The organism is Acidobacteriota bacterium (assembly GCA_040752675.1).
GTDB lineage: Bacteria > Acidobacteriota > Polarisedimenticolia > JBFMGF01 > JBFMGF01 > JBFMGF01.
Genome location: JBFMGF010000117.1, coordinates 1 through 57,671, shown reverse-complemented (window position 1 = coordinate 57,671; position 57,671 = coordinate 1). Strand labels below are relative to the sequence as shown.

The 57,671-nt window shown below is 49.7% G+C and carries 45 protein-coding genes, 1 tRNA gene and 1 pseudogene (1 of these 47 running past the window's edge); 12 read left to right on the top strand and 35 right to left on the bottom strand.

From position 1 onward, the window contains the following. The 29 genes and pseudogenes from ahcY to AB1756_10490 form a co-directional block, all read right to left on the bottom strand. Window positions 1-480, bottom strand: the beginning of a protein-coding gene (gene ahcY / locus AB1756_10630; protein ID MEW5807782.1) for an adenosylhomocysteinase. 777 nt of this gene lie to the left of the window's left edge; 480 of the gene's 1,257 nt are visible here — the first part of the coding sequence; its start codon is at window positions 478-480; its stop codon lies off the left edge, out of view. 9 nt (window positions 481-489) lie between these two features. Continuing rightward, window positions 490-1,641: a methionine adenosyltransferase gene (gene metK / locus AB1756_10625; protein ID MEW5807781.1), complete on the bottom strand. Its 1,152-nt coding sequence runs from the start codon at window positions 1,639-1,641 to the stop codon at window positions 490-492. A gap of 204 nt (window positions 1,642-1,845) precedes the next feature. Continuing rightward, window positions 1,846-5,352 carry a DNA polymerase III subunit alpha gene (locus AB1756_10620; protein ID MEW5807780.1) on the bottom strand — a complete coding sequence of 1,169 codons (3,507 nt, stop codon included), beginning with the start codon at window positions 5,350-5,352 and terminating at the stop codon, window positions 1,846-1,848. 1 nt (window position 5,353) lies between these two features. After that, window positions 5,354-6,895 (bottom strand): glutamine-hydrolyzing GMP synthase, encoded by a 1,542-nt coding sequence (guaA, locus tag AB1756_10615; protein MEW5807779.1) that lies wholly within the window; start codon window positions 6,893-6,895, stop codon window positions 5,354-5,356. Then, window positions 6,892-7,917 carry a DNA polymerase III subunit delta gene (holA, locus tag AB1756_10610; protein ID MEW5807778.1) on the bottom strand — a complete coding sequence of 342 codons (1,026 nt, stop codon included), beginning with the start codon at window positions 7,915-7,917 and terminating at the stop codon, window positions 6,892-6,894. The genes guaA and holA overlap by 4 nt, the downstream gene beginning before the upstream one ends. Continuing rightward, window positions 7,918-8,427 (bottom strand): LPS assembly lipoprotein LptE, encoded by a 510-nt coding sequence (gene lptE / locus AB1756_10605; protein MEW5807777.1) that lies wholly within the window; start codon window positions 8,425-8,427, stop codon window positions 7,918-7,920. A 10-nt stretch (window positions 8,428-8,437) separates the two neighbouring features. Beyond that, a complete protein-coding gene (gene leuS, locus AB1756_10600) occupies window positions 8,438-10,924 on the bottom strand; it encodes a leucine--tRNA ligase (GenBank protein ID MEW5807776.1) in 2,487 nt (828 codons plus the stop codon). Window positions 10,925-11,009: 85 nt separating this feature from the next. Next, entirely contained in the window at window positions 11,010-11,462 is a 453-nt protein-coding gene (gene nusB / locus AB1756_10595) for a transcription antitermination factor NusB (GenBank protein ID MEW5807775.1), read from the bottom strand. Between the two features lie 3 nt (window positions 11,463-11,465). Next, window positions 11,466-11,936: a 6,7-dimethyl-8-ribityllumazine synthase gene (gene ribE, locus AB1756_10590; protein MEW5807774.1), complete on the bottom strand. Its 471-nt coding sequence runs from the start codon at window positions 11,934-11,936 to the stop codon at window positions 11,466-11,468. A gap of 135 nt (window positions 11,937-12,071) precedes the next feature. Further along, entirely contained in the window at window positions 12,072-12,971 is a 900-nt protein-coding gene (locus AB1756_10585; protein ID MEW5807773.1) for a PfkB family carbohydrate kinase, read from the bottom strand. Beyond that, window positions 12,972-13,832, bottom strand: a complete 861-nt coding sequence (mtnP, locus tag AB1756_10580; GenBank protein ID MEW5807772.1) for an S-methyl-5'-thioadenosine phosphorylase — start codon at window positions 13,830-13,832, stop codon at window positions 12,972-12,974. It abuts the gene before it with no gap. A 56-nt stretch (window positions 13,833-13,888) separates the two neighbouring features. Beyond that, window positions 13,889-15,805, bottom strand: a complete 1,917-nt coding sequence (locus AB1756_10575; GenBank protein MEW5807771.1) for a DUF255 domain-containing protein — start codon at window positions 15,803-15,805, stop codon at window positions 13,889-13,891. Window positions 15,806-15,940: 135 nt separating this feature from the next. After that, the gene (locus tag AB1756_10570) at window positions 15,941-16,846 is read right to left on the bottom strand and encodes a 3-methyl-2-oxobutanoate dehydrogenase subunit beta (GenBank protein ID MEW5807770.1); all 906 of its coding nucleotides are present in this window, start codon (window positions 16,844-16,846) and stop codon (window positions 15,941-15,943) included. Further along, a complete protein-coding gene (porA, locus tag AB1756_10565) occupies window positions 16,843-18,003 on the bottom strand; it encodes a pyruvate ferredoxin oxidoreductase (protein MEW5807769.1) in 1,161 nt (386 codons plus the stop codon). The genes AB1756_10570 and porA overlap by 4 nt, the downstream gene beginning before the upstream one ends. Next, window positions 18,000-19,751 (bottom strand): NAD(P)-binding protein, encoded by a 1,752-nt coding sequence (locus AB1756_10560; GenBank protein ID MEW5807768.1) that lies wholly within the window; start codon window positions 19,749-19,751, stop codon window positions 18,000-18,002. Before AB1756_10560 ends, porA begins: the two co-directional genes overlap by 4 nt. A 47-nt stretch (window positions 19,752-19,798) precedes the next feature. Beyond that, window positions 19,799-20,347 carry a 2-oxoacid:acceptor oxidoreductase family protein gene (locus AB1756_10555; GenBank protein ID MEW5807767.1) on the bottom strand — a complete coding sequence of 183 codons (549 nt, stop codon included), beginning with the start codon at window positions 20,345-20,347 and terminating at the stop codon, window positions 19,799-19,801. Window positions 20,348-20,564: 217 nt separating this feature from the next. Next, on the bottom strand, window positions 20,565-20,873 hold the full coding sequence (locus AB1756_10550; protein MEW5807766.1) for a hypothetical protein: 309 nt from the start codon (window positions 20,871-20,873) through the stop codon (window positions 20,565-20,567). A gap of 95 nt (window positions 20,874-20,968) precedes the next feature. Then, a pseudogene (locus AB1756_10545) lies at window positions 20,969-21,067 on the bottom strand (acetyl-CoA acetyltransferase). A gap of 80 nt (window positions 21,068-21,147) precedes the next feature. Next, entirely contained in the window at window positions 21,148-21,561 is a 414-nt protein-coding gene (mce, locus tag AB1756_10540; GenBank protein MEW5807765.1) for a methylmalonyl-CoA epimerase, read from the bottom strand. Further along, a complete protein-coding gene (gene meaB, locus AB1756_10535) occupies window positions 21,554-22,513 on the bottom strand; it encodes a methylmalonyl Co-A mutase-associated GTPase MeaB (protein MEW5807764.1) in 960 nt (319 codons plus the stop codon). Before meaB ends, mce begins: the two co-directional genes overlap by 8 nt. A gap of 79 nt (window positions 22,514-22,592) precedes the next feature. After that, window positions 22,593-23,732, bottom strand: a complete 1,140-nt coding sequence (locus AB1756_10530; GenBank protein MEW5807763.1) for an acyl-CoA dehydrogenase — start codon at window positions 23,730-23,732, stop codon at window positions 22,593-22,595. Window positions 23,733-23,854: 122 nt separating this feature from the next. After that, window positions 23,855-24,619, bottom strand: a complete 765-nt coding sequence (locus tag AB1756_10525) for a tetratricopeptide repeat protein (GenBank protein MEW5807762.1) — start codon at window positions 24,617-24,619, stop codon at window positions 23,855-23,857. A 76-nt stretch (window positions 24,620-24,695) separates the two neighbouring features. Next, window positions 24,696-26,513, bottom strand: a complete 1,818-nt coding sequence (locus AB1756_10520; protein MEW5807761.1) for a BatD family protein — start codon at window positions 26,511-26,513, stop codon at window positions 24,696-24,698. 1 nt (window position 26,514) lies between these two features. After that, the gene (locus AB1756_10515) at window positions 26,515-27,249 is read right to left on the bottom strand and encodes a tetratricopeptide repeat protein (GenBank protein ID MEW5807760.1); all 735 of its coding nucleotides are present in this window, start codon (window positions 27,247-27,249) and stop codon (window positions 26,515-26,517) included. Window positions 27,250-27,254: 5 nt separating this feature from the next. After that, a complete protein-coding gene (locus AB1756_10510) occupies window positions 27,255-28,280 on the bottom strand; it encodes a VWA domain-containing protein (protein ID MEW5807759.1) in 1,026 nt (341 codons plus the stop codon). A gap of 9 nt (window positions 28,281-28,289) precedes the next feature. Continuing rightward, entirely contained in the window at window positions 28,290-29,288 is a 999-nt protein-coding gene (locus tag AB1756_10505; GenBank protein MEW5807758.1) for a VWA domain-containing protein, read from the bottom strand. Next, complete coding sequence (locus AB1756_10500) at window positions 29,285-30,265, bottom strand: hypothetical protein (GenBank protein MEW5807757.1); 981 nt, start codon at window positions 30,263-30,265, stop codon at window positions 29,285-29,287. The genes AB1756_10505 and AB1756_10500 overlap by 4 nt, the downstream gene beginning before the upstream one ends. Further along, entirely contained in the window at window positions 30,266-31,144 is an 879-nt protein-coding gene (locus AB1756_10495) for a DUF58 domain-containing protein (GenBank protein MEW5807756.1), read from the bottom strand. Between the two features lie 11 nt (window positions 31,145-31,155). After that, window positions 31,156-32,142, bottom strand: a complete 987-nt coding sequence (locus AB1756_10490) for an AAA family ATPase (protein ID MEW5807755.1) — start codon at window positions 32,140-32,142, stop codon at window positions 31,156-31,158. 320 nt (window positions 32,143-32,462) lie between these two features. On the opposite strand from AB1756_10490, the gene AB1756_10485 reads away from it, so the two are divergent. Genes AB1756_10485 through AB1756_10450 form a run of 8 tightly spaced genes read left to right on the top strand, consistent with a single transcriptional unit; the run spans window position 32,463 to window position 42,048 of the window. Further along, on the top strand, window positions 32,463-33,701 hold the full coding sequence (locus tag AB1756_10485; protein MEW5807754.1) for a methyl-accepting chemotaxis protein: 1,239 nt from the start codon (window positions 32,463-32,465) through the stop codon (window positions 33,699-33,701). 1 nt (window position 33,702) lies between these two features. After that, window positions 33,703-34,170 (top strand): chemotaxis protein CheW, encoded by a 468-nt coding sequence (locus AB1756_10480; GenBank protein MEW5807753.1) that lies wholly within the window; start codon window positions 33,703-33,705, stop codon window positions 34,168-34,170. A gap of 3 nt (window positions 34,171-34,173) precedes the next feature. Further along, window positions 34,174-34,548 (top strand): response regulator, encoded by a 375-nt coding sequence (locus tag AB1756_10475; protein MEW5807752.1) that lies wholly within the window; start codon window positions 34,174-34,176, stop codon window positions 34,546-34,548. Next, entirely contained in the window at window positions 34,545-36,449 is a 1,905-nt protein-coding gene (locus tag AB1756_10470) for a chemotaxis protein CheA (protein MEW5807751.1), read from the top strand. Before AB1756_10475 ends, AB1756_10470 begins: the two co-directional genes overlap by 4 nt. A gap of 15 nt (window positions 36,450-36,464) precedes the next feature. Further along, a complete protein-coding gene (gene rsmA / locus AB1756_10465) occupies window positions 36,465-37,295 on the top strand; it encodes a 16S rRNA (adenine(1518)-N(6)/adenine(1519)-N(6))-dimethyltransferase RsmA (protein ID MEW5807750.1) in 831 nt (276 codons plus the stop codon). Window positions 37,296-37,315: 20 nt separating this feature from the next. Continuing rightward, complete coding sequence (locus tag AB1756_10460) at window positions 37,316-38,977, top strand: ribonuclease J (GenBank protein MEW5807749.1); 1,662 nt, start codon at window positions 37,316-37,318, stop codon at window positions 38,975-38,977. A gap of 4 nt (window positions 38,978-38,981) precedes the next feature. Then, entirely contained in the window at window positions 38,982-39,794 is an 813-nt protein-coding gene (locus AB1756_10455) for an undecaprenyl-diphosphate phosphatase (protein ID MEW5807748.1), read from the top strand. Between the two features lie 19 nt (window positions 39,795-39,813). Continuing rightward, window positions 39,814-42,048, top strand: a complete 2,235-nt coding sequence (locus AB1756_10450) for a DNA translocase FtsK 4TM domain-containing protein (GenBank protein ID MEW5807747.1) — start codon at window positions 39,814-39,816, stop codon at window positions 42,046-42,048. On the opposite strand, the gene gltA is transcribed toward AB1756_10450, so the two are convergent. Next, the gene (gltA, locus tag AB1756_10445; protein ID MEW5807746.1) at window positions 42,049-43,485 is read right to left on the bottom strand and encodes an NADPH-dependent glutamate synthase; all 1,437 of its coding nucleotides are present in this window, start codon (window positions 43,483-43,485) and stop codon (window positions 42,049-42,051) included. Window positions 43,486-43,586: 101 nt separating this feature from the next. Continuing rightward, entirely contained in the window at window positions 43,587-44,444 is an 858-nt protein-coding gene (locus AB1756_10440) for a sulfide/dihydroorotate dehydrogenase-like FAD/NAD-binding protein (protein MEW5807745.1), read from the bottom strand. A 304-nt stretch (window positions 44,445-44,748) separates the two neighbouring features. Here AB1756_10440 and AB1756_10435 point away from each other — a divergent pair. Next, window positions 44,749-44,845 (top strand) — tRNA-Cys (locus AB1756_10435). 15 nt (window positions 44,846-44,860) lie between these two features. Here the strand turns inward: AB1756_10435 and AB1756_10430 are convergent. The 3 genes from AB1756_10430 to AB1756_10420 all read right to left on the bottom strand — a co-directional run bounded on the left by AB1756_10430 (window position 44,861) and on the right by AB1756_10420 (window position 49,180). Further along, entirely contained in the window at window positions 44,861-46,390 is a 1,530-nt protein-coding gene (locus tag AB1756_10430) for a hypothetical protein (protein ID MEW5807744.1), read from the bottom strand. Between the two features lie 6 nt (window positions 46,391-46,396). Then, window positions 46,397-47,149, bottom strand: a complete 753-nt coding sequence (gene rnc, locus AB1756_10425) for a ribonuclease III (GenBank protein MEW5807743.1) — start codon at window positions 47,147-47,149, stop codon at window positions 46,397-46,399. Between the two features lie 84 nt (window positions 47,150-47,233). Then, a complete protein-coding gene (locus AB1756_10420) occupies window positions 47,234-49,180 on the bottom strand; it encodes a tetratricopeptide repeat protein (protein ID MEW5807742.1) in 1,947 nt (648 codons plus the stop codon). Between the two features lie 111 nt (window positions 49,181-49,291). Here AB1756_10420 and AB1756_10415 point away from each other — a divergent pair, with 111 nt between their 5' ends. The 3 genes from AB1756_10415 (at window position 49,292) to AB1756_10405 (ending at window position 56,038) form a co-directional block, all read left to right on the top strand. Beyond that, window positions 49,292-52,366, top strand: a complete 3,075-nt coding sequence (locus tag AB1756_10415) for a fused MFS/spermidine synthase (protein MEW5807741.1) — start codon at window positions 49,292-49,294, stop codon at window positions 52,364-52,366. Between the two features lie 101 nt (window positions 52,367-52,467). Further along, window positions 52,468-54,309, top strand: a complete 1,842-nt coding sequence (locus AB1756_10410) for a glycosyltransferase family 39 protein (protein ID MEW5807740.1) — start codon at window positions 52,468-52,470, stop codon at window positions 54,307-54,309. Further along, complete coding sequence (locus AB1756_10405; GenBank protein MEW5807739.1) at window positions 54,299-56,038, top strand: phospholipid carrier-dependent glycosyltransferase; 1,740 nt, start codon at window positions 54,299-54,301, stop codon at window positions 56,036-56,038. Before AB1756_10410 ends, AB1756_10405 begins: the two co-directional genes overlap by 11 nt. A 13-nt stretch (window positions 56,039-56,051) precedes the next feature. Here AB1756_10405 and AB1756_10400 read toward each other — a convergent pair whose 3' ends face one another. Beyond that, window positions 56,052-57,419 carry a hypothetical protein gene (locus AB1756_10400; GenBank protein ID MEW5807738.1) on the bottom strand — a complete coding sequence of 456 codons (1,368 nt, stop codon included), beginning with the start codon at window positions 57,417-57,419 and terminating at the stop codon, window positions 56,052-56,054. Window positions 57,420-57,671: the final 252 nt, after the last annotated feature.

Here is a 57,671-nt window from a genome sequence, read left to right as displayed (position 1 = left end):
GCTTCTCAACCTGATGACGCCTGTCGTCGTTTCCTCCGTCCCGCCGATGACATTTTTTAAGAGCTTCCTCTTATTCGTATGGAGGACCGTGACCAAGTCAGCTCCATCGTCCATCGTTACTTCCGGTTTGATGCTTAGGGCGGAGACGATATGCCTGTAATAGGTCTTATGGTTCTCCCCTTTTATTGAAAAGGTCTTTATCCCAAAATCTTTCACGAGCGAGGCGGCCGCATCGTCCTGCGTGGAGAGAGGGTTTGAAGCACAAAGAGCAACGTCCGCTCCTCCGGCTTTCAGCGTCCTTGCCAGATTGGCAGTTTCAGAGGTGATATGGAGGCATGCAGAAATTCTGATTTCACGCAGAGGTTTCTCTTTTGCAAATCTTTCTCTTATCCTGTGGAGAACGGGCATCATCCTGTCAGCCCATTCGATCCTCTTCTTCCCATCCGCCGCAAGTTTCAGGTCCTTGACATCGTATTTCATGAAACCCCCTTAGAGTCCCGCTTCTTTCCGAAGGATCTCGGCCACATCGGTCACTTCCCAGGTGAATCCCTCTTCGTCACGGCCAAAATGCCCGTAGGCTGCCGTCTTCCTGTATATTGGTCTTCTCAGCCTCAGATAGTCGATGATGGCTCTCGGAGTCAGGCTGAAATGTTCCTTGATGAGATGGACGATCCTTTCTTCTGGCAATTTCGCCGTGCCGAAGGAATTAACCATGATGGATACTGGATCAGCCACACCTATGACATATGCAAGCTGAATCTCAAATTTATCAGCAATCCCTGCAGCAACAACGTTCTTCGCAATATGTCTTGCCATATAAGATGCCGAACGATCGACTTTCGTTGGGTCCTTCCCTGAGAAGCATCCTCCACCATGATGACCAACGCCGCCATAAGTGTCCACGATTATCTTCCTGCCGGTCAATCCAGTATCCCCCTGAGGACCGCCGATGACGAATCGACCCGTCTGATTGATGAAGATCTTTGTATTGCTGTCCATGAGATGGGCCGGGATGACCGCACAGATTACCTTCTCCGTGATTCCCTCCTTGAGATCGTCGTTGCTGACTTTATCGCTGTGCTGCGAGGCTATTATGACCGCATCGACTCTTACGGGTTTATCTCCATCGTATTCAATTGTGACCTGTGACTTCCCATCGGGTCTCAAGAAATCGAGGCTGTTATTCTTTCTGCATTCTGCTAATCTTCTCGTCAACTTATGCGCAAGCATGATGGGCATCGGCATGAGCTCGAGGGTTTCACGGCAGGCATATCCAAACATCATTCCCTGATCGCCTGCACCTCCATGGTCAACTCCCTGGGCGATGTCCGGGGACTGCTCGTCGATTGTAGATATGACTGCACAAGTATCACAATCGAAACCATACTTGGCTCTGGTGTAGCCGACTTCTCTTATCAAGTTTCTCGCCACTTTGGGGAAATCCACGTAGCATTCCGTGCTGATCTCCCCTGCTATCACTACGAGCCCTGTCGTGACAAGCGTTTCGCAGGCCACTCTGCCCATCGGATCTTCTTCCAGGACTGCATCAAGGATGGAATCGGATATCTGGTCTGCGATCTTATCGGGATGCCCTTCCGTGACCGATTCTGACGTAAAAAAATACCTTCCCTTTTTAATCATAATTGTTGACCTCCGACTTCTTACGCATCGCTTGTGCGTTTAAATTTTGTAAATATAGCAGAGAGCAAATACCAAGTCAATTTCCGCCATGGGGCAAGAATTCCAGATCCTGTATCACATAAGCTCAGCATTTCTAAAAGTTGCAATAATTGAGGAACTAAAATTGACGAAACTTCTCTCGCTATATAGTTGGAGTTTGCTTGCTCAGGTCCTGGAGTTCGTGCTGCTTCCCTTGATTCTTATCTTGACACTTCCCTTTCCAAGCAGCTCTTCCACTTCGCTGATAAAATCCTTACTCGGCGATACGAGAAAGTTTGGAGAGGCCTTGAGGTGGATCTGATAATGCTGTGGGTAGATTAACAAAAAACTTGCCGAACAATTCCCCCTGTAAAGTTCGAAGATCGTGTTCAGCTTGCTTACGATTTCTTCGTCGGTGCCTGTGGTCATGACCTTGATCAGAACTGATTCCGCTTGTTTCTCCCGGACCTCACTTAGAGGGTAGATCTGTTCCAAAAGGATTTTAATCTTTTCCTCTTCTGCTTCGACCGTTCCTCGCAGAAAGACTGGCAGGTCATTCTCAAGAATTCCCTGATATCTCTTGTACTTCTCGGGAAGGACGACCACCTCGACGAATCCCTGGAGGTCTTCAAGTGTAAAAGCTGCCATCATATCCCCCTTCTTCGTCTTTCTTCTCCGCAACGCCGTCACGATCCCTCCCAGGGTGACTTCCTGAGCATTCCCAACTTCCATCAAGGAGGATGTCGTATGAGTGCAAAAATCTCTCAGTTCTTGCAAATAATCGTTCAGTGGATGCCCCGTGATATAAAAACCCAGCGTCTCCTTCTCATATGACAGGAGAACGTTATCCTTCCATTCTTCAATCTCCGGAAGAGGCTGCTTCCATTTTACTGAACCCAATCCAGCCGCGGCGAAGAGCGACTTCTGCCCGGATTCCCTTTCAGCACTGGTCTTCTGGGCACACTCGATCGCACTGTCCATCACTGAAAATAGCTGTGCTCGCCTGACTCCCAGCGAGTCGAAGGAACCTGACTTGATGAGAGATTCCAGGACTCTCTTGTTAGCCAGTCTCAGGTCAACCTCCGAACAGAACTGGAAGATCGAATCAAATCGGCTAACTCTTTTCCTGGCTTCGAGAATGGAAGTAATGGCCCCCTCGCCGACATTCTTGATGGCAGCCAGCCCGAACCTTATACTGTTCCCCTCAACGGTAAAATCTAGATCGCTCGAATTGATATCCGGAGGAAGAATTTTGATTCCCATCTCCCTGCATTCGTTGATGTACTTAGCGATCTTGCCTGTGTTCTCTTTTTCGCTGGTCAGCAGCGCTGCCATGAAATGAACGGGATAATGGGCTTTCAGGAATGCTGTTCGATATGCGATCAGGGCGTAAGCTGCCGAATGCGATTTATTGAAGCCGTAACCCGCAAAGTTTTCCATCAGATCAAAAATCCTCTCGGCCTCATCGGTGCTGACCCGGCGTTTCCGAGCCCCGCCAACGAATCTATCACGCTGAGCCTTCATCTCGCTCATTTTCTTCTTGCCCATCGCTCTCCGCAGGATATCCGCTTCACCCATGGAGAAGTTTCCCAGGGCGCTTGCGATCTTCATGACCTGCTCCTGATAGACGATGACGCCGTAAGTTTCATCGAGAATCTCCTTCAACTGCTGATTCTCCGTTTCGAATTTCCTCTTCCCGTGTCTTCCCCTGATGAAGTCATCGATCATTCCACTCTTTATGGGACCTGGCCGGTAGAGAGCATTCATGGCAATGAGATCTTCAAACCGCGACGGCTTGAGCTTCCTGAGGATATCCTGCATCCCGGATGATTCAAACTGGAATACGCCGCTCGTCTGGGCTCTGGAAAATAGTTCGTATGTAGTGGAATCATCCAGATGAAACTCCTCCGGAATGATCCGCTCCCCAAGATCCTCCTGTACCATCCTGACGACGTCATCGATCAAAGTCAGCGTCTTCAAGCCAAGGAAATCCATTTTGAGGAGACCGATCTCCTCGATCTCATCCTTGGCATACTGGGTGGTCGTTTCTTCATTTGTGGTTTTATACAGAGGAGTGTATTCCGTGATTGACCTGGGAGCGATGACGACTCCCGCCGCATGCGTGGATGCATGTCTTGTGAGACCCTCCAGCTTCCTCGCCACATCGATTAACTCGCGGATCACCGAATCCCTTTTATATACATCTTTAAGCTGGGGAACGGTCGCCAGCGAACTGTCGATGGTGGCATCCAGCTCAGGAGGGATCATCTTGGCTATCCTGTCGACATCGGCATAGGGAATGTCAAGCCCCCTTCCGACATCTCGGATGACTCCTCGCGCCGCCATCGTCCCGAAAGTGATGATCTGCGCCACGTTCTCTCTGCCGTATTTCTCCATTACGTACTCGATCACCTTCGATCTCCCCTTAAAGCAGAAATCTATATCGATGTCAGGAAGCGTAATGCGTTCGGGGTTCAGAAATCTCTCGAAGAGGAGGCCATACTGAAGGGGATCGATATCGGTGATCCTGAGGCAGTAGGCTACGAGGCTACCGGCTGCAGAACCTCTCCCTGGACCGACGGGTATTTTGTTCTCTCGGGCGAACTTTATGAAATCCCAGACAATCAGGAAGTATCCCGGAAACTTCATGTTCAAGATCATCTGGATCTCGTTATCCAGTCTCTTTTTGTATTCCCCCCTGCTGAATCTCAAGGGAGCCGCTGCCCCCTTTTTCTGAAGTTCATTCATTCTTTCCTGAAAGCCCCTGTGGACCATTTCGATGAAGTACTGCTCGACCGTATATCCTTCAGGTATTTTAAATTCTGGCAGATGATAGCCGGATTGATCCATGAGCAGGTTGCACTTCTCGGCAATCATGAGCGAGTTTTCAACCGCTTCAGGGATCCATTTGAAGAGCATCCTCATCTCATCAGGCGATTTGAAATAGTGTTGTTCCGTATACTTCAGCCTATCCCTGCTCTTGATGTTCGTTCCAGTCTGGATGCAGATCAGAACGTCATGGGCAAAGTAATCATCGGCGTTGAGAAAATGACAGTCATTTGTGGCCACCAGTGGGATTTTTGTCTTCTTGGATACCTCCAGCAGGAGAGGATTGACGATCTTCTGGTCCGGAACGGATTGATCCTGGATCTCCAGGAAGAACCTCGGCTCTCCAAAGATCTCCCTGTACTCCCCGGCAACCCTGCAAGCCTTCTCGAGCTGCCGGGAGGCAAGAAGCATGGGGATCTCTCCGGCAAGGCAGCCGCTCATCGCGATCAACCCTTCGGAATGTTCTGCAAGCAGTTCCTTATCCATCCTGGGTCGATAGTAAAACCCCTCTAGGAATCCTGCCGAGACGAGCTTGATGAGATTCTTGTACCCTGCATGGTTCTCTACAAGAATTGTCAGATGGAAATAAGGTTTCTTTCCGAGAGAAGCCTGGTTAGGAGATTTGTCGAATCGGCTTCCCGGAGCGATGTAAGCCTCACAACCGATTATCGGCTTGATCCCTTTCTCCATCGCCTTCTTATAAAACTTTATGACGCCGAACATATTGCCGTGGTCCGTTATGGCCACGGCACCCATGTTGAACCCGATCGCCTTCTCAATCATCTCGTCGATGCGACAGGCGCCATCGAGAAGAGAGAAGGGGCTATGATTGTGAAGATGAACGAAACTACCTTGACGCGTCATTCTATTCCCATTCTACCGTTGAAGGGGGTTTCGTGGAAATGTCATAGACGACTCGATTCACTCCCCTCACCTCGTTGACAATCCTGGTAGAAACTCTTCTCAGAAAGTCATGAGGAAAGCCGAACCAGTCCGCCGTCATGAAATCTAGCGTGTGAACGGCTCTCAGGGCCAGGACATTCTCGTAAGTCCTTGCGTCCCCCATGACACCGACGGTCCTGATCGGAAGCAGAACGGCAAAAGCCTGGGATACTTGGTCGTAGAGGCCGCTCTTCTTCAACTCTTCAATGAAGATTGCATCCGCCTCCTGAAGGACTTTGGCCCTCTCCACCGTCACTTCGCCTATGATTCTCACTGCGAGACCTGGTCCCGGAAAGGGATGCCTCTTGAGAAACTCGGCATCCAGCCCCAGCTCGATGCCGAGTCGGCGGACTTCATCCTTGAATAGTTCCGACAGGGGTTCCACCAGATTCAAGGTCATCTCCTCTGGAAGCCCGCCCACATTGTGATGTGTCTTGATGACGGCGGAAGGACCTTTCACGGAAGAAGATTCGATCCTGTCTGGATAGATTGTCCCCTGCGCGAGGAATTCCAGATCACCGATCTTATCCGCTTCTCTCTCAAAGATCTCTATAAACTTGTTTCCGATGATTCGTCTCTTCTGCTCGGGATCATCCACTCCCTGGAGGGCATTGAGAAATTCGTTGGATGCATCAACATGCTGAACGTTCAGGTGAAATTTCATCCGGAACCTGTTCAGCAGCTCTTCGGCCTCGTTCTTCCTCAGCAGCCCGTTATCCACGAAGATGCATGTTAGCCTTTCTCCGATCGCCCTGTGGACAAGAAGAGCCGTAACGGCCGAGTCTACGCCGCCGCTAAGCGCGCAGATGACTTTCCCTTTTCCAACCTTCTCCTGGATATCCCTGACGGAATCTTCAAGAAATTTTGCCATGTTCCAGTCTGCCCGGCAAGCACACACTCCAAAGAGGAAGTTCCTGATCATGGTCATACCGTTTTCCGTATGATTGACCTCCGGGTGAAATTGTATTCCGAAGATCTTCTTCTCATAATCTGCGATGGAGACGACAGGATTAGATTCTGAGCGAGACGTGATAGTGAATTTCTTGGGAACCTCTTTGACCCTGTCGCCATGGCTCATCCATACGATCTGAATCTCATCCAAGCCACGGTAAAGTGAATTCTCCCGGATAATCTTTATCTCCGTCTTTCCATATTCCCTTTCCTTGCCTCTTTCCACCGTTCCACCAAGCATACGTGCAATGATCTGCATCCCGTAGCATATTCCTAAAACTGGAATGCCCAGATCAAGGATCCTCAGGTCAAGGCTGGGCGAACCTTCCCTGTAAACGGAATCAGGACCACCGGAAAGGATAATCCCGGCTGGTTTCTCCTTCAGTATCGATTCCAGCGGGAGATCATGCCTTGAGATTTCGCAATAGACTCTAGCCTCCCTGACTCTCCTGGCAATGAGTTGTGTGTACTGCGAGCCGAAGTCCATTATCAAGATTTTCTCTGCATGTTTCATGATAGATCCCAAATCAGCTTTTCAAGGATGGTCTCTTCGGGAAGACCCGATCTTATCAATCGCTCGGCTTCGAAAAGGAGCCGCGGTATCCTGAGGATCTTTTTCTCGTCAATCGATCTGATATTCTTGAGCGTCTCCTGAATATAGAATCGGAAACCGGCTGCTTGTGCAGCTTTTGTTTCATCGGCTCCCTCCGAGATCATCCTCTTCACAAGAGCGGCCTTCGAGAAGAAGTTATCAAGATGCCAGAAGAGGAGAGGCTGCGGCTGATCCATGTTCAGAAGGCTCCTCAGAGTCTCCGTGGCCTTCATCCTGTTTCCTGAACAGATATGATTGATGAGTGCATAGACATCGAAGAACCTGTTGTCCGCCGCGATTCTCCTGATATCTTCTATTGTAATCTCCCCTCCTTTTGTTTTAAAGCTGGATATCTTCTCGCATTCTCGAGCGATGGTCATTCGATCCATGCCGCAGATCTCCGCCAGCATCTGAGCGGCATCGCTTTTGATCTTCAGACCACTTATGCGAAAGATTTCCTCCTTCAGCCATTTGAGGATCTCTTCACCCCTCCCTTTCTTTCTCTTTTCCCCTTCTACAAAGACTCCTCTGCTGCATCCATCCAGAAAATCGCTCGATCTGCCCTTCTTGAAGAGCTTCAGGAGGTCTCTCACTCCATCTCCAGTACCCTCATCCTTTGATCCCTTCACATTCAGAGAATTCGCGGCTACGACGAATGTCGTTCTGGAAGAGGCTCTTTGAAAATATTCGATTAGAGCCGGGGAATCGCTGCGAAGGAATTCACCATGATATCTGAGGACGATGAGCTTCCCTTCCGAAAACATTGGAAGGTTGAGAGCGGAATCCAGCACTGCATAAAGGTCGATTTCATCACGATGGTACGTTTCAAGGCTGGATCCCTTCTTCATTGCCTGCTCTTTCAACTTGGAGATCAGTTCTTCCAACTCATATTCTTCCTCGCATACAAGGAAGAAGAAAATCGTCTCCTTCACCATCCCAGTCATTCAGAACCCCTCGAGAAGGGATGTTACAAGCGATCGCGCAAAACTGCCGGCAATTCTTTCGATAGCCACGATCTCTTGGTCAAAGAAGTCTATCTCGCTTTCTGGAATATCAAATTGTTCGCGGTAGAGGAAATGCTCCTGGTTCCAGATGACATTTCCGTCAGCACTATCCGTTAGCTTAGCCCTCACGGAGATGCTTACTTCAACTACTGTTGCTCGCCCTTCCGGATTAAACTGGATCGGGTTCGTTGAAAAAGAAGAAATTGCACCCTCCAGAAATGCATCCGAGTTCTCCCTGCTGGAGATCACTCTGTATTTTCCCCTCTTGGTCAGTTCCTTCGTAATGCTCTCGGTGATCCTCTGTTCTATTTCAGATCTTTTCGTCTCATTGACGAAAGGGATGACGGCAATCCTTTTGATATTCGGTGGGAGGAAAATGTTTTGCCCTGCAAGGCGGTAGCCGCAGGATGTCAAAAGCAGAAGCGAAACGATGGATATCAATCTTTTCATTTGTGTTTCCTCACCGGACGACTATATTGAATAACTTATCCGGAATATAGATCTTCTTGACTATGCTCTTGCCTGCCAGGAAGAGCCGGATCCTGTCATCCTCCTGGGCCCGCGTGAATACATATTCCGCGGATGATCCTCTGGGGGCGACGATCTTTCCTCTTAACTTTCCATTGACCTGGATGACGATCAGGACACTCTCTTCCTCAAGGAGTCTTTCATCCGCTACAGGCCAGCTCTGCCCGTTAGCCAGGCCCTTCCCTCCAAGGCTCTCTCTCATCTCCTCCGCAAAATGCGGGGCAAAGGGGACGAGTAACAGCGAAATGGCCTGAAGAGATTCCTTGATCGCCATTAACTCCACCATGGAAAAACCCTCTCTCTCATAGAAGAGGTATAGTTCGTTGACGAGCTCCATGATAGCCGCGATAGCCGTGTTGAAATGCATCCTCCTGTCGATATCGCCGGTGACTTTGAAGATAGTCTGATGCGTCTTCCTCCTGAGCTTCAACGCATTATCTCCTGCTTCTATTCCGGAAAAGTCGATATTCACATCCTTCAGCCGTTTTTCAAATTTGTACAGAAGCCTCCAGACTCTGGATAGGAAGCGGAAAGAGCCTTCGACACCCTGATCACTCCATTCCAGATCCCGTTCCGGCGGAGATGCAAAGAGTGAGAAGAGTCTGGTTGTATCGGCACCGTATCTTTCTATCATCTCGTCGGGTGTCACCTCGTTCCCCTTGCTCTTGGACATCTTCTGCCCGAAGCGGATGACCATTCCCTGAGTGAACAGCTTCTGAACAGGCTCGCCATACCTGATCAGCCCTATGTCCCTCATGAACTTTGCAAAGAAACGACAGTAGATGAGATGCATTGTTGCATGTTCGATCCCTCCGATGTAGAGATCGATCGGGAACCAGTAATCCGCGACGTCCCTGGAAAAAGGGGCATTCTGATTGAGAGGATCGCAGTAGCGGTAGAAGTACCAGGATGAATCGATGAAGGTATCCATGGTATCTGTCTCTCTCTTTGCGGCTTTCTCGCATTTTGGACATTTCACATTCAGGAAACCAGGGGCTCTTTCAAGAGGAGAAGAACCATAACCTTCTATGACGACCTGATCGGGAAGGATGACTGGAAGCTCATTTTCGGGAACGGGAACGATCCCACAATCCTGGCAGTAGATCACTGGGATCGGCGTTCCCCAGTACCGCTGACGTGAGATCCCCCAGTCCTTTAACCTGTAACTGACCTCAAAATTTCCAAAACCGTTCTCTTTCGCATATCGGGTCATCTTCCCGCGTGCTTCATCGCTTCTCAACCCGCTGAACGATCCTGAATTGATGAGGATTCCATCCTCGATGAATGCCCGTTTCATCGGGATGTCGATTTGATCTTCAGATTCAGGCCTGATGACCTGCCTGATCTCCATCCCGTACTTCTTTGCAAAATCGAAATCCCTCTGGTCATGAGCGGGAACCGACATGACGGCTCCTGTTCCGTATTCCATCAGAACGAAATTGGCGACCCAGATCGGGATCCGTTCTCCATTGAAAGGATTAATCGCATATCGTCCAGTGAAGACACCCACTTTCTCCACCTCTTCCGAGAACCTGTCGACTAAACTCTTCCGCAGTTGCTGCGTAACGAATTCTTGAACACGCTGTTCAGCAGGCAACCCACGGGAGATAACCTTCAGGTCAGGATGCTCAGCAGCCATGACGAGAAAGGTAGAACCAAAGATTGTATCGATCCTGGTTGTGAAGATGTCTATCTTCTTATCCAATCCCTCAACCTGGAAAGAGACACTGGAGCCTTCACTTCTTCCTATCCAGTTCTGCTGCATCGTGATAACCCGCTCCGGCCAGCTCTGCAGATGGTCAAGCTCCTGGAGAAGTTCTTCCGCATAATGGGTGATCTTCAGAAACCATTGATTGAACTCTCTCTTCGTCACTGAACGGCCGCACCGCCAGCATCCTCCATCCTCCACCTGCTCATTGGCCAGGACGGTCTGACAGGACTTGCACCAGTTCACCGCCCTCCTTCCCCTGTATGCTAACCCTCTCTCCAGCAGCTTCAGGAAGAACCACTGGTTCCATCGGTAATATTCCGGGAGGCAGGTTGTCACTTCACGGCTCCAGTCATACCCGAAACCAAGTCTCTTTATCTGCTTTCTCATGTGATCGATGTTGTTCAGCGTCCAGGACTTCGGATGCGTCTTGTGCTTGATGGCGGCATTCTCCGCCGGCATCCCGAGAGCATCCCATCCCATGGGATGGAGGACATTGTATCCCTGCATCATCTTGAACCGCGCCATCGCATCGCCAATGGAGTAGTTTCTTACATGCCCCATGTGAATCCTTCCCGAAGGATACGGAAGCATCTCGAGGCAGTAGAATTCCTTCTTTCCAGGAGTTTCGGAGACCTTGAAAATCTTCTCATCTTCCCAGCGTTTCTGCCACTTGATCTCTAGTTCTTGAAATTCGTATTGTTCCTTCATTTTCACCGCTCAAGATAAAAGAAACATCATCTCATGGAATGGGAAAGACCCATCTGCATGAGACCCGCCTCAGCCGCGGAATCATTCACTCCTGTCTGGAATCGACGGGCGTTCGTTTCGATGCGATGATACCATTTTCGATCTTCTTTTTCACCGCATCGAGGATGCCGTTGACGAAAGACCCCGATTCTTCGCTCCCGAATTTCTTCGCCACCTCGATCGCTTCGTCGATGATGACAATGAGCGGGGTCTGCAACTCGAACAGAAACTCATAGATGGCCATCCTCAAGATATTCCGGTCCACAATGGCCATCCTGTTCAATCTCCAGTGTTCGGCATTTGCTGCAATGATGTTGTCTATCTGCTGGAGATCTTCTCTTACGCCGTGAACTATTCTCTCCGTAAAGTCTCTAACATCTTGAAGATCATTCTTATCTTTCCAGAAGAAAGGAAAAATGTCTTCAATGCTATGTCCTGAGACGTCGATCTGAAAAAGTATCTGAAGAGCGTACTCCCTCCCTTTTCTTCTGAACCCCATGGCCTAAGCCTTCGCGGCACGATAGAGATTGGCCATTTCAATTGCGGACAGTGCTGTCATCCATCCCTTGTTCCCGGATTTGGCGCCCGCCCTCTCTATTGCCTGATCGAGATTCTCAGAAGTAAGCACGCCAAAAATGACCGGCATTCCTGTCTCCATCCCCACCGAAGCAATTCCTTTAGTCACTTCAGCACTCAAGAAATCGAAATGCGGCGTCTCCCCTCGGATCAGGACACCCAGACAGATGATCGCATCGTGCTTCTTTGTATCTGCGATCCTCTTTGCAAAGAGAGGGATCTCAAAGCAACCGGGAACTTTGAAGATCGAGATATTCTTCTCCTCCGCTCCATGCCTCTCGAGGCAGTCGAGAGCCCCTTCCAGCAGCCTCTCAGAAACAAACTCATTAAAACGGCTTACGATGATGCCAAACCTCAGATTCTTGGCATCGAGGTTTCCCTGAATGACCTTAGGCATCGTTTCCTCCTGTAAAAACTGGGATTTATTTTAATTCAGTATAGAGAGGATGTCTACCAAAGTCAACATGAGCATTGAGTCACAAATCGAAAGGAAAGCTTGGTCGCGGCACAAGAAATGAGAGACACAATACTTCTAAAAGCAGGTCATTTTCTTGAATTGGCGGTATCGTTCTTTGATGTCCCGGAAAGCGAGATTCCTGAATGAATCGAGACTGAAATTTTGCACGTCGAAGGATGCCATGATGCTACCGTGTATGATGGCCTGGCGGAGAGTCAATTCTGTGATATTTCTTTTCGTCGAGAGATAGCCGACGAATCCTCCTGCAAAGGAATCACCGGCCCCAGTGGGATCAATGACCCTTTCCACCAGAAAAGCTGGAACCACAAAGAGCTTCCCTTTATGGATCATCATGGCGCCATACTCTCCCCTCTTGACAACGACTGTATGCGGCCCCATTGTGGAAATCTTTCTGATAGCCTTGACGAGATGTGCCTGACCCGTCAACTGTTTCGCCTCCCCTTCATTAAGGAGGAGAATGTCCACCTTCCCTATGACCTTCCTGAGAGAGGAAAGCTTGTTCTCGATCCAGAAATTCATGGTGTCACAAACAACGAGACGTGGACTCTTGGTCTGCTGGAGGACCTTCCACTGCAGGTCCGGGTCAATGTTGGCGAGGAAGACGACGGGACTTTTCATGAACCTTTCTGGGAGCACGGGATCGAACTTCTTGAAAACGTTGAGCTCGGTTCTCTTTGTTACGGCGACATTAAGATCGGCACCGTACTCCCCTTCCCAATGGAATGTCTTTCCCCCGGCTTTTCCTATGCCTGAGCAATCCACCCCTCTTTCTTTCAGAAGGCGCAGATTGCTCATGTTGAAATCGGAGCCGACGACGGCCACGATCCCTACACTGCTGAAGAAGCTGGCAGAAACGGAGAAATAGGTCGCGGAGCCACCAAGAATTTTGCTTCGGAAGCCCGATGGTGTCCGCACCGTGTCGTAGGCTATGGAGCCGACTACCAGTATTTTCATCTAAATATATTTTCCTATGAGGGGAAATAGTCTTCTTTTCAACTCTTCCGGGATCATGGAGCGGTCCGTGATGATGGCGTCCTTTAACGCGGAGGAGCATCCACATTCCCTCTTTTCAGGCAGAACTCTCATCAATCTCTTGACGATCTCCTTCGCCATCATCGAATTCTTCTTCAGATTCTGCAGGACTGCATCTATAGTCACCGATTCTTCGCTCTCGTGCCAGCAGTCATAATCAGTTACAAGAGCCATAGTGGCGAAGCAGATCTCTGCCTCTCTTGCCAGTTTTGCTTCCTGAAGGTTTGTCATGCCGATGACATCCACGCCCCAGCTCCTGTAGACAAGCGATTCTGCCTTCGTTGAGAACTGCGGACCTTCCATGCAGAGGTAGACGCCGCCATTGTGGATCCTTGCCCCTGCCTGAAGGCAGGCCTCTCTCAGAGAATCTTTCAGGTGCCTGCAGATCGGCTCTGCAAACGTGATGTGTCCCACGATGCCATTGCCGAAGAAGGTGGATGGTCTCCGGCAGGTCCGATCGATGAACTGATCTGGAAGGACGATGTCGAGCGGAATTATATGCTCCCTCATGCTCCCTACGGCGCCTGCTGCAACGATCCTTTCAACGCCAAGAAGCTTGAATCCGAAGATGTTTGCCCTGAAATTTATCTCCGATGGGATTATCCTGTGCCCTCTTCCATGCCGTGCGATGAATGCCACTCTTCTACCCTCCACGGTTCCAACAACATAGGCATCCGATGGCTCCCCGAATGGCGTATCCATCTTTACTTCCACTACATCTTTCAGATCCTCCATGGAATAGATGCCACTCCCGCCTATGATACCGATGGAAGCCTTCTCCATACCATCTCCTCTATTCTAAAAAGTAAGAAGGAGTTCTTCTCGTCAAAGCACAGTACTTATTCCATGATCTTCGCCCGCCCGGATGATAAGCGCTTCTTGAATTTTTCATACTGTGCAGCTACTCTTTCATGGTTGGTCACAGGAGAAGAGATCAGGGGACTTTTAATGAAATATAGCACTGGAGTGGAAGTTGCAATCATTCCTATTTTGCTGATGTCTTCTTTTTCTTCATCAATGAATTTGACTATCTTCCACTTCTCGGGAATCCTGTTTGCTTCAGATATCAGATTTTTTACCCGTTGATCATGGCTCTTCCCGATGACGATTATCCTCAATGGCCTAACAAAGTACTCGCTGCAAGCCAACCCATAAGATGAAGCAAAGACTTCGTATTTCATATAGCTCGTCGAAAAGAGCTCCAGACTCTTGACCGCTTCCCGCAAATATTTATCTCTTCCTGTTGTATGATAAATCCTTATCAGGGCTCTTGCTGCTAAGGCATTATCGTCGATAGATTTCATGGGCAGCTTCAGTTTCCCCGGGGCACCCTGATCTTGCATATAATCAAAGAACCCTCCCCGCATGACATCTTTTAAATTGTCTATCATGAAATCAGCAATCTCCGTCGCACTTTTAAGATAGAGTTCCTCTCCGCTTATCTGATAGAGATCGAAAAGTGTCATGCAGAACTGCGCGTTATCTTCCAGAATACCAATAAGATCCTTTCTCCCCTTCTCGTAGAAATGAAAAACTCCTCGGCCGGGACTGTAAAACTCCTCCAGGAGAAAATCGACCGCCTTTCTTCCCTTTTCAAACCAAGCCTGGTCATTCATTATGATAGATGCTTTCAGGAAGGACGATGCAGCTATTGCACTTCTGTTACAAAAGATCCTACGATCGATGGGGGGACGAATCAAGAATTTCTTCTCCTCCGGCGCGGATGCATAGTATCCATCTGCAAATGCAAAATCGGCATACTGCCCGGCCAGAAATGCTCCTCCACTGTCAAGCAGCGTTTTATCAATATAGTTCAGAATGGAGAGTGCCTCATTTTTGATTTCTGCATCACCGGTTAACATGAAGAGATCCAGTAAATTGTCAAGAAGAGAAGCGTTTCTATCCAGCAATTTTTCCCGGGCAGGATCAGACCAGTCTGCCCTGTTAGCATATCGGAAGATCCCTCCTTCCAACCTATCGTTCATCTCCGAATTCATGATAGCTTTGAGAGTCCTGGAACAGATTTCCAGTACCGCAGGATTCTGTTCGAGGGAGTACATATGAACTGCAAATTCCAAAGCTGAAGGAATTGGGAATTTCGGTTCTTTGCCGAATCCACCGTTCTGCAGATCGAAATTGGCCTTCAATGAAGAAAGTATCCTCTCCGGAATTCCTTGATCCAGTGGTCCCTCCTTGAGATCCAACGCATTTTCTTCGGTTTTCATCTGTGCGCTGGCTAATTCATCAACTTTCTCGGGATGACCTTTGTAATATTTGAACGCTGAAAGAATCAGATCCTTCATTGTATTGGGATAGACAAAACCAAGTGCCATCGGATATTTGCCGCCTTCTTCTTCCTGCCATATCATAGGTCTTCCGTCGGGAAGAAGAAAGAATATCGAAGGCCAGATCTTTGCACCATAGGCCTTTTTGATATCCGGTCTCTTGTCACCGTCGACACGAATCGGAACGAAGTGATTATTGATCAACCATGCAACAGAGGGATCTGAAAAGGTCTCGGCATCCATGTCGTAGCAGTTCTTGTCCCACCTCACGCCGATATTGAGCAGGATCGGTTTATCAAGAGCCCGCGCCTTCGCAAACGCATAAGGGGACCACTCCGACCATTGAACAACCGGGACTGAATATTGAAAAGCGTCTCTGTACAGCTCCTGGCTCGGGTAGCTTAGATCCAGCCTTATGTTCTTGCGGAACTCTGCTCCAGGCGTTAGAGAAGGCGAAATGGTTAAAAGCATGACATAAAGCAGGCTTGCAATTCTATGTTTAAGAGCCTCTGTCTTCATGAAACATACATTGTAAATGAAATTATAAAAAGGGCAAGCCTGGCTGCTCTTATAGCGGATATCGGATGGATAATGGAAGAAAGGATATTACTCTGGATCTTCGGATTCCTTCACCTTGCGAAGCAGTCTCTCCCACTCATCATTCACCCTCTCCTGGATCATGTCAATATCCTTATCCGTCAGATGCCTGAATCTTCCCTGTCTGCGGATGTACTCTTTCACAGGACTCCCGGAATGGTCCATGCTCAGCCGGTAGCGTTCTCCATTCTCAACTTCATATAGAGGAAAGATGCGGCTCTGAACGGCCATCCTCGTAAGCATGATCGATTCCTCATCTGCGCACTTCCATCCAGGCGGGCATGGAGAGAGAAGGTGGATGAACCTTGTCCCGCGGATTCTCTTTGACTTCTTGACCTTCTCCATAAAATCGACAGGATAAGCAACCGCAGCGCTCGCTGCGTACGGGATCCTGTGAGCTGCCATGATTTCCATGATGTTCTTCTTGGGGTGAGACTTCGGGCGTGCTGTCGGCGTCGTCGTTGTCCAGGCCCCCCAGGGAGTCGCCGAACTTCTCTGGATGCCGGTATTCATATAGGCTTCGTTATCGTAACAGATGTATATGATATCCTCGTTCCTTTCTGCTGCTCCCGAAAGGGCTTGAATTCCTATGTCGAAAGTTCCCCCATCCCCTGCCCAGGCGAGTACGGTGATATCCTGGTTCCCTCTGATATCGAGCGCGGCTTTTACGCCGGAAGCAACGGCAGCAGCCGTTTCAAACGCCGTGTGGAAGAGAGGAACGGAGAGGGATGTCTGAGGATAGGGGCCTGCGATGATGGACCAGCAGCATGCAGGAATGACTACGATGGTCTTGGAACCAAGGGCCTTGAGGGCGTAACGCATGGCGAGCGAGGCTCCGCACCCAGGACATGCGAGATGCCCGGAAGCGAGGTACTCTTCCGCTGGAACAAACTCTTTTATCTTGATCTGGCTCATAGTTGTACTCCAATCCAGATGGAATCCGATTCCGGAAAATCAGATCCTTTTGTCCTGAAGTATATCTCTTCCATGACATCGGGCTTCACATCCCTTCCTCCCAGCCCTGTGATGTAACCAAAGACTACAGGTCTTATTGAAGCCTCCACATTGTATATAACCGATTTGATCTCCTGAGCCCAGATGCCTCCGCCTCCAAAGGAAAAGTTTCTGTCCATCACGGCCACTTTTATTCTTCCACGTAATAACTCTGCAACATCTTCGGCCGGGAAGGGGCGGAACATCTTTATCTTCAACATCCCCACGTTCTCCCCTTTTTCCCTCAGAGAATCAACGACCACTCTAGTAGTGCTTGCCATAGTTCCCGATGAGACCAGGACAATTTCGGCCTGATCCAGTCTGTACGGTTCGATGATGCCCCACCTCCTGCCAAAGACATTGCCGAACTCTTCATCGATTTCCCTCGCTAATGATTTTCCTATCTCCATGGCACGGTGCATATCGAATCTCATCTCCATATAGGAGTCAGGCTTGGCCAAGGCTCCGAACGCTCTTGGATTGTTGATGTCAAGGGTATATTCTGCCTTCCAGGGAGGGAGGAAAGCATCGACTATTGCCTGATCCGGTATGTCCACAGGCTCGTAAGTGTGTGATAGGAAGAAGGCATCAAGGATGACCATTGAGGGAAGGAGAAGCTTCTCGGAAATTTTGAATGCCTGAATAACGGTATCGAGGACCTCCTGATTGCTCTCGCAGTAAAACTGCAGCCACCCTGTATCCCTCTGTGAGAGGGAGTCCGTCTGATCCGACCATATGTTCCAGGCAGGAGCCATGGCGCGGTTTATGTTAGCCATCACGATGGGCAGCCTGGCTCCAGCGGCGTAATGCAGGAGTTCGTGCATGAGAGCAAGACCCTGGGAGGAGGTCGCCGTGAATGCCCTCGCCCCAACGGCAGAAGCCCCTATGCAGCAGGCCATGGCTGAATGTTCTGATTCAACCTTGATAAACTTTGCATTTAACCGCCCATCGGCACACATCTCGGAGAGCTCCTCGACGATCTGGGTCTGAGGGGTGATGGGATAGGCAGCGATAACCTCGGCCTTGGAGAGCATGGCGCCGAATGAAACGGCATGATTTCCCATGATGACTTTCTTCATAAATCCTCCCTCGTCATCGACATCGCATTCCTCGGGCATTCATGGACGCAGATCCCGCACCCTTTGCAGTAATCGTACTTGAATTCAAAACCTTTCCCTTCATTCTTCCTGATAATGGCAACGTCCGGACAGAAGATCAGGCAGATCTCGCACTCGTTACAAACTGCACAGTTGAAACACCGGGAAGCTTCCTTTCTGACCATCTCCTCGCTGAACCCGGTGTTGACCTCCGCAAAGCTTTTCTTAGCCTTTTCCACCGGCATCCTCGGCTTCTCACGCCGGGGCTGATGTTCGAAATAGTCGAGATTGAGATCATCGATGCGAACAACCATGTTGAGGTGGTTTGCCTTCTCCACAGTTTCCTGACCGAGATATCTCTCCATTGAAATGTTACCCACCTCCCCGATCCGGAATTTCTCCAGATCGACATCGATATTCCTTATGTATCTGTCGATCTCAATGGCCGCTTTTTTCCCCGAGCCTATTGCATCCACGACCGTATGAGGTTGATCTATGACGTCACCGCCGGCAAAGATCCCCTTCCTCGTGGTCATCAAGCTCTCATCTGTCACGATGACCCCGTCCTCGACTTTTATATCTTCCGGGAGGAACGATAGATCGGCTTTCTCTCCGATAGCCGAGATGACATTATCCACCTTGACCTTGAAGTTGGAGCCCTTAATCGGTTCCGGTTTTCTTCTGCCAGACTCATCGGGCTCCCCGAGCCTCATTCTTATGCATTCCATATCGACGATCTTATCCCCTTTCGTATGGACCTCTATGGGTGCCGCGAGAAAGATGAATTCTATCCCCTCCCTTTCCGCCTCTTCTATCTCATCCTCGATGGCAGGCATCTCCGCCCTCGTCCTTCGATAGACGACGACAGGTGTGCTGCCCATTCTCAGGACGGACCTTGCGGCATCCATGGCCGTGTTGCCGCCGCCGATGATTGCCACTTTCTTCCCGACCTTCGGTTTCTTGCCCAGGTTAAGCTCTTTGAGGAAATCAAGCCCTGAGAGAACGCCTTTGACATCCTCGTTCTTTGCGCCTATCTTCCTGCTCACATGAACACCTGTTGCGATGAAGGTTGCATCGAACCTCTCGAGTTCGGAAAAACCGATCTCTTTCCCAACTCTCATGCCCGTCTTGATCTCGACTCCCATATCCTCGATGAGTTTTATCTCTTTCTGAAGGACATCCTTGGGGAGCCGGTACTGCGGAATGCCGACCATCAGAATGCCTCCCGCCATCGGAAGAGCCTCGAAGACCGTGACCCTGTATCCCATAACGGCCAGATGGTAGGCACAGGAAAGGCCTGCAGGACCAGAACCTATAATCGCTACCCGCTCATTTCTCTTCTCTTTTATTTTCGCAGCCTTTCCCTTCTCAAGGCCGAAATCTCCAAGATATCTCTCAGCTTGGTTGATGGAGAGTGCTTCATCGAAATCTTTCCGGTTGCAGGCCATCTCGCAGGGATGGAAACATACTCTCCCGCATACGGCCGGGAAAGGATTATCCTTTCTCAAAAGCTCCCATGCCTCCTTTATCTTTCCCTTTGAAATGAGGTACATGTAACCTTCGATATCCTCTCCAGCCGGGCATCCTTCGTTGCATGGCGGCGTCTTATCCTGATAGAGCGGTTTAATGTACTTCCAGCTTCCGGTCTTGTTGACGAGAGTCGATTCGTATGATAACGCCATCGGAGGAAACAACGCCTTCCAGCTCTTTGCATCATCTTTCTGAGACATCTTTACCTCTGCTGAAGTTTTAAACGGTTCACGTCTTGACAGGGGATTTACATGGAAACGCTCTCGTAAGCTTCACGAGCTGCTTTGGCATTCTCTTCCGTCGATAGCGTGATAGACTCCCTGATTGCCTCTATGACCGATTCCAGCCTAACCAGCTGTGAAGTTCTTGCCAGAGAACCAAGGATAGCGGTATTCACGATCGGCTGCGTCTTAGATCCGAGATTATGCCTGATGGCAATGGCATTCGCGTCGACGGTTGCCACCCGGAATCTGGAAAACTCCGGGAAGTCTGCAGGACTCTTTTCCGTGTTGATCAGAATGAGCCCTCCTTCCTTTAGACCCGCCGTTATGTCTGTCACCCCAACCAGGGTCTGGTCCAGCACTATGATGTGATCGGGATTATAGACCTCGCATCTCAGGTAGATCGGCTTGTCATCCAGACGAAGGAAGGCTGTCACCGGTGCACCCCTTCTCTCGACACCAAACACAGGGAATGCCTGAACGTGCTTCCCCTCTTTGAACAGAGCCGAGGCAAGGACTTTAGAGGCAATGACCGATCCCTGTCCCCCTCTCCCGTGGAATCTCAATTCAATCATCTTTTCCCACACCTGCAATGCTTTTTCTAGCGTTCTAGCATCACGCAAATTTATTAGAAAAGATATTTATATCTATTGAACAAGAATCTTTCCTTTCTTTATGTAGAGGAAAGGAACAAGCTAAAAAAGGAACGTTTGAGTATTTATTATAGCCAAAGGAGGTTGCCTGTCAAGAAAACCGCCCTCTTTATTGTTACGCCTCAGTTATCGGAGGAGTTCATTGTTCGAAAGAGGGGAAAAAATCTGATAGCTTCTTCCCCATCCTGGCTTCGAATTTTTCGGAGAGAGATGGGATGGATCCGGTTGATTCATCAACGAGGACCTTTTCCACCCTGTGCATCGGAAAGAAGAGTTTCGAGAGTGTCAGCGTGAACGGTTCCTCTTTCGGAATATCGGAGAGCCACTGATCGAAGGAGTTGACGTCAAGCCCCTGCATGTATAAACCTGTCACATCAATGGAATGGAGTATTCCCCACATCCTCTCCCTGGGTTCCCGCAGATAAACTATGACCGTGGAGCCTTTCATGATGATCACTCACATCTCGATGAGCATCGCCACTCCCTGTCTCCCATCTAGGCAGAGAGAGGCAATCGCCTTCTTCGCCTTTTTCTGCTTCATGGAATGATCGAGGCCGGGTCGACCGCTGAGAAATCTTTCAACGAACCGCCAAAACTGCCAATGGCTGTCCTCACGCTACTTACTATGGCAGGTGATCCCATCTTGACCTTATATAAAAGATGATTATTATCAATTGCTCCTTCTTGCAGCACTTCGGCGACATTTTACGGAGTGACACCGCTCATTTCTTATCTGTCCCATGCTGTACTAGCTCGTAGAGAACACTCCCTGTAACAGAAGGATGTATGAATAGCACCTTCGAGCCTCCATAACCGACGCTGGAAGCGTTTTCTACGATCTTAAATCCTGCCCTCTCGAGTTTCCTTTTCCCGTCCTCGATGTCCTTGACTTCGAAGCATATATGATGAATTCCCTCTCCCCTCCTGTTCAGGAAGCCTGCAATAGGTGATGAAGGGTCCGTCGGTTCCACGAGTTCGAGTTTTATCCCGCCGATGCGCATGATGGCGATCCTTGCATGCTGCTCCGGAACCAGCGCTTTTTCATCTATCCTCAAACCCATACCTTCAACGTAGAATCTCTCCCGCTCTTCGATGCTCCTGACGGCAATGCCGATGTGGTCTATTTTCTCAAGCATTCTTTTGCTCCCTGCGGCCAAATCCCTTCATGATCTCTTCAACCGCACTGTATGGGTCTATTCTCCTGACGAAGATGGCATTTACATATTCATGATAGCGTCCATCTTTCAAAACATTCTCCATAGCCTCGTTGAGAAGCCTCTCCCTCAGGATGGAAACCAGACGGTTTTCGCATCTCTCCATCCTCTTCTCATTTAAGAGACCGCTCTCAATTACCTTTTGGTGCCTCTTCTCGATGGCTTCTACCAGAAGATCGATCCCGCTATCGTATAGCGCTTCTGTCTTGATAATCTCCGGCATTTCCAAAACGGACTCCGTGAGCATGGTAAAGAGATACTCGAGCTCGGAAACGACCCTGTCGGCACCGGGCTGGTCTGCCTTGTTAACGGCAAAGATATCCGCGATCTCAAGGATACCTGCTTTGATAGCCTGGATGTCATCTCCCATTCCAGGGATGAGAACGACGACCACTGAATCGGAGTGGCTCACGATATCAATCTCATCCTGCCCAACACCGACCGTCTCGATAATGATGACATCCTTTCCAGCGGCATCCAGGATATCGATCGCATCCCCCGTGAACCTGGACAACCCACCCATCTGCCCCCTCGTCGCCATGCTCCGGATGAAGACCCCTGAATCCAGGTTGTGTCTCTGCATCCTCACCCTGTCTCCAAGAATGGCCCCGCCGCTGAAAGCGCTGGAGGGATCGACCGCTATGATCCCTATTTTTTTCCCTTCCCTTCGGTACCTTTCCGCTATCTTATCGACGAGAGTGCTCTTTCCGACTCCTGGTGCCCCGGTAATACCTATGATGAAAGCCCTTCCTGTATAAGGGAAGATATCTTTGAGAAGATGAGCTGCAATCTCCGGCTCTTCTTCTATGATAGTGATGGCTCTAGCAATGGACCGCTCATCCCCTGCGATCATCCCTTCGACAATGCTCTTCATTAAGATTAAATCTCCTTTTAGGCTATGAAACCTTTTCTCTCAACAATATTCGCCAACGCAATTGCTTGTGTTTACCACTTTATTTGAGCAGTTGCCTGGCAATGACGATGCGCTGGATCTCGGATGTCCCCTCGCCGATGGTGCACAGCTTTACATCTCTGTAAATCTTCTCGACGGGATAATCCTTGACGAACCCATATCCGCCGAATATTTGGATGGCCCTCTCGGCAACCCAGACGCAGGTATCACCTGCATAGAGCTTTGCCATTGCCGATTGTTTATTTATATCCTCTCCTCTATCCTTCATGTCGGCGGCCATGTAAGTCAGAAGCCTCGCCGCTTCGATCTTCGTCGCCATATCGGCAAGCATCCACTGGATAGCCTGGAAATTGGATATGGGCTCTCCGAACTGCTGACGCTCCTTGGAATACTTCAGCGATGCTTCAAAAGCCCCCAGTGCGAGGCCATTGGCGAGAGCCGCGATGCTGATCCTTCCTCCATCCAGAACCCGGAGTGAGTCCACGAAACCCATTCCTTCCTCGCCGAGCAGGTTCTCAGCTGGAATGTGGCAGTCTTCCATGATGAGTTCGGCGGTATCGCTCGAACGCATCCCCAGCTTGTTCTCTTTCTTTCCGGTCTTGAACCCATCCATCCCCTTTTCAAGGATGAAGGAAGAAATGCCCTTCTTCCCCTTGCTTTTGTCCGTAACGGCGATGACGACTGCTATATCGGCCACGGTGGCGTTCGTGATGAATGTCTTCGTCCCATTCAGAACCCAGGAGTTCCCATCCCGCACTGCCGTGGTCTTGGTTCCCCCGGCATCGCTGCCGGCCGTCGGTTCCGTCAGACCCCATGCTCCAATCTTCTCTCCTGATGCAAGCGGCGTGAGATATTTCTTCTTCTGTTCTTCGTTTCCAGAAATGAAGATATGGTTCGAGCAGAGCGAGTTATGAGCTGCAACCGTCAACCCGATGGAACCATCGACCCTGGAGAGCTCTTCAATGATTGCCACATACTCGACATAACCCATCCCTGTCCCACCGTACTCTTTTGGGAAGATGACTCCCATAACGCCGAGCTCCCCAAGCCTCTTGACTATCTCTTGCGGGAACTCCTGTTTCTCATCGTATGCTATGATCTTCGGGAGGATCTCGTTAGTGGCAAATTCCCTCACCATCCGGCGCACCATTTCCTGATCTTCCTTAAACCGGAAATCCAAAGCAACCTCCTTTTCCAATGATTTTTCAATTTTTGAATTGAGATTATATTACGCGCCAAAATATGCCGTCAACTTGATAAATGGACACGGAATATGGACATATATGCCTGACTTTTCCTGGCTCAGATGATCCCTATAGTCTCTTTCCTTATCCATCCATTGAGACCGTTAGGTAGCGAGATCTGATACCATGCATCCCTGCTGTTCCGGACCCTGACTTTCAGCCCCTCATGGATCGGGAATAGGATGGCGTTTGTCTCTCCGGGACCGCTCATTACATCCACTTTTTCTTTCAGAACGATACCGTAAGAGATTTTTTCGAGATGATAGATCTTCACTCCGGCAGAAAAAGTAAGAATCGCCAGGAGCAGGAAGATGACAATGGTAGGAAAGAGTATCAGATCGATGTCAAGAGCTCTTCTCATCCGGAGGGTCAGAAAAGCGAGCAAGATGAGAAGGAGATAGAACAGGACGAGACATGCCAGTAACTGACCGCTGAGAGGAATCAGGTCATGAAACCAGAGGATGAGCTTTAAGGGAGGCGACGGTTCCTGCTCTTCCACGCGATCGTACTTTAAAAGATTAGCCAGCTCAAGATTTTCCTCTATCTCGAGATCACCAGGCTTCAGCTTGAGAGCCTTCTCGTAAAAAAGAACTGCCTCTCCAAGCCTGTTCTGTTTAAAACAGGCATTTCCCAGATTGTAATACACAACCTCGTTTCTGATCCCGTAATCCAGGATCTTTCGATATAATCTCTCGGCATCTGCATAGTTCCCCTTTTCGTAGTGTGAATTAGCCTCCAGAAACAGGAGATCAGCCGTTCCGCACCGTGCCAATGTGGCTATCATCAAGACTAATAAAGATATGATGACCTTGATGGCTTTCATCTTAAGTGAAATCCCTTCATCTTTTTCATTGATAGATCGCACATCACCTTCCTATTCATCTACTACCTGTAGTCCTTCAAAGCGCCTTATCGAGTTCCGCGAGAGAGGCTTCGGCATCGCTGATCAGATTTCCGGCTTGATCGGAACTGGACATACCCGAGGCGAATCTTGAATAATCGCATTTCTCAAGGGTCGTTATGAATCTTCTTATCTTTTCATTGTCCACTCTTCTGGAATCAAGCAACTCTTCGATCATTTCATAAGTCAGCCCTGATGAGGACTGGTTGAATTTGTCAGCCACGTATCCAACCATCGACCTGGAGATCTCCTGAAGAGCCAGATCCATATTCCCTCCACCAATCAGCCTTCTTGCACGCTTGAGCCCTTTCGATGCGCTGCGGTAAGCCTTCTTTATCCTCGTCATCCTGATGTCCAGTCGCACCTTCTCCTTCCTCAGGGACAGGGCAACGCAGGCAGGTATCAGAACGAGGGGAAGAATAAGAAGAAAATAATACCACCATGACCTGTGGATTCCGGCCCCTGCATCCACGATCTCTCCCTTCAATGGCTTGATAAAATTGATATCTCGCCGCAGCGGAGTGATATCACCTTTCTGGACGATCGCAACAGAAGGGGCTCCCACAACGCCTTTCTTCACGCTGAGAGGAGCGGCCTGACTTTTAAGCTTTTCATAGTCATTCCCTGAAGGTTTGAAGAAACTGAAATTGAATTCCGGGAGGGTGTGGTCGCCCGGAGCAAGCGGTATGACGATGTAGTCCCATATCTTCCTGCTCTGCATCCTATCACCCTGAAATCTCACCTCGTCTGTAACCTTTGGCTCATAGATCTTGAAATCCGGAGCTTCCGCGACGATCGGGGGCGATACCCCCTTCAGATTCCCTTCCCCCTCGACCATGACCTTGATCCCAACGGCATCGCTGACAGAGCATTCCCTTCGATCTGCTTCCACCTTCATCCTGAAATCGCCTACGGCACCTCCAAAGGAGTCTGGCCGTCCCTTCTCCGGAAGCGGAGAGACATCTATGGTTACACTCTCAGTACTCTTGAAGAGCCTGATCGGTCTGTCCCAGAAGATGCTTTCAAAGAAATCGTCGCTTCTGGATCTCACGGAAATGGCAAAGGTCAGGGGCTTGATCGTCTTCTTTCCCGAAACGGATGAGAAGAGAGCCTTTTTCATGATGGTGTACTCATGGTATCTCTTTCCGTTTACTTCGACGATTCTCTTCGTGGCTTCTGGATCGACTTTCAAATCCTCGACCCAGAATCCTTCAAAGGAGGGCATCTCCTCCAGATTAATATCAATGATCGGGACCGTTGTATAAACCCTGTATGAGAGCGTTGCTTGCTCTCCCTGGTAGAGTCGGCTCTTATCGAGAACGGCCCTGACGAAGAGGTCTGGCTCCGCCCCCCTTTTTATTTGCTCTTCTCCCGTTATATCGGGCCAGGCCGGCCGTTGTGGCATTTCTCTCCTCTTCTGGCTACCGGCGACGACTTCGATCTTGAGCGGCTCTGTTCTAAAGCTTCTCCCGCCGTAAGGGATTGTTATCGATGGGACCTCCGCCTCTCCCTTTCCATCTGGCACAAGGATGTAGGTGAAGCTCTTCGATGATGATGATACTCCGTTAATCCACTGGAACCTCGTGGATACAGATGGTCCTGCAACAACCCGCAGATTTTTCATTTGAGGTAGAGATATCGCTTTCACGCTTCCCGCCTCCGATCCGCTGATCTCAACCGTAAGCTGAAGCTGGTCTTGCTCTCCGATCCTCTGGCTGTCAACTCTGGCGGAGACGGAAAGCTCCTGCGGAAAGATGTGTAGTGCCCAGAAAAAAAGGATTAGACTCTGTATGATGAATGAATGCAAGCGTTTCATCTTACCAGTCTTTCTCAATCTTTTTCTCTTCTTGCTTAATCTTCTGCAGCGACTTTTTCAAGGCTTCTCTCTCCTGCTCTTCGATCGCTCCCAGGAGCCTCTTCTCTTCTTCGCTCTTCCGGTCTTGTTTCTGCTTCATATCCTGAGATCCGGGCTGTTGTGATCTTTCGGAATCTTTCATCTCTGAATCCTGCTTTTTCTCTTCTTCTTTCTGCTCCTGCTGGCCGCCCTGCTGCTTTTCCTGTTCTTTCTGCCTCTGTTGCTTCTGCTGCTCTTTCGTCCTGAGCAGCGCAAGCTCGAGGTTCTTCTTGGCATCCTGATCATCAGAATTTATCTTGAGAGATTCTATGTACGATTCAATCGCCCCCTTCAGGTCTCCCCCCATGAACTTTGTATTTCCATTGTTGTAGTGGCTGAACGATTTGAGTTCCTTCTTCTCCGAAAAAAGAGCTTTCGCATAAGCTTCCGCGGCCTCGGAATATTTCCCCATTCTGTAAAGAACGTTGCCTATATTGTAATGCAATTCCGGAGATTCGGGGGCTGAAAGCTGAGCCTCCGTGTAAGCTTTCAGGGCTTCCTCATACTTCCCTTTCCTGTAAAGCTCGTTCCCCTCCTCATTCTTTCGATACGCAGAACCCCCAATCCCGACCCCGAAGATAGCGAGGAAGGTTAGCGCGACTAAGGTCAAGGAATAAGGGATCTTCACCTGATCGAACTTCTTAAATCTTGAATTCATTACCATCATAGCCGCCCCACCCATGCTTTTGTTTCTTTCTTCCTCGTCGTGATCAGATGCTCCAGGATTAGAAGGAGGATCAGGGCGGCAAGAGGAAACTGAAATCGCTCTTCATAGATGGAGTGAATCATGGAAGAGAACTCCTCTTTTTCCATCCCGGAGACGAGCTTCGTGATTTCTCTCACTTCTTCTCCTGAAGTGGTGCCACGGACATAGATGCCGCCCGCCGTAATCGCCATCTTCTGAAGAAATGACTCGCTGAGTCTCGTGGTAACAATCTTCCCTTCGCTATCTTTTTTATACCCCTCTATCTCTCCACTTCCATTTCTCAGGGGGATGGGAACACCTTCTTCCGTTCCGATCCCGATGGTGTGGATGATGATCCCCTGAGAGTAAGCCCTTTTAACCGCTTCCAGTGAGTCTTCGGCATGGTCTTCTCCATCTGAAAGAACTACGAGCACCCTGTGTTTTCCCTTCGCCTTCTGGAAAAGCTTGAGTGCCTCATCTATCATTCTTCCGAAATCCGTCCCCGGCGTCGGGCTTATCTCGGGATCGACTGCATCCAGCAGGAGCTTAAACGTCGAATAGTCAAGAGTCGCCGGGCACTGAACGAACGCCTCGCCGGAGAAGGCGATCAGCGAGATCCGATCCTCCGATAACCTCTTCAAAATATCATCGATCTCCCTTTTCGCCATTTCGAGGCGATTCGGTTTAACATCTTCAGCAAGCATGCTCCGGGAAACGTCAAGGGCAAAGATGATATCCACTCCTTTCCTTGTGATCGATTCCATTCTCATCCCCCACTGCGGGCCTGCCCCTGTCAGGATGAAGAATATCATTGTAAGGATCAGCAGAACAGATTTTGCGACCCTCTTCTTCATGCTTGAAGAAGCGGTGAGCCGGCCGATAAGAGGCTCTTCGCCGAAAAGCTTAAGCGTTCTTCTTGTGTGGAGGATCTTCCAGAATAGGAACAACGCCACAAACGGGATGAAATATAAGAAGTAGAAAAAACTGACGTTCGAAAAGCGCATCGACAACCTCTATGGAGCTCCGCTGAATTTCCATGCCACGAGGACCATCTCCGATAGAAAGAGCAAACATGCAGGCAGAAAGAGATGGGAGAAGAGTTCCCGATAGCTCACATGGGCCTTCATCTCGATCCTCGTTTTTTCCATGGAATCGATCCTGGAGAAAATCTCACCAAGGGCATCTCGATCCGTGGCCCGGAAGTACATCCCGCCCGTCTTGTCGGCGATCTCCATGAGGACATTCTCCTGAATCTCCTCCGGAAGCATGACATATCTTCTTCCAAGGATAGGATCATCCACCGGATACGGAGCCTCACCCTTCGTCCCGACCCCGATGGTGTAAATCCTAATCTTTGAATTCCTGGCCAATTCCGCTGCCGTCTGCGGAGTAATCTGCCCCCTGTTGTTCCTCCCATCAGTCAGCAGGATTATGACTTTGCTCTTTGCCCTGGATTCCTTCAGCCTCTTGACTGCCGTGGCTATCCCCATCCCGATGGCAGTACCATCATCTTCCCTGGGGGTGAAATCGACCTTCGAGAGGAAATCTTTCAGAACGATGTAATCGAGCGTGAGCGGGCAACGCGTGTAGCTCTTGGCGGCAAAGATGACAAGGCCGATCCGGTCGTTCTTCCTCCCCTCAATGAACTTCCGCACCTTTTCTCTGGCTGCTCCCAGCCTGTTCTCTGGCTTGAAATCCTCTGCTCTCATGCTGCCGGAGTTATCGAGAACAATGAAGATTTCAATTCCCTCGGTCAGGATATCTTCTTCCCTCATTCCGGCTTGCGGCCTGGCAAAAGCGATGATGAGAAGGACGAGCGTCACCATCCTCATCAAGAACGGAATATAGCTGTATTTAGCCAGAAAGGAGGGATTTATGCTCTTCAAGAGAGAGGCCGCAGAAAATCTTATGCTTCCATCCAAACGTTGCCTCATCTTATAGTATCGCCAGATTAGAAGCGGAATCACTGCGAGGAGGAGCAAGAAGAACGGGTTGACAAAACGGAAACTCACGTTCCACCTCCTCCGGCTGCGATCTTCTCTTCATCAACCTCTTCGTAGCGAGGTTTCGTCCGATCGATGAAGCTATATACCTCCTGAATTATCGCCTTGCTTTCATCATGCTCTGGACGATGCCGCGCGAATTTGACCAGGTCGGACCTTCTCAGAATTGATTCGGCAGCCCCTCTTACCTCCCGCTCTATCTTTGCCAGGAACATCGCCCCCGTAACCTCTTCCGTCGTCCGCTCCATGGCATTGATCCTGTATCTTCCCTCAAGGTACTTCTTCAGGATAGCGGAGAGCGCTGCATAAAAATCTTTCACCAGACCTTTTTCCAGAAGTCTTTCTGAGAGGAGCTTGTCCAGCTCCGAATATGCCCATTCATGGGGCGGCATTCTCGAAAAAATGTCCTCAAGCGGAGCGATCTTCCTCCTTCTCTTGAATTGCCGGATTAATAAATAAACGAGCGCAGCTGCTATGGCTGAAGCTGCGAGCAAAAGCAATATCAGGAGAAGAGTCGAGTAATCTGGAGGAATTCTTGACGGCCCCTTTATATCCGCCATCTCTTCCTGACCGCTCTTTAGGACGCTCTTGATATTCAGGCTTGTCTTTTCTGTCTTTACCGATCCCTTTGTGCCTTTGATGGAATAGGCAATCTCCACTGCCGGAACCTCCAGGCTTCCCGTCTCAAAAGCGGCGATAGAAAAGACGACCGATTTACGAATACGCCCATCGACCCTCTCCTCAGCTTTCTCCTGAAGGTCTGCCACGGAAAAGGGTATCAGCGAAGCCTTCAGGTTCTGGATTTCAAAGAGGATTCCTTCCGGACCTTCTAAAACCAATCTGGAAGTTACCTTCTCGCCTACAGTCGCCTCCTTCTTTTCAAGCTCCAGACTGGCTCTGACCTTCCCTGGCGAGGCACTCGTCATGACAGGAGATAGAGATGAAACAAGAAGGGAGGATAAAACAATCATCAGGAATCTCTTCACCTATCGAAACCTCCTCGCTCTTTCTCTGAAAAACCCTATCAGCGTCTTATCGTATGGCTGATCCGTCCTCACTTCGAGGAGATCAACTCCTGTAGACCGGAAAAGAGAACGGACTTCTTCCTTCCTCTTTACTGCGGCTCTGGAAAAAGCTTCCCTTGCCTCTCTTCGGGATGTATCGAACAGGAAGAAAACTCCAGTCTCCGCATCCTCGAACCTTGCAAGCCCGATGTCAGGAATCGCTTCCTCCCGGGGATCGGAGACAAAGATGGCGATGACGTCATGTTTACGGTTAACAACCTTCAGGACCTTCTGAAAATCCGGCGAGATGAAATCGGAAATGAGAAAGGCTATTGATCTCTTCTTGATGACGCTGTTCATGTACTCCAGAGCGCATGGGATATCCGTCCCTTTTCCTTCCGGCTTGAAGTACAGAAGCTCCCGGATGACGCGCAGCACATGTTGCCGTCCCTTCTTCGGAGGGATGAACCGCTCTATGCTGTCTGTAAAGAGAAGAAGCCCAACTCTGTCGTTGTTCCTGATGGCGGAGAAGGCAAGAAGCGCGCAGATCTCGATGGCTATTTCGCTCTTCAGATGTTTCGCCGTCCCGAACTCCGCGGAGCCACTCATATCTACCATCAGCATGACTGTCAGTTCCCTCTCCTCGACAAACCTCTTCACGAAGGGGTAACCGAATCGTGATGTGACGTTCCAGTCGATGATTCTTATGTCGTCTCCTGGCGCATATTCCCTGACCTCAGAGAACTCCATCCCCCTTCCCTTGAAGACTGAATGGTATTCCCCTGCGAGTGACTCGTTGACGAGCTTGCGCGTCCTGATCTCGATCCTTCGAACTTTCTGCAGCACCTCTCTTGGAATCAAGTTGCATCTCCCTACGGAACGTCTATAGCATCAAAGACTCTCTGTACAATCTCATCCGGGGTTAGGGCCTCGGCTTCCGCCTCGTAGCTCAGGATGATCCTATGCCTCAGGACATCCATCCCTATAGCCTTGACATCTTCAGGGGTTACGTATCCCCTTCCCCTGATGAAGGCATAAGCCTTGGCAGCAGCCGTGAGGTAGATGGAAGCGCGAGGTGATGCTCCATAATCGACCAGTTCTTCGATATCAAGCTTGTAATCACGGGGCCTTCTAGTGGCAAAGACAATGTCGATGATGTAGTTCTTGATCTTCTCATCACAGTAAATCTCGCTGATTACTTTCCTTGCTTTCATGATATCCGAAGGGTTGATGACCTTTCCTGCCTTCGGGATCGTCCCCACCGTCATTCTCTCGAGGATTTCCTTCTCCTCCTCTTTGGCCGGATAATCGATCTTCAGCTTGAGCATAAACCGGTCGACCTGTGCTTCCGGAAGCGGGTAAGTTCCCTCCTGCTCGATCGGGTTTTGCGTGGCCAGAACCATGAACGGCTCTTCCAGCGGATAGGTGGTGTTTCCTATCGTCACCTGTCTCTCCTGCATGGCTTCCAGAAGTGCCGATTGAACCTTCGCCGGAGCCCTGTTGATCTCATCCGCCAGGAGGATGTTCGTAAAGATGGGACCCTTCCTAGGAGCGAAACTCCCATCTTTCTGATTGTAGACAAGCGTTCCGATCAGATCCGCTGGCAGAAGGTCCGGTGTGAACTGGATCCTCTTGAATTTCGTGTCGATGCAGTCCGAGAATGTCTTTGCGGACAGGGTCTTTGCCAGACCGGGAACACCCTCTAGAAGGATGTGGCCGTTGGCCAGAATACCGACGAGGACTCGCTCCAGGAGATACTTCTGGCCGACGATGACCTTTCTCACCTCCGAGAGGATCTTCTCGACAAAGAGATATTCCTGTTCCACTTTCTTGCTGATGACGGTGATATCGTATTCCATCAAAACCTCCTGAATTTCCTTATATCGTCCAAAATATCGATGCAAAATGAAATTTTATAAATTTTAAATGAAAAATCTACTTGCGTCAAAATTCAAACCTCCTCAAAAAAGCAAGAATATGTTCCCGAGTAACACTCTTCGAAAACAGCGGAATGTATGGATCAGGTTTGGTTGCCAAGAAAAGGCGCAGGGAATTGACTAATATTGTTCACATGATGTATCATAAATTTCGTTTTGAAGGCTTTGAAGCTTCAATTTCTTCCGGAGTACTGAATCGTCGTTACATCATCGAGCCCCACTCCGACATCAAAGGAGATTGAATGAAACTCAAACTTGGTTTAAGTTTCATCCTCGTCGTCACGGCTATCTATATCACCAATGTTCTCGTCACCATGACGATAAAACCTTCCCTCAGGCATGACATCATCGTTGCCATGTCCGCTATCGCCATTGGAGGGTTCGCCGCCATATTTCTCTCATCCTACCTGACCAAAAACCTGAAGGAACTGACCAAAACGGCCTCGGTCTTAAGCGAGGGAGATCTGACAGTCAAGGCGAACATAAAGAGCGAGGATGAGATCGGGGAACTGGCAACCTCCTTCAACAAGATGCTGAACAGCCTCCTGAACGTCATACAGGAGGTTCAGTCGACCTCCGGCGAAATCTACGACATGGCCAGGACTCTTTCCACCGCCGCCGACGAGATGAACGCCACCGCTGAAGAGATCTCAGAGACATCCGAAACAATCGCCAGCGGCACTATTTCCCAGGCAGAGATGGTGAAGAGGACGTCGGAGATCATCAGGGACATGGCCCTCTCCACGGAAGAGATATCCGAAAAGGCAAGGCTCACATTCTCTTACGCCTCCCGTGCCGCAGAGAATGCAAGGCAGGGAGGAGATTATGCCCGTCTTGCCATCGATAAGATCAATGACGCCAGCAAGAGCATCGAGAGGGCTTTCCAGATTGTCGAAGGCTTCCGGACGAGGGCTCTCGAGATCAACAAGATAGTCGAATTCATCACCTCGATTTCACAGCAGACGCACCTCCTTGCCCTGAACGCTACGATAGAGGCTGCAAAAGCTGGGGAGGAAGGAAAAGGCTTCAGCGTTGTGGCCGAGGAGATCAGAAAACTTGCAGAGAACGTCCGGAGATTCGCAGAGCAGATCTCGAAAATAGTCCAGGAGATCAACAGCGAATCAGCCGCCGTGATGAATGTCATGGATGCAACGGTAAAGGCAGCGATCGATGGAAGAAACGTAGTCTTATCCGCAGGGCGTTCACTGGATGACATCATCCAGGCCGTTCACTCCACGTCGGGAAAAATGCAGGAGATAACAATTGCCGCCGAAAAGCAGGTAAAAGGGTCTGAATCCCTTGTGAAAGCAATCGATGAGATTGCAAGGATTGCCGAGAGCAATGCCAGAGGAGCAAGGGAAGCATCCCGGGCAGTCGACGAGCAGCATGTCTCCATGAAGGAGCTGTCCAATTCTGCGAGCAAGCTGATCAGAACATCGGATCAACTGAAAGACCTCATTTCAATCTTCAGGATCGGGTAATATGTCTGCATCCTCCTTTTTAAAATTTTCAATCGGCGATCAGGGATGCTGCATCAACCTCAGCGCTATCCACGAAATCACTTCTATAAAAGAATATCAGAAGGTCCCTAAGGCTCCTCCGGAGATCAAGGGGATCTCCGAAGCAGGAGGAAGGATCCTCACACTTATTGAACTTGCGACCATTTTTAAGAGGGACCCCACCGGGACAATCCCATTCTATGCCGTCATCCTCGCTCCGCCGCGCAGTCATCTGGCACTCACGGTTTACTCAGAATTCGACATTCTGGATGGCGAACCCATTCCGCTTGAAGAAGAAAAAGGAAAGGATGACTGCAAAAGGACAATGCCAGGAACCCCTGCCAGACTGGGGACTGAGTCCGTCATATTGCTTGATTCCGATAGAATAATCAAATACTGTGAGACAAAGGTTCTTGAATCCTTTAAGATCCACAGGTCAGACCCGGAGTAAGCGATGAAGAAAAATGTCCTTATCGTAGATGATACTCTTTTCATGAGGACGATGTTGAGAGAGATCATTCAGAATTCAAATGGCTTCTCCGTCGCTGGAGAGGCGGCTACTGGTAGAGAAGCCATCGAGAAGTTCACGACGCTAAGACCGGATGTTGTCACAATGGATATAGTAATGCCCGATATGGATGGAATAGAGGCGATGAAAAAGATCTTCGAGATCGATCCATCCGCAAAGGTCGTCATGTGCAGCGTCCTTGGACAGGAATCGCTCGTCATCGAATCCATCATCCACGGCGCAAGGGATTTTATCGTCAAGCCTGTCAACAGAGAGAAAGTCCTGAACATCCTTGAGGGAATCTTCCAGGATGGAAAATGAAGGATAGCGGTCTCGATACTTCAAAATACATTGACCTGTATCTCTCAGAGGCTAGGGAGCATCTCTCTAACATGGAGAGCAGTCTCGTCAAGTTCCCGGGCGAGGGGGATGCCGCTCCTGTCATCCACGAGCTCTTCCGCCATGCCCACTCCTTGAAAGGAATGTCCGTTTCGATGGGTTTCGGAGCAATCGTGGAGATGGCCGAGCTCATGGAGGAGATATTCAACCTCATCAGGAACAGGGAGATGAGTCTGAGCACTGAACTCATCGATCTCCTCATGGACTCGACGGAAAAGATATACTCCATGCTGGACTCCATCGAAAAGACGAAGAAACCTCCGGAACCCGCCATTACTCACGTCCTTCATCTGAATGAAGTAATACAGAAGAGGGAGATTAAAGAGACCAGGAAGACGCCATCCGAAAAAGCTCCTGCAAAAACCTTCTCAGGCGCCACCTATGACATTGAGATTTATTTCTCAAAGGATGCACCCCTCCTCTCTGCGCGCGCAATCCTTGCCTACAAAAAACTCACGGAAGAGGGAGAGGTCCTTCAGATGGTTCCCGAACTTGAAGAATTGAAGAAAGGTTCCTTCGAAGGAAAACTCCTGGCAAGGGTCCGGACGCCGCTGGATAGAGCATCCCTGGAGAAGGTCATACACTCCATAGCCGAAGTAGAGCAATTCAAGGTTGCTCCTGTTCTGACGACCTTGGAGGCTACCGGGGAAGCTGCCGATGAGACTGTTCTTCCCTCCAGTGTGAGGGTGAAAACGGAACATCTGGATCGTTTCCTCGATGACCTTGTGGAGCTCATGATCCAGCATGAACGGCTGTCCAAATTGATTGAAAAGACAGGCCTCCTCGTGGCCCAGCATGAACTGGAGAAGGTGGACAAGACCATCAAGGATCTCTATGCCGAAGTGATGAAAATACGGATGCTTCCCTTCTCTTACATCTCCCGAAGATTCGAAAAATCGGTCAGGGAGCTCAGCAAGAAGCTTAACAAGAAGATCGCCCTGAAGATCTTCGGCAGCGAGACAGAGCTTGACCGCTCAATACTTGAGGAAATATCCGACCCGATTAACCACCTCATAAGAAACTGCATCGATCATGGGATCGAGGATCCTCCGACCAGAAAACGGCTCGGGAAGAGCGAGACAGGTTCAATCATCATCTCCCTGAAAAGGCAGAGTGACTCCATTATAATAACAATCGAGGATGATGGTGCAGGAATTGACATTGAAAAGGTGAAAAGACTTGCGCTCCAGGAGAACTTCATCACGAAGGAGGCTTACGATTCCATAAACGATGCCAGTTCCTACATGCTCATCACGATACCGGGATTCTCGACTGTAAAAAAGGTCACGGCCGTCTCAGGCAGAGGGGTGGGCCTCGACGCCGTTCGAACAAAGATAGAGAATCTCGGTGGAAAGATAAAGATAGGTCCGCGAGCCGGTGGGGGGACTTCCATAGAGTTCACACTCCCCCTGACTGTCGTTGTCATCAACGCCTTCATCGCTCGCGATGGGGAGTACCTCTTTGCCATACCTGTGACGAAAGTCGAGAAGACGATCGAGATCGTCCCATCCGACGTCATCTACGATTCGGATAAGGCCCTGGTCGGAAAGGATGGTTCCATCATCCATGTTTTCGACCTTTCTTTCGTCTTCGGCAAGCCGACCGACGAAAAGCCGTTCTCCCGCCGAAAACATCTCCTGATCTTCAAATCACATGAAAAGACGCTTGGTCTAGCCGTGGACCAGATCATCCAGCGGAAGAGCATCGTCGTCCGATCTCTCGGATCCCCCCTGGATCAGCTAAGAGAATATTCGGGCGCCTCTGTCCTTGAAGACGGAAAGATCGCCCTCATACTCGACATCTTCAACGTCGTTAAAGCCTGATTGCGGGATAACGGCATGAGCACCGGAAAGACGAAGCGCTTCGGGCAGAACTTCCTCGTCAATTCCAGAGCAGCACACAGGATAGCGAGCGAGTTCCATCTGAAGGAGGGTGAAATCGCTCTGGAGATAGGTCCCGGGAGAGGAGCGCTCACGAAATTCCTCGCTGAAAGCGGAGCAAGGCTCTATGCCGTGGAAAAGGACCCTTCCCTGAGCCGTTTCCTTGAGGAAATGTTCAATGACAATCCTGAAATCAGCATCATAAACGCCGACATCCTTCAACATGATTTCAAGGATTTCTGTGCTCCTCCCGGATCCGAGAAAAATGTTTTGCGGATAATCGGCAATCTTCCTTACAGCATTTCCAAGCCTGTCCTGATGAAAATCATATCAGAGAGGCTCTGGATCAGGGACTTCCTTCTGATGCTCCAAAAAGAAGTAGCGGACAGAGTCCTCTCCCGGCCCAAATCCAGAAATTATTCTCCCCTCTCTGTCCTCTTCTCTTTGACATCTACGATCAGGAGAGTGATGGAGCTCTCACCCCGTTCCTTTTCCCCTCCTCCGAAAGTCCACTCCACAGTTATCCATGGAAAATTCCTCGACCGCCCCGGATTCGAGGATGAAGAAGAGGAAAAAGTCAGGCAGATCGTATCAGCCCTCTTCTCAAAGAGGAGAAAGACGATAAGGAATAATCTTTCCTCTTTCCTGAAAGTGGACGATAGAAAAGTCACCATCATCCTGGAAGGCTGCTGCCTCGATCCTGAATCGAGAGCAGAGACGCTGGATCCTGAGGATTTCGTAAGAATCTCCAGATCCGTCAGTATGAAAGCAGGTGGCATTTTGCTATAATCTGAAGCCGGAGCAAACGAATGAAAATCATCGAGGCGTTGAAATTCATACCTCTCGGGGGACTGGGAGAGTTCGGCATGAACATCGCCGTTTTTCAGTTCAAGGAGAGCATGATCGTCGTCGATTGCGGGCTAATGTTCCCGAGAGAAGAGCTGCTCGGAATTGATATCGTCGTTCCCGATCTCTCCTTCATCGAGCAGAACGCCGATAAGGTCAAAGGGATCATCTTTACCCATGGCCATGAAGACCATATCGGAGCAGCGCCATTCCTTTCCTCAATCGTGAAGGCTCCCGTTTACGGGACGCGATTCACGCTCGGGCTTCTCAAAGATAAGCTGGAAGAGCACGGTCTTGCCAAGAAGGTCCATTTTCACATGGTAAAATCCGGTGATGAGATAGAGCTTGGGCCATTCCGGATCGAATTCATCCGCACGACGCACAGCATTCCCGATTCCTGTTCTGTAGCCATCTTCACGCCCGAAGGGGTCATCATACATACGGGTGATTTCAAGCTGGACCAGACGCCGATCGACGGAATCACCACGGATCTAGCGACTCTCAGCCGGTATGGCTCCAACTCCGTTCTCGCCCTCCTCTCGGACAGCACCAATGCGGAGATACCTGGGATATCCCTCTCCGAGAAGGTGGTCAGGAAGACGCTGGAGCCTGTGATCATGAACGCAAAAAGGAGAGTCTTCTTCACCACGTTTGCCAGTCACGTCCATAGAGTCCAGCAGGCAATCGACATTGCAGAGCGCACCGGAAGAAAGGTCTGCTTGGTCGGAAGGAGCATGGTCTCTACCACTGACGTAGCTCTCCGGCTCGGCTATCTCAACATCCCACACGGCCTCTTCTGCGAGGACAGGAAGGTCATGTCCCTCAACCCCGCGAGGAGTATGGTGATTATATCGGGCAGTCAGGGAGAGCCGATGTCTGCTCTCTCGAGAGTTGCACTGGACGACCACCGCGATATCCATATCGAGAAAGGAGATCTCGTAATCATTTCTGCCAAGATCATCCCCGGGAATGAAAGAAGCATCTCAGGACTGCTGAACCACATCTACAAGAAGGGAGCCGAAGTCATCCTGGAAACGACCCCCGGCGCTCACGTCTCCGGTCATCCCTGTCAGGAAGAGTTAAAAATAATGCTCCAGCTCGTTAGGCCGAAGTATTTTATCCCGATTCACGGTGAGCACAGGCAGCTCATGTCACACGCTTCCCTCGCAAGAAGCATGGGGATCCCTCGGGAGAGGATCCTCGTCTGTGAAAGCGGAGATGTCGTAGAGTTCAAGGACGGAAAAGCCCATAAGTCAGGAAAAGTCCCGGTTGGAATGGTCTACATCGACCGTGAATTCGAGGAAGTGGAAGAGGTCGTCGTAAAGGACAGGAAACATATTTCAGAAGACGGGGTGGTCCTTCCCGTTATCGCAATGAACAAGCATACAGGGGAGATCGAGGCAGAACCCGAGATCATCCTGAGGGGTTTCGTCAAGATGGAGGAGGATGAAGAGTTCCTCGATGAGGCAAGGGAGATCATCCTGAAGACCGTCGCCGATTCCAATCCTGAGGAGAGGAAGGACAAGCACGTCATCAAAACGAAGATTTACAGGGAGCTGAAGAAGCACATCAAGAAGAAGATGCAGAAACGACCCATGATCATCCCCGTCGTTATCGAGATTTAGAATCATGACTCTTCTGGAAATCATCATACTGTCCATCATCCAGGGGCTTACGGAATTCCTTCCGATCAGCTCTTCAGGGCACCTTGCTATAATGCAGACCCTTTTCGAGAGATGGAGCAACAAGGTTACGGAAAATGCAACTCTCGACATACTTCTGCACTTTGGAACCCTCATGGCCACGGCTATATACTTCCGCAGAGAACTGTTTGACCTCGGCAGAGGTTTCTTCTATAAGGCAAGGATTGAGGGTTCTATATTCTCAGGGTACGAGAGAAGAATTCTCATTCTGATTGTTGTTTCGCTCATTCCCACGGGTATCATTGGCCTGTTGATCGAGCCTCTTTTCGAAGAGATGCTCCATAGCGTAATCCTCGTTGGGATCATGCTCGGGATCACGGCTCTTTCCCTGTTTCTGACGAAATTCTCAAATCCATCACGCGGTCTGTGGGAAGTCAGGGTGAGAGACGCCCTGATCGTCGGGACTGTCCAGGGGCTGGCAGTCATCCCGGGGTTATCCCGATCAGGCTTGACTATCGCGACGGCGCTCATCCTCGGATGGAAGCGTGAGGAAGCTTTCCGGTTCTCATTTCTCATCTCCATGCCTGCCATACTGGGAGCCACCCTCCTGCAAATGATCAAGATCGATTTTTCTAATGGAACGATGATGAATTATCTTTCAGGAATGCTGCTGGCAGGCATCGTAGGTTACATCTCGTTGTTCTTCTTGAGGAGTATAATCATCGTGAAGAAGTTCCACATTTTCTCGTTCTACTGCCTCGCCGCCGGCGCTTTTGCCATTATCATCGCCTTAATTTGAGCCATAGCAGAACACATCGATGAACAAAAGAGTGAAAGAGATATCCGGGGTTCTCATTCTGGGAGCTGCAATCGTTCTACTTATCATGCTACTCACTTACAACCCCTCGGATCCCTCTCCCTGGAACAATCAATCCGCAAGGCTCAGACCCTCGAACTGGTTCGGAAGAGTTGGCGCAAACATCTCCGAGACCCTCTTTCAATTCTTGGGCTTCTCTTCCCTGCTCATTCCATTTGCCCTCTTCATCGCAGGATGGAACCTGATCAGAAAGGAGGAACCAGGGAGGAATCTCAGCGCTTCGGCAGGATTCATCGTTTTGATTCTGTTTCTTGCTTCCTTCCTGACGCTTCTATTTGGAGAGTTCCTCTACCGCGGAGTTTCTATCCGGCCCGGTGGATACATCGGGGAGAGGATAGCATTCATGCTTCTTCCCTATCTCAACTGGATCGGCGCCACGCTCATCTCGCTGCTCCTCATCATCCTGGGGATCGTGATCTCCACGCAATTCTCCCTGTCTAAGGCTGCATCGCTTGTTGCGAAAGGGATGAGTGCGGTTCTCCGGAGAGTCCGGCTCGCCTACTTACGATTCTGGGAAAACCGCCGCAAGACAAAGATGCGAAGAGACCTGATCAAGAAGCAGGTGAAGAAGATGGAAGAAGAGCGTGAAACGTTGCTTCATGAGCGGAAGAGAGATGTCCTTCCCGAGGTATCTGTTCCCAAGAAATCACCCATTGTCAGGCCGGCTCTGAAGCAGCAGCCGCTTAGATTCAGCGATTCCGATAAATACCAGTCTCCACCATTAATGCTTCTGAATTCGTCCTCCACGGCGAGCCAGGTTGACGAAAAGGAACTGATGGAAAAGGCAAAAGTCATCGCCGACAAGCTTAAGGAGTTCGACGTCACGGGAAGCGTCGTCCAGATCCATCCCGGTCCCGTCGTCACAACCTTTGAATTCAAGCCTGAGGCGGGGATCAAGTATGCTCGCATCACCAGCCTCGTTGACGACCTATGCCTCGCTCTGAAGGCGGAATCCATCAGGATCGACAGGATTGCCGGCAAATCTACGGTCGGGATCGAGGTTCCAAATCGCGTCAAGGAGATCATCTATCCGAGGGAGCTCCTCTCATCCGAGAAATTCCAGAACGCCAAATCGAAGCTGACGCTGGCAATCGGCAAGACGATCGACGGCGACACCTATGTCGCAGATCTTGAAAAGATGCCCCATCTGCTGATCGCCGGAGCCACTGGAACTGGAAAGAGTGTCGCCCTGAACAACATGATCACGAGCATCCTGTACAAGGCAACTCCGGAGGAGGTCAAGTTCATATTGATCGATACGAAGATGCTCGAACTCGGGACCTACCAGGACATTCCACACCTTCTCATCCCGGTTGTCACCGACCCAAAGCAGGCGAGCGTCGCGTTGAAATGGGCCACCAAAGAGATGGAGAACAGGTACAAGCAGCTCGCCCTGATTTACGCCAGAAACATAGAACAGTTCAACCAGAAGTTGAAGCAGGAGGGATGGGCCAGGATCAAGGATGAGACGACCAGCGAGGAAAAAGAATTGAAACCGCTTCCATTCATCGTCATCGTCATCGATGAGCTCGCCGATCTGATGATGGTCTCCTCCATCGATGTGGAGGAATCAATCATGAGGCTGGCTCAGATGGCAAGGGCTGTCGGGATTCATCTCATCCTTGCCACGCAGCGTCCCTCCGTCGACGTCATCACCGGGATCATCAAGGCCAACTTCCCGGCGAGGATCGCCTTCAGGGTTTCGCAGAAGGTCGATTCCCGGACGATCATCGACCAGAACGGCGCAGAACAGCTCCTTGGCATGGGAGACATGCTCTTCCTTCTTCCCAGCAGCACGCGGCTGATGCGTCTGCATGGCGGTTTCATCACGGAGCAGGAATCGAAGAAGATCGCAGATTTTCTGAGAAAGCAGGGACAACCAACCTATAACGAGAGTGTACTGAGATATGAAGAAGCGGAAGAAGCTGCCTCCGAGAGGTCGGATTTCGCCATGGAGAGAGATTCCCTGTACAGGGAAGCCGTCAGACTCGTCGTGACAGAAGGGCAGGCTTCCATATCCCACCTTCAGAGGAGACTGAGGCTCGGCTATGCCAGAGCTGCCAGGATCATAGACATGATGGAAGACGACGGAATTGTGGGGCCGGCAGACGGAAGCAAGCCTCGTGAAGTCTTAGTGGGGCTCGACTACCTCGATAATATGAATCATTATTCATAATCATTCATCAGAAGATTTAGAGGCGTTTTCAAGTTCTTTTTCTTTTTTAAGGTCTCGTCCTGAAAGGTAGGCATCGATCCCTTCGGCAGCTCTCATCCCCTGCCCCATGGCTAGAATGACGGTCGCTCCACCAGTGATGGCATCGCCCCCAGCAAAGACTCCCGGCCTGCTGGTCATTCCTGTGATCTCATCTACGATGACGACACCCCACTTGTTCGTCTCGAGCCCAGGAGTGGACCTGATGGCCATGGGATTGACGCCAAAACCAAGAGCTTCGATGACAGTATCGACTTCGAGGATGAATTCAGAGCCTTTGATCGGTACCGGCCTCCGTCTTCCAGAAGCATCGGGTTCGCCTAGTTCCATTCCCAGACATTCCATGCCGGTGACCCAGCCGTCCTCGTTCCCCAGGAACCTCACCGGATTCACGAGGAACATGAACTCGATTCCTTCCTCAAAGGCATGTTCGATCTCCTCGTCTCGCGCAGGCATCTCTTCCCTGGATCTTCTGTAGACGCAGTAAACCTTCTCGGCACCCATCCTCAGCGAAGAACGGCATGCATCCATGGCGGTGTTTCCTCCTCCGATGACCGCCACTCTCCTTCCACAGAAAACCGGAGTGTCGTATTCAGGAAACTTCCTGGCCTCCATAAGGATCACCCTCGTCAGGAACTCATTTGCCGAATAGATCCCTTTAAGATTTTCTCCAGGGATCTTCATGAAGCTCGGAAGCCCCGCTCCCGTTCCAAGAAAAACCGCATCGAACTCACCGTTCAACAACTCATCGACCATTTTCGTTTTCCCCACTATGAAGTTGGTGTAAAGCCCAACCCCCATGCCATTCAACTGGGCTATTTCTTCCATTACGATCTGGTGGGGAAGCCTGAACTCCGGGATCCCGTACATCAGAACGCCTCCGGGCTTATGCAGCGCCTCATAGATCGTCACCTTGTGTCCTTTCCTGGCAAGCTGGCTGGCACAGGTCAGTCCTGCTGGACCGGAACCTACTACGGCAACTCTCTTTCCGGTCCAGGGGGGAATATCATACTCCATCTTTACATTCATTTTCCTCTCATAGTCAGCAGCGAATCTCTCCAGCTTCCCGATGTTAACGGCATTCCCCTTCTTTCCGATGACACAGAGCATTTCGCACTGTTCCTCCTGCGGGCAGACCCTCCCGCAGATCGCCGGAAGGACGTTCTTCTCCTTGATCTTCCTTATGGCGCCGAGGAAATCCCTTTCGGCTATCATCTTTATGAAGGCTGGAATATCGATCAGGACGGGACAGCCATCGATGCATTTCGGCTTCTTGCACTGGATGCATCGATTGGCCTCCATCACGGCAGACTCATCGTCTAATCCTAAATTGACCTCTTCGAAGTTGCGGCTTCTCACCTTCGGATCCAGTTCGGCGATTTTCTGCCTCGGGATCAGCATTCTTTCTTTTTGACTTAGTTCCTTTTTCTCCACATCTCACCTTTCGCGCTACTCTCTCCCGGAATGAGAAAGGGACTCGGCGGGTTTCAAAAGTGCGCTCCCTATCTATCACTCCTCTTCTCAGAAGCACATCTGCCTCTATGCTCAAGATAGGCCTCATAGGCCAGCTTCTCATAGGCCTCGAACATTTTCAATCTCTTGCTCAGCTCATCGTAATCGACCTGATGTCCATCGAAGTCTGGACCATCCACACAGGCAAACTTCGTCTCTCCCCCAACGGTAACACGGCAGGAACCGCACATCCCCGTTCCATCCACCATTACAGAGTTGAGGGAGACCATCGTCTTGATACCGTAAGGTTTTGTCATGTCCGAAATAGCCTTCATCATGGGAACGGGACCAATCCCGAGTATGAAATCGACTTTCCGGTCAGCCAGTATCTGCGAAAGGGCATCGGTGACCATCCCCTTCATCCCGTAGCTTCCATCGTTGGTCGTGACCTTGATCTCGTCGGAAGCTGCTTCGACATCTTTCTCCATGACGAGGAGGCTCTTCTCCCGCGCTCCGACGATGGAGACTACGTGGTTTCCAGCGGCCCGCAGCGCTTTCGCAATAGGAATTATGGCGCCGGCTCCGAATCCCCCTCCGAGAAGAACGCACGTTCCATACTTTTCGATCTCTGTCTCTTTCCCGAGAGGCCCGACCAGATCGAGGATTGCATCTCCCTCTTTCATATCGTTGAGTTTTTGCGATGTCTTTCCGACAGACTGAACGATGAGATTGATAACCCCTCTCTCAGGATCGGCACCGCAGTAACTTAAGGGAATTCTCTCTCCTTTCTCATCGATCCTCAGGACGATAAACTGCCCTGCCTTTATTCTTCTTGCGACGAAGGGAGCTTCCACTTCAAAGAAGAAGGTGCTGGGAGCAATCTCTTCCTTTTTCAAGATCTTGAACATGGTTCGCGCACTTTCTTAGGCTTTTGTTAAGGCAAAAATTATAGCTTAATCAATGCATCAAAAATCTCAAGCCGGCAGGGAATTCCTCGGCTAAATGAGCAAAAAATAATAGCAACGCAAACAATTCATGTCAACCACAACGCACGATGATTCCCGCGGCGTTATTGAGATGATCTGTCGGGAGCAAGGAATTTATCATAGAGTGGATGTCCGATGATGGTGATTACTCCGATGATCCATTATGGTTCTTGTCCATATTAGCAAGAATTGTGATAATATTAAAATCCATGGAAGAGACATTCAAGGCCAGAAAAGGCAGCTGGTGTTGCCCGCGGGCTGCAAACTCGTTGGTTGTGTGCGGAAGCACATGATGTTGGGTTCGATTCCCAACCTGGCCTCCAGCCTTTAGATTTCCATCATAACTTGTAATCCTTGGCAGATATTTCTGAAATGATGAGGGAGTCAGAGAACCACTTCTTCAGAAAATTTGCATTCCGAGAGCTCTCGATATTCACGTAGAAGGAGCAAATGTTGTCATAGTAGACGAGCTTCCAACGGCCGGATCCTTTCAACTTCTCGTTGACGAGGTGTTGCGTCCTGATGAGAATGGAATCCGCCCCATACTTCATCAGGACCTCCTCCCACTCTCCAACTCCATTCACAAAGTAAGCCCACTCCTTTATCGTCTCATAAGGGTATACTGTATCCGACCTTCCATCAACGAAGATCCTGCTGGAGGGCAGCTCCCAGTGGATGTAACCTCCCCAGTCATACTCGTTCATGATGTTTCCGGAGGCCCCATTCTCTTTCAACATCTTGACGGCCGTAACTGGCTGGAAGTAATCGCTCTTGAATATGCACATGCTGAGATGGATCTCCTTCTGGACCCCTTTCAGGATTAAGGGAAAAACAAGAAATATCAGAACAATCCAGTTCAAGGAAGAAGCTGGAGGATGGATGATCCTCATCATGGGCCTTCCCGACGCAGTAATCCTCTCCATCGTCCCGGTAAGGTAGCGTGCAAGTATCGGAGCGAGGACGATGGCCATCAACGGGATGAACCTGACTTTAGTGACGGAGAGATAGGAAAGAAGGATGAATAGCACAAGGTCGATTAACCTCTTCTCTCTGCTCGCCAGGAATGTCAGGACGAAGACAAAAAGGAAAAAATAAAACCATAACATCGATGAGAAGGAAAACTCATAGACCGGCTTCCATTCGGAGATTTCTGGAGTGAACGCTCCAAAGATGGTCCCAAGGATACCGTGCCAGAGATTCATTCCATATGGGTTGATCAGCGTTGCAAGAGCTGAAACGATAAAGATGGCGGATTGGAAGAATCTCTCTTCGATGTATTCCGAAAGTATGAATAAAGCGAAGACGAGCAGACCGAGAGGGAATCCTCCATGCAGATTCGTCCATATCAGAAATAAGATGGGCAGCAGGAAAAAGACCTTCATTCGCTCCTTCGAGTATTTCAGTAGAATAAATATCAGGAGAGAGAGCAGGAGAAACGTGAAGAGCTGCGGCCTGAAGAGGAAATACCTGTGCGATACTACCGCGCAGAGGATTGTGGAGAGAGAGGAAATGAGAACGGAACCGGAAAGCCGAAGAGCGTTCAAGAAGACGATGGAAAAAACAGCTATACAGAGGATGGCTCTCAGAACGACAAGCCCGCCGGAGCCGGTCGTCCTGTACAGAAAATAGAAGAGGGCTCTCGCCCCCCACTCATAATCGATCCATTTGCCACCCGGGACGGAAAAAGAGTGAGCGTCCGTTTTCGGTATCCTCTGCTCTTCTACTATCTCCCTGCCGCTGTAGAGGTGGCAGAAGAGGTCAGGATCGGCAAATCTGTTGGAATCAACCAGTACGAGTGCGGCTAGGATCGTCAAAAAAAATATAGTGATGTACCATGGGTTCCTCACAGGTGCGTTATTCCTGTTCATGAGATTCTACGATTCTCTCAAAGCCATCAGCGCTTTCCGCGCCGCATCCTGCTCTGCCTCTTTCTTCGATCTTCCCCTGCCTTCCAAGACAGACTCCCCGGCGATTTTCAACTCGACGAAAAACCTTTTTTCATGGTCCGGTCCTTCCTCTCGCACGACGAAATACTCTGGAAGGCCCATTCCCTTTTTATGGAGGATCTCCTGAAGCGCGCTCTTGCTGTCTTTTTCGATGAGGGCACTTTTCCTGGCCTTCACAAGGCCCGACAGTTTCTTCTCGAAGAGGACCTCCAGAACCTTCTTCACATTCGCCATTCCTCCATCGATATAGATTGCAGCTATGAGAGCTTCCAGTGTCGCCGAAAGGATCGATTCCTTCTGCCCTCCTCCCGTCTTCTCTTCACCTTTCCCTAAAATGATATGTTCCCCGAGGCTGATTTTCCTCGCTGCATCGGAGAGGCTCTTCGCCGAGACTATAATCGACCGCACCCTCGACATCTTTCCCTCGGATAGATTCCTGTGTTTATTGTAGAGCATCTCCGAAACGATGAAATTAAGAATGGAATCGCCGAAGAATTCCATGATCTCATAGTTTCTGCCGAAGCCCTCCTCGTTCTCCTGAAAAGAAGAGGGGTGCGAGAGAGCGCCGAGCATCATTTCCCTGTTCTTGAACTTGTACCCCAGCCTCTTCTCAAGCCGGCTCCATCGCTTTGAAGCCCTTTTCTCATTCTTCTCATTCTTCTCTTTCTTCTCTTTCTTCATGGCAGCTTGCATGTCGCCTTAGTTTTTGGTGTCGATTGCTTCTATTCGCCCTGGGATATCCCGTCGTCGGGCAGCATGCCCGACCTATTGGTCTAATTGTTGTTTGACGGTAATCTCTTTCTCGAGTTCTTCGGAAATGGATAGGCCTCTTGATTTTGCAAGCCGGACCATCTCCATCGCCTTCTGCAACTCCCCCTTCACGAAATAGCAGGTGGCCAGGTTGTTGTAAGGATTGGCAAAGAACGGCTTCAACTCAATCGCTTTCAGAAAGAGGACCTCCGCCTTAGCGCACTCTCCCCAGTTCACGAAGATGACTCCAAGATTGTTGTATGCCTCCGCGAGATCAGGGTTTATCGCAATGGTCTTCTGATAATATTCGACTGCCTCTCCGTTCCTCCCCATTTTCGCCAGGACTACGGCGATGTTGAATGGAGCATAGGCCGACCGTGGATCAAGATCGGACTGTTTCTTGAAGCTCGAGATCGCCTCTTCGTGCATCCCCGCAGCATTGAAAGCGGTCCCCAGATTCCCGTAGCTCGCCGCTTCCTCGAAGCGGTAAACATCCCCCATCTTCAGAAACGAAAATACGGAGATGACGATTATGGCCATCATTGCAAAAACGGACTTCCTGATCTTCCCCGGCTGGCCAATATCCATAATATGAGAAATGCCGGCTCCTGCGAATATGCAAAGAACGGGAACTGCCGGAAGCCTGTATCGTGAAGACATGTAGAAAATCATGACCGTGAAGAACTGCACTGAAAGATATAACATCAGCGGAGCCTTTCCTCTCCATGGATAGGAAGCAATTATCCCGAAGAGCGCAAATGAAATGATAATGCCAAACGGTATGAAGGCCATGTTAATGACATATTCTCTTTCGATGGAGTAGTTGTATTCCAGCGAATGCTCATAACTATCGAAGAAATAGAAAAACTTCTTCATCTCGAGCAGGACCCATTGCCAGGGATGCATCCGTATGAACTGGAGCCCCTTGTCGAACCAGAACCTTGAGATTTCCTGATCCGAGAGTGCTCTCTTGCTTTGTGCCTGAGCATAGTATCTTTCCTCCATCCTCTGCTGGACGATATCTCCCGAAAACCCGGGGAGCGGTGTGTAGATTCCATACGCATATGGATTGTTCCCCTGGCAGAACGTGATCCCTCCGTTGAGAGATATTAAAACAAAATCCCCCGACCTGAGATAGTTCCTGTAGGTCACCGGCAGAATCGCTACAAGGAATCCTGCTGAAAATGCTGCCGCATGAACGATTCTTCTGCCGAAAATCCGGACGCCCTTGCCGGCTGCTGCCTCATCCGTCAGATGCTTCTTTCTCCAACCTGAAAGCATTATCCAGAGAAAGGCCAGTGGGAAGAGGAGAAGCATGTTCGGGCGGATCAGGCAGGAGATCCCGAGAAGGATGCCGCTGCCTGCAGATAGAAGCAATGTCACGGGTCCGGTTCTTCTCTCCTCTGATTCCGCATACCCTTTCAGCATGTAAAGAAGCATGAGGCCAATTAAGATGGCAAGCGTCTCTGGAAGGAGTTTCGACTCAAAAAATGTTATCGTCGGATGAAGGGCAAATATGGCCGATGCCAGAAGGGCTGTCCTTCCGGAAAAATATCTCTTTGCCACAAGGAAAACGAGAAGGGTGGTCGCCAGCCCGATGAGCATCTGGACGACATAAACGCCGACAGGAGAAGGTGAGAAGATGGAGTAAATGAACGAGACGAAATAAGGGTAAAAAGGAGCCTGATAAAACGCCCCCTCTTCGAAGAGCCTCCCTTCCAGGATTGCCTTAGCCCACTGGTCATACTTAAGAGAATCGAGGATCAGGACTTTTGCGAACGGGTTTCTCCCGAGATAAGTGATTAGATATACGAACCTTGATAGAGCGGAAAAAATGAGGATAACCGAAAGAACCCACCGGACGACCCTTGCCTCTACCTCTTCATTCAGAATTCTATTTTCTTCCAGAAAACTATTATCTTTCAGGACTCTATCCTCATCAAGAACAGCACTTTTTATCAATCAGGCTTCCTAAATGGTTCTCCGCTTGCCCGGATGATTACCTATTTTATCTCAATATCGTTGCTCCACTACATAAAATTCCATAAAGAAAGTATAATAAACAGCTTAACCATGAAGATAGATCGGAACTGGCAAGAGAATCGTGCGGCATTCGCCGTTCTCGTCATTTACATCTGCTTTATATTCTCAGGAGCGAGCGGTCTAATCTTCGAAGTGGCATGGTCGAAGGCGCTCTCCCTTTATCTCGGAAATACCCTCCATGCAATCAGCACCGTAGTTGGGGCTTACATGGCCGGCCTCGGGTTTGGAGCCCTGCTCTCCGGTAATTTCTGCGGACGCCTCCGGTATCCCATACGGACCTATGGCTGGATTGAAGGAACCGTCGGGATATTCGGCCTGGTCTCGCCTTTCGTCTTCGATCTGCTCTTCCCCGTCTTTGGCCACCTCTCGTTTCTCAAAGACAGCTCTTTTACCATCTTTCTTATAGCCAGGTTCGTGATCGTCTTTTCAATTCTCCTGATACCGACAGTAGCCATGGGGATGACCCTTCCCCTTCTCGTCTCGGCCCTGACTGCCAAGAGGCCTGAATTCGGCTCCAGTGTAGGGAAATTGTACGGCTTAAACACCGCTGGAGCCGTCCTGGGAACGGTTCTCGGAGGATTCCTGCTATTACCCTATCTAGGCCTGTTCAAGAGCATTATAAGCGCTTCTTTGCTGAACCTGACGATACTTGCCTTGATATACCTTGTCCCCTCCTTGCGAAACTGGTTCACCCATGCTTCGGAGAGGGATATTGAAAGATCGGCAGCGGCGAAAGCAGGGATGGAAACAGCACCCGCGGGGGCAAAAGGGCATCTGAAACCAGAGAAAAGAGCCGCCGGAGTCATCATCCTGACGCTCTTTGCTATTTCCGGCTTCCTCGCTCTGGTCTACGAGGTGGGATGGACGAGAGTCCTTTCCCTCACCATAGGTTCCTCCGTTTATTCCTTTACCATTATCCTCGCCACATTCCTGCTGGGGATAGCCCTCGGAAGCCTCATCATCGCAAGAAAAGCCGAGAAGATGAAGAGACCCGTTCTGATCTTTGGAATACTCGAAGTCATTCTCGGAATATCCACACTTGCGGGGACTTTTTTCTTCTATTATATTCCCCAATTCTTCGCCGTTATCATCTACAAAAGCCACTTTAACGTGAAGCTGATCGTCGCCGGCGAGTTTCTTCTGTCGGCCCTCATATCCTTCATCCCATGCCTGATCATGGGGCTCCTGTTCCCCGTTGCCGCCTGTGCCTACAGGAAAAGCGAAGTATCGGCCGGGAAGAACATCGGAAGGATATACTTCTTCAACACATTCGGGGCAATCTTCGGCTCCATTGCAACGGGATTCATCCTGATCCCGCATATCGGAATCCTGAAGACTCTCATCCTCACCTCGGCTTCGAGCGTCCTGATCGGGATCATAGCCTTCTTCTCCTCCGAGATACAGTTGAAGCCCAAAATTCTTTCTTCAGGGCTTGCCCTCTCATTTACATTCTTCCTCTCCGTCCTCGTTCCTTCCTGGGATATCGGCCGAATGAACCGCGGCCTGATCCAGATCATCCGGGACATCAAAACCGGAGACATCTCTGGAGGCGTGAAGAAAGAGGAGGAGATTCTCTACTATAAAGAGGGAAAGAACGCCACGGTCGCCGTCTCCTACGTGGGCTCGGACATGTATCTCAAGATAGGAGGTAAGATCGACGCAAGCGCCGTGGCCGACTCCATCACACAAACACTATGCGCTCAGATCCCGCTTCTGTATGCGGATAATCCAAAAGACGTATGCGTAATTGGGCTGGGAAGCGGAGTGTCGACCTATTCCGTCCTCACCCATCCAGTACGCTCAGTGGATACGCTGGAGATCGAAGAGTCCGTCATCGAAGCCTCAGGATATTTTTATCCCGTCAATCACGACCCTCTATCAGACCCGAGATCCACGATCATCGTCGAGGATGCCAGGAGCTACCTCTCTTACACCGACAAGAAATACGATGTCATCATCTCCGAACCATCCAACCCATGGATCGCGGGGATCAATTCCCTGTTCACGGCCGATTTCTATGAGATCATCAATAAAAAATTAAATGATGGAGGAGTTTTCTCGCAGTGGCTTCAGACATACGAGCTATCTGTGGATTCCCTCGCGACCATCATGCGGACAATGAACTCCAAATTTCACAACTGTCACTTCTATTACATCACCAGGGGCGGGGATTCTCTCCTGATCGCAAAGAAGGGGAAGATCGAACTCGATTTTGCGAAAGTCTCGCGCTTCTTCGAGAACGAAAAGGTAGCGCGAGACCTCAGGAAAATCAACATCACCAACCCCTTCGACTTTTCTACTTACTACATCGCTCCTCTCACTGAGATCGTGAGGGCTCTTGGAAAAGGAACCATAAATACTGATGATAACTCCTATATAGAATACAGGGCGCCCTTCGAGCTTCTCTCACCTAAAGAACGAGAGTACAGCATCGCAGTCGGTGAACAGTTCATCGATGAGACGAAGAAAGTCTTCTTTCCCGACCTTGGCGAAGGAGAATCATTGCTCAACCTCGGACTCTCATTCCTGAAGCTAAATGATAAAGTGCGAACGGACTTCATACTTGCCAGACTGAAATCCAGAAATTATGAGAAAGAGACATCAACGTTCATCGAGGAGATAAGAAAGATGGAAGAGGTTAAGGCAAATGAGAAGAAGGGATACGATCTCTTCAATAGAGCCGAGGAAGCCTTCAGGGCTGAAAACAATAGCCTTGCTTCGGATTCTGTCATGGAAGCTCTGGCTCTTGCTCCGCATCTTGATGATCTCGCTTTCAACGGTGCTCTCATGCTCCTGAATCTTGGCAAACTTGATGAAGCAGAAAAAATATTGAAGGAGATCATCAAAAGAGAACCATTCGCCTATACTTACACATCCTATCTCAACCTCGGAAGCCTCTACTGGAACCGGAAAGAGCCTGACAGGGGGATCGAATACTATCAGAAAGCCATCGATTATAACCCCTATTTTACCAGCGGTTACGTACAAATAGCGCGGGCATACGCAATGAAGGGTGAAAAGGAACAAGCGAGACAGAACCTTTTGCGTGCACTCAAACTGAACCCTGCAAACTCTCAGGCTCGAGAGCTTTTAAATTCCATCTAAAACTTTACAATAAATTTAGCTTGTTATGGTAAAGTAAAGACTCGAATGAGTTCTCTATGTATCAAGACAGAGCGGAAAGATCATTTCAAGAAGTTTGATGAATGTTAAATCTTCCTGGAACAAGATGTTTCATCATCCCTCTTTTCCTCTTGGCTTTTCTCCTGCAATGCACATTATCAATGGTCCAGCTCTCTGCCACATCCGATGAGGTGGCGCATCTGCCAGCAGGATACACTTACCTGCAAACCGGAGACTTCCGGCTCAATCCCGAGCATCCTCCTCTTATCAAGATGCTAGCTGCTTATCCCCTTCTTTTCCTGAATCTCCCCTCCCCTTATACCAGCAAATACTTTCTGAAAAATGAAAAGTGGGAGTATGGGAAATCCCTTCTCTACCAGTCCGGAGTCAGAGCAGAAACGATGCTTTTTCTGGGGCGTCTCGTCATCGTTTTACTGGGGCTTTTCCTCGCCATCCTGCTCTTTCGCTGGACAGATCAACTCTTTGGAGAGAGAGCATCCGTCTTCTCGCTCTTCATCTTCGTTTTCGAACCGAATATCATTGCACACTCCCAACTGGTTACGACCGATCTCGGCTTTACGCTGTTTTTCCTCCTCTCCATCTACTGGATGTGGCGATATTTTCAGGAGCCTGGCATCAAGTCTCTTATCATCTGTGGATTATCCGCAGGACTGGCTTTCGCCACGAAGTTCTCAGCCATCCTTCTAATCCCCATTATATTCATCCTGCTGCTTTTAGAGATATTCCTCTCCTGCAGCTCGTCGCACAGAACAGATACCCGATACTTACCCTTTCACAAGCTACTTCTCTTCGCCTTCGTTGTTCCCCTTATTGCTACGGCTGTCGTCGCAGCTTCCTACAGTTTCATCAACATAAAATACTATTTCATCGGGCTGAATTCTGTTTTCATCCACGGGAAAATGGGGCATGCCGCTTTCCTTGCCGGGCAATACTCCGATACGGGCTGGTGGTACTATTTTCCTCTATCCTTTCTAATCAAAACCCCCATCCCTCTTCTCATCTTTCTCTTCTTATCTGCTTTGATAATATTTATCGATATTCTCACGGCTTCATCTACTTTCAAGAGAGGACGCGCAGGCGTAAACGAAGCTGGTTCAAGTGAGAAAGATACAGGCAAGAATGAGCAAGCTGCTGTTCTATCGATTCGCTCCTGGTTTTATCTTCTTGTCCCTCCTCTGCTCTTTCTGACCGCCAGCATGATGGGTAGACTCAATATCGGGGTGAGACACATCCTTCCCGTCTTTCCCTTCGCCATCATCCTCTGCGGAATCATCTTTTCAAAGAGCTGGCATTATAGGAGTATCCTGCTGAAACGACCAAGATGGAAAAAGATTGTATCCAGCATATTCGTTCTATTCTGTGCGTGGTATGTTGTCGGGTCCTTATATATATTTCCCCGTCATCTTTCATACTTCAATGAGCTGATCGGCGGTCCTTCGCGTGGGTATGAATATTCCGTTGATTCCAACCTGGACTGGGGACAGGACCTTCCCGCCCTTCGGAAATACCTTGACAAAAACCATATTGATGGGGTCATACTTTCATACTTCGGAAATGCCGACCCATATTACTACGGGATTGACTATCAGTACCTCCCGCTTTGCGGAAAACCGAAAATCCCGTCGAATTACATGGATCCCGGAAGAAATTTTGATTACATTGCGATAAGCGCCACACATCTCCAGTCTGTTTTCACTCCAAATCATCATTGTTTCGACTGGCTCAAGAAGAGGAAACCATATGCCCGGATCGCTTATTCCATCTTTCTTTTCGACGTGAGGAACGACCCAGAGGCGCATATAGCACTTGCAGAGATCTATCTAGGCTCGGGGATGCCCGAAGTTGCGAGAAGGCATTTCTTAAAAGCTCAATCCATTGCACAACAGAGCATGCATGAGAAGTAATATACAGATCACCATGCTCGCTGTTCTGCTTGCAGTCTTTGCAGTGCAGGCGGTCGGCGGGATCTGGAACAATGCGGCTACGTATGATGAAGTGGCTCATCTTCCCGCTGGCTACGCATATATAAGGAAGGGAGACTTCCGTTTCAATCCCGAGCACCCCCCACTGGTCAAGATGCTCGCGGCGCTTCCCCTTCTCACAATGGAAATCCCTCCCGTCGAGCAGAACCCCCACTGGAACTCCAACAATGAATGGCTGTTCGGCAGATACTTTCTCTACCACTCGGGGATAAATGCCGATAATGCCATCTTCCTCGGAAGGCTGCCGATGGTTCTGCTGGGTATTCTTCTCGGATTTCTCGTGTTCAAGTGGAGCCAGGAAATCTACGGCACAGGAGCTGGATTGTTCTCCCTGTTTCTCTTCTGCTTTGAACCGAATGTCATCGCCAGCTCACAGGTGATCCATACCGATCTTGGATTTTCTCTCTTCCTGGTCCTATCTCTCTATCTGTTCTGGAAGGCCATGCAGGAGCCATCGAGGAAGAGATTCATTCTGGCCGGGATGTCTTTCGGGTTGGCTCTCTCGACAAAATTCACGGCGCTGATCCTCATCCCGGTCTATCTGGCTCTGATCCTGCTGTATCTCTTTGAAGATCGTGCCGCATTCGCCTTTCGCCGATTCCTATTCCGGAAAGAGGATCGACTCACACTGAGACTGCGACTCTACTTCGCCCTCTCTTCTTTTGCTCTTCTCCTGCTCACTGCCATGATCGTCCTGATAATCTCTTACGGCTTTACGTCGGTCGGCAGATACTTCGACGGGTTGAGTTTCGTCCTGGATCACAACCGCAAGGGAAACCCGGCCTTCCTCTTTGGTATGTATTCTGATTCCGGCTGGTGGTATTACTTCCTGCTGGCATTTGCCGTTAAGACCCCCATTCCGGTCATTATCATTTTTGCCTCTGCTCTCTTATCGTTTGGAAGAGACCTCTTTAAGAATTTCAAAACCCCCGGGAATTTCTATCTTCTTATTCCTGTTCTGCTCCTGCTTTTCTTTACTGCAGCCGGACGCATCAATATCGGCCTGAGGCACATCCTTCCCGTCTATCCCCTGCTCTTCATCTTCAGCGGCAGGCTCTTTTCATTCATCGGATCAAGTACATCAAAGGCAAATAGCACTTCCTTAATCATCATTTTTGCGCTTCTGCTCTGGCTCCTCGGATCCGCAATCTTCATCTTTCCACATCATCTTGCCTACTTCGACGAGTTGGCTGGTGGGCCTTCCAACGGATACAAATATCTCGCTGACTCAAATCTTGACTGGGGGCAGGACCTGATCCGTTTGAAAAAGTTCCTGCAAGAGGAAGGTGAGGATTCAGTAATCCTGTCCTATCTTGGAAGTGCCGACCCGAACTATTACGGCATCAAATATCAATACCTGCCAGGATACGGGCTGAACAGCCCCCAGGATTACCGGATAAAATTCAAGCGGAAGGAGTTCGTTGCCATTTCAGCCACGAATCTGCAATCGGTCTTCTTCAACACGAGGGACACATTCGACTGGCTCAAAGAGAAAGAGCCCTGCGCGAGAATAGGATACAGCATTTTCGTCTGGGAAATCTCCAAAGACAGAGAGGCTCATCGGAACTTAGCCCGTCTCTACAGAGAATTCGGCATGCCCGATCTTTCAAAAAAACATGAGAAGTCAGCGGCAAATGAAAAAGAATGGTAGATTAATCGCAGATCTAAGGAGCAGAAACTGAGGAGCATCTAAGATAAAAAGCGTAGAATTTCTTATCGCCTGCGGGAAAGGTCTTGAAGCAGTAATTATTCTTGAATTCAGGCATCTCCACCAATTCCTGCTGCGCTCCGAAATAGAGCATCTTCTGGTACTCTCCTTCCGTGATGGGAAAATCCCAGTCCACGATGTGATGGACGATGATGATATCCGGGGCTCTCCGGAGAATGTAATAATTGTCGTACTTCTCATGGCCGATGTATCCCCCTCCCGTGTGGATGGGCCGATGCGCTATATGCCTATCAGTAAGACCCACCATGTCGATGGCTTTCAGCCCGGAATAGAACGAGATGGCGCCGATTGTAGAGAGGGCCACAGTCCTGTCTGGATTGTAATGCTGATGGAGCCATTTTCCGAACTCTGACCACCTCTGCGCCAGATCCACTTCGAAGCGAGCCCGCTGATATTCGGTCATCTCGTGCTTGCTCGCCTTCACAAAATAGAGCCCTGATGAGGATATGGAGATGAGCAAGGAAAGAAACACAATGAGATAGGGCTTCAGATTCGACCATAGACTGCTCCGGAAGAGGGACTGCACGACTCCGGAGGAAAATTCCTGATAGAATAGACAGAGGAATGGAAGGATGGGAACCGCAAAGCGATACAGGGCAAGATGATCTCCCCCCTCCACGGCCACGGCAAGAGAGAGAAAAAGGACTACGCCAGTGATGTAAAGGATTTGATATTTCATCTCCCGCAGCTTGAGGATGAGAACGAGAGGGATGATGAGGATGAGAAACGAAAGTTGCGAGAAATTCCAGATGTAATCAAGCCCCCTCAGTAGAAGAGCAGAAGAATAAGAGCCGATCTTGGCGTAATAGGTGTTTGGAAGAAAATCGCCGTAGTAGAGATAGCGCCATAAAGAAAAAATGATGGCCATTGCAATAAAAAGGATTGCATGCCGGCATAAATAAACCGGAATCATCGCCCTCTTCTTCCAGAAAACGCCATAGATCACAAGGAAAACGATATTGAAGAGGAAGAGGATCGGCGTTTCTGGTCTTGTCAGATAAGCCAGGGAGAGGATGACCGAACTCCAGGAGAGGAGACGTGGTCGATCCTGCTCAAGCGCTCTAAGAAAGATGATGGCGCTTGCAACGATCAGGAATGTGAAAGGCGCAGTCTCCATTCCGGAGAAAGAATAGCAGATGAAAGGAAGCTGCACAGCAAGCGCTGCTGGTGCCCCCCATGAGTTTTTCCAGTTTGACTTTTCGCCTTTGAGATGTCGCGATAGAAAATATATTGCCAGGATGGAAGCAGCACCAAAGATGATCGCAGCGATTTCTGCCCATGTCGCTCCATCGATTTTCAGCAAAAAGGGGATAGCGAGGGTCAACGTCCATAAAAGGTTAGTATATCCCTCGACATGTTCCCCCTCATTAAAGACAAGCCCTTTCCCTTCAGCCAGATTTCTCGCATACTGTAACGATATGTAACTATCATTGTGCTGCTTCAGATGAAATTGGAGAAACGGGCATGGTAGACTAAGGTGGTCGAAAGGAGGCGAAGGATGACCACACAGAGAAGAAAATACAGCCCGCAGCAGAAGATCGAAATCTTACGGGAA

What these genes read in the sequence shown, in the direction of transcription:
- metK (MEW5807781.1), bottom strand. Translation starts at nt 1,641, where the DNA reads ATGATTAAAAAGGGAAGGTATTTTTTTACGTCAGAATCGGTCACGGAA.
- AB1756_10620 (MEW5807780.1), bottom strand. Translation starts at nt 5,352, where the DNA reads ATGACGCGTCAAGGTAGTTTCGTTCATCTTCACAATCATAGCCCCTTC.
- guaA (MEW5807779.1), bottom strand. Translation starts at nt 6,895, where the DNA reads ATGAAACATGCAGAGAAAATCTTGATAATGGACTTCGGCTCGCAGTAC.
- holA (MEW5807778.1), bottom strand. Translation starts at nt 7,917, where the DNA reads ATGACTGGGATGGTGAAGGAGACGATTTTCTTCTTCCTTGTATGCGAG.
- lptE (MEW5807777.1), bottom strand. Translation starts at nt 8,427, where the DNA reads ATGAAAAGATTGATATCCATCGTTTCGCTTCTGCTTTTGACATCCTGC.
- leuS (MEW5807776.1), bottom strand. Translation starts at nt 10,924, where the DNA reads ATGAAGGAACAATACGAATTTCAAGAACTAGAGATCAAGTGGCAGAAA.
- nusB (MEW5807775.1), bottom strand. Translation starts at nt 11,462, where the DNA reads ATGGGGTTCAGAAGAAAAGGGAGGGAGTACGCTCTTCAGATACTTTTT.
- ribE (MEW5807774.1), bottom strand. Translation starts at nt 11,936, where the DNA reads ATGCCTAAGGTCATTCAGGGAAACCTCGATGCCAAGAATCTGAGGTTT.
- AB1756_10585 (MEW5807773.1), bottom strand. Translation starts at nt 12,971, where the DNA reads ATGAAAATACTGGTAGTCGGCTCCATAGCCTACGACACGGTGCGGACA.
- mtnP (MEW5807772.1), bottom strand. Translation starts at nt 13,832, where the DNA reads ATGGAGAAGGCTTCCATCGGTATCATAGGCGGGAGTGGCATCTATTCC.
- AB1756_10575 (MEW5807771.1), bottom strand. Translation starts at nt 15,805, where the DNA reads ATGCTTTTAACCATTTCGCCTTCTCTAACGCCTGGAGCAGAGTTCCGC.
- AB1756_10570 (MEW5807770.1), bottom strand. Translation starts at nt 16,846, where the DNA reads ATGAGCCAGATCAAGATAAAAGAGTTTGTTCCAGCGGAAGAGTACCTC.
- porA (MEW5807769.1), bottom strand. Translation starts at nt 18,003, where the DNA reads ATGAAGAAAGTCATCATGGGAAATCATGCCGTTTCATTCGGCGCCATG.
- AB1756_10560 (MEW5807768.1), bottom strand. Translation starts at nt 19,751, where the DNA reads ATGTCTCAGAAAGATGATGCAAAGAGCTGGAAGGCGTTGTTTCCTCCG.
- AB1756_10555 (MEW5807767.1), bottom strand. Translation starts at nt 20,347, where the DNA reads ATGATTGAATTGAGATTCCACGGGAGAGGGGGACAGGGATCGGTCATT.
- AB1756_10550 (MEW5807766.1), bottom strand. Translation starts at nt 20,873, where the DNA reads ATGAAAGGCTCCACGGTCATAGTTTATCTGCGGGAACCCAGGGAGAGG.
- mce (MEW5807765.1), bottom strand. Translation starts at nt 21,561, where the DNA reads ATGCTTGAGAAAATAGACCACATCGGCATTGCCGTCAGGAGCATCGAA.
- meaB (MEW5807764.1), bottom strand. Translation starts at nt 22,513, where the DNA reads ATGAAGAGCATTGTCGAAGGGATGATCGCAGGGGATGAGCGGTCCATT.
- AB1756_10525 (MEW5807762.1), bottom strand. Translation starts at nt 24,619, where the DNA reads ATGAAAGCCATCAAGGTCATCATATCTTTATTAGTCTTGATGATAGCC.
- AB1756_10520 (MEW5807761.1), bottom strand. Translation starts at nt 26,513, where the DNA reads ATGAAACGCTTGCATTCATTCATCATACAGAGTCTAATCCTTTTTTTC.
- AB1756_10515 (MEW5807760.1), bottom strand. Translation starts at nt 27,249, where the DNA reads ATGAATTCAAGATTTAAGAAGTTCGATCAGGTGAAGATCCCTTATTCC.
- AB1756_10510 (MEW5807759.1), bottom strand. Translation starts at nt 28,280, where the DNA reads ATGCGCTTTTCGAACGTCAGTTTTTTCTACTTCTTATATTTCATCCCG.
- AB1756_10490 (MEW5807755.1), bottom strand. Translation starts at nt 32,142, where the DNA reads ATGGAATACGATATCACCGTCATCAGCAAGAAAGTGGAACAGGAATAT.
- AB1756_10485 (MEW5807754.1), top strand. Translation starts at nt 32,463, where the DNA reads ATGAAACTCAAACTTGGTTTAAGTTTCATCCTCGTCGTCACGGCTATC.
- AB1756_10480 (MEW5807753.1), top strand. Translation starts at nt 33,703, where the DNA reads ATGTCTGCATCCTCCTTTTTAAAATTTTCAATCGGCGATCAGGGATGC.
- AB1756_10475 (MEW5807752.1), top strand. Translation starts at nt 34,174, where the DNA reads ATGAAGAAAAATGTCCTTATCGTAGATGATACTCTTTTCATGAGGACG.
- AB1756_10470 (MEW5807751.1), top strand. Translation starts at nt 34,545, where the DNA reads ATGAAGGATAGCGGTCTCGATACTTCAAAATACATTGACCTGTATCTC.
- rsmA (MEW5807750.1), top strand. Translation starts at nt 36,465, where the DNA reads ATGAGCACCGGAAAGACGAAGCGCTTCGGGCAGAACTTCCTCGTCAAT.
- AB1756_10460 (MEW5807749.1), top strand. Translation starts at nt 37,316, where the DNA reads ATGAAAATCATCGAGGCGTTGAAATTCATACCTCTCGGGGGACTGGGA.
- AB1756_10455 (MEW5807748.1), top strand. Translation starts at nt 38,982, where the DNA reads ATGACTCTTCTGGAAATCATCATACTGTCCATCATCCAGGGGCTTACG.
- AB1756_10450 (MEW5807747.1), top strand. Translation starts at nt 39,814, where the DNA reads ATGAACAAAAGAGTGAAAGAGATATCCGGGGTTCTCATTCTGGGAGCT.
- gltA (MEW5807746.1), bottom strand. Translation starts at nt 43,485, where the DNA reads ATGCTGATCCCGAGGCAGAAAATCGCCGAACTGGATCCGAAGGTGAGA.
- AB1756_10440 (MEW5807745.1), bottom strand. Translation starts at nt 44,444, where the DNA reads ATGTTCAAGATCTTGAAAAAGGAAGAGATTGCTCCCAGCACCTTCTTC.
- AB1756_10430 (MEW5807744.1), bottom strand. Translation starts at nt 46,390, where the DNA reads ATGAACAGGAATAACGCACCTGTGAGGAACCCATGGTACATCACTATA.
- rnc (MEW5807743.1), bottom strand. Translation starts at nt 47,149, where the DNA reads ATGAAGAAAGAGAAGAAAGAGAAGAATGAGAAGAATGAGAAAAGGGCT.
- AB1756_10415 (MEW5807741.1), top strand. Translation starts at nt 49,292, where the DNA reads ATGAAGATAGATCGGAACTGGCAAGAGAATCGTGCGGCATTCGCCGTT.
- AB1756_10410 (MEW5807740.1), top strand. Translation starts at nt 52,468, where the DNA reads ATGTTAAATCTTCCTGGAACAAGATGTTTCATCATCCCTCTTTTCCTC.
- AB1756_10405 (MEW5807739.1), top strand. Translation starts at nt 54,299, where the DNA reads ATGAGAAGTAATATACAGATCACCATGCTCGCTGTTCTGCTTGCAGTC.